We start from the raw sequence: 56,846 nt of genomic DNA on the forward strand, positions 1-56,846 counted from the left end.
TCTCTGCGATGCCCAGCTGTGCCCCCGCACGAATCATGGCTTTGCCCTTTTCAAGCGACTACGCGGTTCAGTTGTCGAACGGCTCGTTCTGCCAAGTGATCGAAGCGAAATGCAGCGTTTTGCCGTCCTTCAGATTGGCCATCGACTTGGCCATGAAGTCGGTCATCACCGGCCATTTGTAAAAAACCCGCAGCATGTTTCTCGACTCCGCCAGGCCCGGTGCGACCGTGAAGGTCTGCGTGCTCGTGCCCTTGGTCAGCACGACATCGCCGTCCTGGATCTTGAAACCGGCCAGCGCCGCATCGGCGAAGGTCGGATATTCGCGCAAATCCACCAGCAATCCGGGACAGGTCTTGGCGACCATGATCTCCAATTTGGTGCAGATCATATCCCGCAGCTTGGTCCCGGACACATCGGCAGGTCTTAGCTGGCCGGTACGCAGCTGGCGCGCGATGTCGTCTGTGGCGTTTGCCATCACTTCTTGTGCGGCAAATGAAATGCAGCTCTCCAGGATGGCGAAGACGAGAAGCGCGAAGGGAATTGCAAGCATGGCGAATTCGATCGCCGTGCTTGCGCGTCGGTCGCCCAAAAACCTCCCGGGAAAGCCTGCTCGTCCTGCCTTGCTCATGTCCTCTACCCGCCGATTCCGGTTCTGTATCGGACCCAGCATTAGTCGGAACCGATTGAAGTCCGGTTGGAATGACCGTTAAATTCGGCGGGAAGGCCTTAACCGGCCGATAACCGAAGCGCGTTCCCGCAAAGGCGGAGAGGTCGGCCAGCTAATGCCCGGCGCTCATCTCGGCTTCAGAGGCCTTCTCGGCATCGCTCTTGTACGAGCTTTCGCAATATGGCGCGCAGGACATGGTCTGTACTTCGGCACGTCGATAGATGCGCACCGACGACGCTGCCTGGCGCACGACGGTTATTTGCTCATCGATGATCGGGTTGCCCTCCTGATCGAGGACAACCAGATTGGTGACGCCAAATCCCTTGCCGGTCAGCACGATCGTCGATGCGTCCTGGACGGAGGCGTCGGCGATCGCCGGATTGCCGACGACAATCGTATCGGCGGCGCGCGACAATTTGACGATCTTTGCCTGGTTCATCGTGACTTCGATGCCGGCGCCGGCCATCGCTGGAACAGCGAAGGCCGCCGCGGCAAGAAGCGCCGCAACTGGAAATAACGATCTCGGCCCGGCCATTGAGGCGCTCCTCGGCAGCAACAAACTGTTCAACAGAACATGAACGAGATTGGTGAACCAACCGTTAAGCGGCTGGAGGTCATGATTAATCCGGAACCGGCATTGGGCTAGCTGGCACGGCTCAAAGGCGTTGCCGAATTGCGCCTTTCGCGGCCTTTGTCAGCCAGTGCGTCCAGTGGCCGGTATTTTAGTTCTGGGTTAACCACGCAATGTCATCGAAGCGCGAAAGGAATCAGTAAGCCTGTTTATTAAGTCGATTGAAACAGCTTCGCGCTAGATTCGCAGCATCCGATCAGCCACCAAGAGAAGTTGACGGAAGTGCTGTAACAATTGGAGTAGGAGCTCGAATGTCTAACCTCATCGCACGTTTTGTGAAGGACGAATCCGGCGCGACCGCTATCGAATACGGTCTGATCGCCGCTCTTATCGCGCTCGCCATCATGGTCGGCGCCGGCTCGCTCGGCAACGCGCTGAATGCCAAGTTCGACAAGATCGCCAGTAAAGTCAACGGTTCGTAACAGGCAACAACATTCGGTTGTTTCCAATAAGGGCCGCCGCACTGGCGGCCCTTATTTAGTCCTACGCATGATTTGAAATTTAGACCTCATCAATCGTTAATCGAACATGCCTAGGCTTGGACCAGGTACAGTTTGACCATAGGCGCCACGCCCATGCTTGAAGCCGCGATCTTCGTCGTCTTTCCGTTCTGCATGCTTTTTGCCGCGATCTCCGACATGCTGTCAATGACGATCGCCAATCGCGTGCCCGTCCTGCTCGTCGTTGTCTTCGCCTTGGTTGCGCCTTTGACCGGCGTGGACTGGGCCACCTATGGCTGGCATTTCGCCGCCGGCGGCCTGGTTCTTGCGGTGACGTTCGGCCTGTTCGCCCTCGGCGGCATGGGGGGCGGCGACGCCAAGCTCCTGGCCGCCACTGCCGTATGGATGGGACTGAACATCCATCTCGTCGAGTATCTCGTCGCCTCGACATTCATCGGCGGTCTGCTGACGCTTGCCATCCTCGCCTATCGAAAATCGCTGCTTGCCGCCGTCACAAGCCATAATCGGTTCCTGCGCCATTTCGCAGATGAAGCGACCGGTGTTCCGTACGGCATTGCGCTTGGCATTGGCGGTCTGCTTACCTATCCGGACTCGCCATTGATGGCCTGGGCACTCACCAGGCTTGCCGGCTGAATTTGCTTACTCCATTGGCGCCGGGGCAGGCGAGTTGCCCACGCCTTTCGTTCGGGCCGGCCTTGGTCGCTCTAATTTATGTAAACCTTAAGTTAATCACGATCGTAAGTATAACATTAACCTTGTTTTGACGATTGCCGCTGCAAAGTCCGGCTTGGCGAGGTGGATTGCCAAGGGCGAGGTTCGGACAGATGCCAGCATCCCGATTGATTATTCTGAGCGTGGCGATAGCCGCGGCCGGTGGTGCAGGCTATGTCGCGAAGAACATGGTCGCGGCTCCGCCGCCTCCGATTGTCGATTCCGGTCCTCAGGCGCCGGCGATCGCGCTGCAGGACGTGCTTGTTCTTTCCGGCGACGTTCCGATGGGCAGTCCGCTTGAAAACAACATTTCCTGGGAGTCATGGCCGTCCGCCGGCATCAACGCAAATTTCATCACCCGCGCCGCCGAGCCTGAAGCGCTGGACAAGCTGAAGGGCGCCGTTGCCCGCGTGGCGCTCTATGCCGGCGAGCCGCTGCGGCGCTCGAAGCTGATCGGTGAGGGGCAAAGCTTCATGTCGTCGATCCTGCCCTCCGGCATGCGGGCCGTCGCCACAAGCATCTCGGCCGACACTTCGGCCGGTGGCTTTATTCTTCCCAACGATTTCGTCGACGTCATCATGACCCGCAGAGCCGATACCGCCAATGGCGGTGGTCCGGGCTTCACGACGGAAACCATCCTCAAGAACATTCGCGTCCTGGCGATCGACCAGACCATTCAGGAGGACGAGGAAGGCAAGAAGACCAGGGTCGGCCAGACTGCCACCCTGGAACTGACGCCGCAGCAGTCCGAGATCATCACCGTCGCGCAGCAGATGGCGGATCGCCTGACATTGGCTCTGCGCTCGATCAAGGACAGTCAGGACAAGAATCTGAGCGAGGCCGATTATCTGGTTTCCGGCAATGGCCGGCGCGGGACGGTGCGGTTGATCAAGTCGGGCGAAGTTTCCGAAGTGGGGGCGAGGAAATGAGGCTAAAAACCAAACTGCCAGTCACCCTGGCTGCGGCGATCGGCCTGTTCATCCTTGGCACGAATGCATATGGCATACTGGACGCCAGTGCGGCGAGCAATGCCAGGGTCACGGCTTCGACCGCCACCCAGCGGGTCAAGCTCGGACTGAACAAATCGGTGGTTATCGACCTGCCGAGCGATGCCTATGACATTCTCGTCGCCAACCCCGCTGTAGCCGACGCGGTGACCCGCACCGCCAGGCGCATCTATCTATTCGGAAAGGCGGTCGGCGAGACCAACATCTTCGTCTTTGGCCCGAATGGCGAGCAGATCGTCAGCCTAGATCTGGCGGTAGAACGCGATGTTGCCGGACTGGAGGATTATATCAAGCGCTTCATCCCGTCATCGGAGGTCAAGGTCGAGTTGCTGAACGACAACGTTGTTCTGACCGGAACCGTGGACACCCCTCTGGACGCCAAGCGCGCGCAAGACCTGGCGAACATCTTCGTCTCCGGCGGCGAAGCGACCACGGGCCAATATTCACAGACTGCTGCGGGCGGTTCGGCCGAGGCTGGCGTCGCCATTGACAACCCGGATGCCGAGCGCCGCGTCAGCAAGATCGTCAACCTGCTGCAGATCATCGGCGACGATCAGGTCACGCTGAAGGTGACGGTTGCCGAAGTCAGCCGCTCGGTGATGAAGCAGCTCGGCGTCAATATGATGGGCAACGGCAGCAGCAACGGCATCAGCTGGGGTGCGGTAAGCGACAATTTCACCGGTTTGGGCAAGTCGCTGTCGAACTCGGGCCTCGCTATCGGCAGCTCGACGCTGCAGGCCTACATCAACGCCATGGAACAGTCAGGCGTCATGAAAACCCTGGCCGAACCAACATTGACGGCGGTATCCGGCGAGAAGGCGACCTTCAAGGTCGGCGGCGAATATAATATGGTGACCAGCGTTTCCCAAGCTGTATCCAACGATAACCAGACCGGTCTGAAGACCTATTCAGTCGAGAAGATCGAATACGGCATTGGCCTGGAATTCCAGCCGGTGGTGCTGTCTCCCGGCCGCATCAGCCTGAAGGTCAGGACCTCGGTCTCCGAGCCGACAACGGAGGGATCAGTATCTTTGTCCGAAGGTGTAACAAGCCCCGGCATGAACGCCCTGTCGCTCCGCAAACGCTTGGCCGACACAACGGTGGAACTGCCTTCGGGCGGCTCGATGATGATTGCCGGCCTTGTCCGCGACGATCTCAGGCAAGCCGTCAACGGCTTGCCTGGTCTGACAAAGATTCCGGTGCTTGGCGCGCTCTTCCGCAGCAGGGATTTCGTTCGCAACGAGACCGAGCTCGTCATCATCATCACGCCCTATCTGGTGAAGCCGGTGGCGCGTAACGAGCTTGCCAAGCCGGATGACAATTTCAACGCCGCCAGCGACGGTGCCGGCATATTCCTTGGTCGCGTTAACCGTGTCTACGGCACCATGCAGACCGACAAGCCCAACGGCCGCTATCACGGCGTTGTCGGCTTCATCTACAAGTAAGCGGGGAAGCGGACATGTCTCAGTCAGCATCGAAGGCAAGGGCGATCACCGCGATACGGTCCGTCCATTCGCGAATCTGGCGGCCTGCCGTTCCCATCATGGCGGTTGCGGTGGCGGCATTACTGGCCGGCTGCGCCAATCGCGACAGCGTCACGGTCGGTGCCATACCGGACGACTATCGCACCACTCATCCGATCGTCATCGCCGAGAAGATCCAGAAGATCGACCTTCCGGTCGGCGCCGGCGACCGTGGCATGACCAGATTCCAGCGCGACACGCTCCTGGGTTTCCTGGACGGATACGACAAGAGCGCCGCTCCGGTGCTGACGATCGAAATCCCGAGCGGTTCAGCCAACGAGATCGCAGCGGCTGCGGCCGGCCGCGATTTCGCCAGGCTTGCCATTGCCAGTGGTATCAGCCGCAACCGGATTGCGATGCGATCCTATCAGTCCGTTTCGGCCGAAGCGTCCGCGCCGGTCCGTGTCGCCTTTGTCTCGGTGAAGGCCCAGACGGATAAATGCGGCCGCTGGCCCGAAGACCTGCTGGAGACTTCGGAAAACAAGCACTATGCCGATTTCGGTTGTTCGTATCAGAATAATCTTGCCGCCCAGATGGCCAATCCGGCCGATCTGATCGGGCCGCGCAAGCAGACACCCATCGACGCGGCAAATCGGAGCGGAGTGATCGACATCTATCGTGACAGAGGTATTTCGGATGAATTCCTCGGCAATTCGGAAGTCGAATATTAACGAGTGTTGAGGCTCAACAGACCCTAAGCCGCGCAAGTCACGGAAAGAGATGACAATGAGCAATCTTGCCTATGACACAGAGGTAGCAGGCGGCGAAACCTCGGAACAGGATATTGCCGCGATGCAGGCGTTGCGGCCGATCCCACGCATTTCGATCCAGGCATTTTGCGAGACCGAAGGCGTAGCCAATCCGGTCGAGCGCGCCGGCGAGGATCGCCGCATGGCCAAGGCCCATCTGAAAGTGCATATGGGGGGCATCCCCACCGCTATCGAATTCTACCAGTCGGCGCCGACACCGAACCTGATCCTGCTTGAATCGCGCAGCGAGCCGAAGCTGTTGCTGGAACAGCTCGCCCAGCTCTCCGAACATTGTGATCCGAGTTCCAAGGTGGTGGTTGTTGGCCACTACAACGATGTCGGCCTGTACCGCGAACTCATCCGTTCGGGCATTTCCGAATATGTCATTGCGCCGGTATCGATGGCCGACATCGTCAGCGTGGTGTCCTCGATCTTCGTTGATCCGGAAGCTGAGCCAATCGGCCGCTCGATTGCCTTCATCGGCGCCAAGGGCGGCGTCGGCTCCTCGACCGTAGCCCATAACGTGGCCTGGGCGATGTCGTCCCTTTTCAAATCCGAAGTGGTTGTCGCCGATCTCGACCTCGCCTTCGGAACGGCCAACATCAATTTCGACCAGGACCCGGCGCAAGGCATTGCCGAGGCGGTCTTCTCGCCGGAACGCGTCGACGAGGTCTATCTAGACCGGCTGCTCGCCCAATGCGCCGAGCACCTGTCGCTGCTTGCGGCACCTTCGACCCTGGAGCGGGTCTATGATTTCGATCCCGACGCTTTCACCCAGCTTATCGACATAGCCCAGCGTAGCGCGCCGCTCCTCGTACTCGATGTTCCTCACGTCTGGGCCGGCTGGACCAAGAACACGCTGGTAAAGGCCGACGAGATCGTCATCACGGCGACGCCCGAACTGGCCAATCTGCGCAACACAAAGAACCTGGTCGACATGCTGAAGCGGCTTCGTCCGAACGATCCTGCGCCAAAGCTTGTGATCAATCAGGCGGGTGTGCCGAAACGTCCCGAGATTACGCCGTCCGACTTCTCCGAATCGCTCGGCCTATCGCCGATGTCGGTCATCCCATTCGAGCCGCTTTTGTTCGGAAATGCCGCCAACAACGGACGTATGCTCGGTGAAATGGATGCCAAGAGCCCGGTCGTCGCCTTGATCAACGAGATCGCCCATGTGCTGACAGGGCGCAGCGAAATTAAGGTGAAGAAAAAGGCTGGCCTCGGCAACCTGCTCGGCAAGCTTTCGGGCAACAAGAAGTGACGCCTCAGCGGTGGAATTGGTAAGCGATTATGTTTGGTAAAAGAGGCAGCGACGACGGCAACCGGACCATCCCGGAATTCCGTCAGCCAGCACCCACGCCTGCAGCGCCGGCGGCCGCGAACCCTGTGGAAGCGGCGGTAGCTGCCAGGCCCGCGACACTGCCGCCGTCCGGCGCGCCTGCCGCGCCGCCGGTTCGCCGTGCGGTCGAGCCGCCGCCATTGGCGCCGGAGCCGAAAAGGCTTCAGCGCGAGCGCAGCGAGAGCTATTACGACACCAAAAGCCAGGTCTTCTCCGCACTCATCGACACGATCGACCTGTCGCAGCTCGCCAAGCTCGATCCCGAAAGCGCGCGCGAAGAAATCCGCGACATCGTCAACGACATCATCGCGATCAAGAATTTCGCGATGTCCATCGCCGAGCAGGAAGAGCTTCTCGAGGATATCTGCAACGACGTTTTGGGCTACGGGCCGCTGGAGCCACTGCTTGCCCGCGACGATATTGCCGACATCATGGTCAACGGTTCCAAGAACGTCTACATCGAAGTCAACGGCAAGGTCGAGCAGACCGGCATCCGCTTCCGCGACAACCAGCAGCTCCTCAACATCTGCCAGCGTATCGTCAGCCAGGTTGGCCGCCGCGTCGATGAATCAAGCCCGATTTGCGACGCGCGTCTTCCTGATGGCTCCCGTGTCAACGTCATCGCACCGCCCTTGGCCATCGACGGCACCGCACTTACCATCCGCAAGTTCAAGAAGGACAAGCTGACACTCGACCAGCTGGTCAAGTTCGGCTCGATTTCGCCGCAAGGGGCCGAGATTCTCAAGATCATCGGCCGTGTCCGTTGCAACATCGTCATCTCGGGCGGTACCGGCTCCGGCAAGACGACGCTGCTCAATTGCCTGACCAACTATATCGACCGCGATGAACGCGTCATCACCTGCGAGGACTCGGCTGAGCTGCAATTGCAGCAGCCGCATGTGGTGCGTCTCGAAACCCGTCCGCCCAACCTCGAAGGCGAGGGCGAAGTGACCATGCGCGACCTGGTCAAGAACTGCCTGCGCATGCGGCCCGAACGCATCATCGTCGGTGAAGTGCGCGGACCCGAAGTGTTCGACCTCCTGCAGGCGATGAACACTGGCCATGACGGGTCGATGGGAACGATCCACTCGAACAGCCCGCGCGAATGCCTCAACCGCATAGAGTCGATGATCGCCATGGGCGGCTACACGCTGCCGCAAAAAACCGTACGCGAAATCATCGTCGGCTCTGTCGACGTGATCATACAGGCCGCACGCCTGCGCGACGGATCGCGGCGCATCACCCACATCACCGAGGTGATCGGCATGGAGGGCGACGTCATCATCACCCAGGACATCGTTCTCTATAACATCAAGGGCGAGGACGCGAACGGCAGGCTGCTGGGCGAGCACGTGTCGACTGGCATCGGCCGTCCGCATTTCTGGGAGCGCGCCCGCTACTATGGCGAGGAGCAGCGCCTCGCCGTTGCGCTCGAGGCGATGGAGAAACGCGCTGACTGATCCGTCTGGAAGCGTGGGGGCCAGGGTCGATGTTTGGAATTGACGGCACCGTATTGGCATTCGTCGTGCTCGCCGGCTTCAGCGCTGGCGCGGTGGCCTATGCTTTCCTGGTCAACCGGATCAGCACCGAAAAGCAGGTCGGCAAGCGGCTTGAATCGATCAAGACCGCCGAGACGGATCGTTCCGTCGTCAAGGCTTCGCGCGATCGCGTGGCGGAAGCGGCCAAGCGTCGCAAATCCGTCCAGGATTCGCTGAAGGATCTCGACCAAAAACAAAAGTCCAATCAGAGCTTGGTCAAGAAACCACCGCTGAAGATCCAAATCCGTCAGGCCGGCATGAAGATCTCGCTTGAGCGCTTCTATGTCTACTCGGCGGTCTGCGGCATCGTCTTGACGGCTCTTGCCTATTTCATCGGCGCGCCGCTGCTGGTCTTGCCAGGCGCGCTGCTGGTAGGCGCCTTGGGTCTGCCGCGCTGGTTCGTCTCGTTTCTCCGCGCGCGCCGGGTCAAGGCATTCCTCAACGAATTTCCGAACGCGCTCGACATCATCGTGCGTGCGGTAAAGTCCGGCCTGCCGCTGAACGACGCCGTGCGCCTGATCGCCATTGAATCCCCCGAGCCGGTCAAGACCGAGTTCCGCCGCATCGTCGATTCGCAGCAAATGGGTTTGTCGATCCCCGACGCGGCCATGCGCATGCCCGAAACAATGCCGTGCACCGAGGCGAGCTTCTTCGGCATCGTCATCCAGATCCAGTCTCAGGCCGGCGGCAATCTTTCCGAAGCGCTGGGCAATCTTTCGCGCGTGCTTCGCGACCGCAAGAAGATGAAGGCCAAGGTCCAGGCGTTGTCCATGGAAGCCAAGGCATCCGCCGTGATTATCGGCGCGTTGCCTTTCGTCGTTGCCTTTCTCGTCTATTTGACGAGCCCGAACTACATCATGCCCCTATTCACTACCAGCACCGGCAATCTGATCCTCGGTTGCTCCGGCGTCTGGATGTCGATGGGTATCCTGGTGATGCGCAAAATGATGAACTTCGAAGTCTAGGATTTGCGTGCATGACCGATCACGTCATCAAAACCCTCACCGATCCGTCTCTGCTGATTGCACTGCTGGTCGGCATCGCGGTGTTTGCGACCGTCTTCACGCTGCTGCCCGCCTTTGGCGGGAACCAGCTCAAGGCGCGCATGAAATCCGTGGCGCTGGAGCGCGATGATCTGCGCGCCAAGCAGCGCGCGCGGCTGGCAGTCGAAGCCGACCGCCGCCGCAAGGGCCTGCGCGAAGAACAGTCGGTCGGCATGCGCAATATTGTCGATCGCCTGGATCTCAGGCGTGCGCTGGCGGATGAAGGTACCTTGCAGAAATTGAAAGTGGCGGGTTTTCGCGGGCAAAATCCGCTGACGCGCTTCCTTTTCTTCCGTCTCGTCCTGCCCTTTGTCGGCTTTGCATTGGCGGCGATATATCTGTTCGTGCTCGGAGGACTGCCCGAGCAGCCGCTTTTCGTGAAGCTGTTCGTTTGCATCGTGGTTGCCTATGCGGGGTTCTACGCGCCGGTGCTCTACGTCAACAACCGCGCTACCAAGCGCAAGCAGTCGATTCAGATGGCGTGGCCCGACGCGCTCGACCTGTTGCTGATATGCGTCGAGTCCGGCATGTCGGTGGAAGCAGCGCTTCGCAAGGTCGCCGATGAGATCGGCGCGCAATCGGTAGCATTGGCGGAAGAATTCATCCTGACCAACGCCGAACTTTCCTATCTGCAGGAACGCAAGCAGGCCTACGAGAACCTTGCAAGCCGCACCGGCCTGGAATCCGTCAGGTCGGTGTCCCAGGCGCTGGTCCAGGCCGAGCGCTACGGCACGCCCGTGGCGCATGCGCTGCGCGTGCTTGCGGGAGAGAGCCGCGACATGCGCATGAATGCCGCCGAAAAGAAGGCGGCCGCGCTGCCGCCGAAGCTCACCGTGCCGATGATCCTGTTCTTCCTCCCGGTGCTGTTCGCTATTATTCTGGGTCCCGCCGGCATCCAGGTGAGTCAGCGCGGCATCTTTGGCGACCAGCCGAAATCCAGCAGCGAGTAGCGCCAGCCGCGTCGCCACAAACGCTGAAATGATTCAAAGCCGTGCTGCCGGTGCAGCGCGGCTCCTTGCGGTTGACATGTTGCGGAATTCTCGCACCAGTTCGGCGCTTGAAGCGGTCAGTTGGTGGCGGGCTTTGCCTTGTCCTGGTCCTTGAGCTGGCTCCAGGCATTCTGCTGCGCCAGCATCTGGCGAAGATAAGCGACATTTGCCTGTGCCTGTTCCGGCGACAGCTCCTGCGAGGCGATCTTCTCGGCCTCCTCGAAACGGCCCTGTAGACCGACGACCAGCGCCAGGTTCTGGCGGACGCGGCTGTCGGCATTCGGCTGCTGGGCGGCCGAGCGCATATAGGTTTCGGCCGTGCGCAAATCGCCTTCCAGCACGTACGACATGCCGAGATTGGAAAGGATCGACGGTTCGTTCGGCTTGAGATCCAGCGCCTTGCGATAATCCTGGCGCGCCTCGTCCTTTTGGCCGAGCTGGTCGAGAATGGCAGCTTCCGCCGATACCAGTTTCCAGTCAGGATATTCGGGGGTCTGCGCGCGGCGCACGGCATCGAGAGCCGGCTCGAACTGTCCGTTGGCGGCAAGCGCCTTGCCATAGGCGGCGAGCACGTCGCGATCCTTCGGCAAGGCAATCGCCAGCTTGCGCATCACCGCAAGCGACTGGTCGGCGTCGCCGTCCATCTGCAGCGCCGCGGCATAATTTGTCGCGATCCGCTTGTCGTTGGGGTTTTTCGAGTAGGACTGCCCGAGCGCCATCGTGGCATTGTGCAGTTCGCCCGCCGACATTGTTTCCAGCGGCTTGCCGCTTGAGCGAGAAATCGAACCTGTCGTCAACTTGCTGGTTCCGCAGCCGGCAACGCCTGCAGCAAGTGCCACCATCAACGCCGTGGTGATCAGCTTTTTGGCAGTGGCGTTCATCCTGCGGTTGGTCGGCATCGGTACCAGGGCTCCGTTCATGCGGGTGACCATTTACGGGGTCATCTTCCCTCCCGCAGAAATATTCTGTTAACCCTAATGGAGAGTTAAGAAACGCCGACTCAGAGGCTGGAGACCAGCGAATGCCCGTCGAACTTGTCGAGAAAAAATTGAGCAATGCGCTGCCGGTCCATCTGGTGGCAAAGAACGCTCTGAAGGCGGCCGGACTTGCGCCATCCTCGGTCGCCTGGGCCAAGGCCAACGGCTTTTCCGGTGAGGCCGGCAGGACGCTGGTCGTGCCTGACGACAACGGCGCGATTGCCGGAGCCCTGTTCGGCACCGGCAACGGCGAGGGCGCACTGGCCGTCGGCGCACTGGCGAGAGCTTTGCCCGAAGGCGACTGGCATTTTGCGTCCGCACCGGCCGAGCCGGAGCTTACGGCACTCGCGCTGGCGCTGGGCAGCTATGCCTTCACCCGCTATGGCAAGAAGCCCGGCAGGACGCTGCGCTTCGCGCTGCCGCCGGGCGCCGACGCCGCCCGCGTCAGACGCATCGCCGATGGCGTTTTCCTGGCGCGCGATCTGGTCAACACGCCGACCAGCGATATGGGCCCTGGCCAGCTGGAGAAAGCCGCCCGGACCTTGGCCGCGACGCACAAGGCCGAAATATCGGTGACCAAGGGTGACGATCTTCTCGCCGCCAACTTTCCGATGATCCACGCCGTCGGTCGGGCTTCTGCCGACGCGCCGCGCCTGATCGACATGATTTGGGGGCCGAAGAATGCCCCCAAGGTGACGCTGGTCGGCAAGGGCGTCTGCTTCGATACAGGCGGTCTCGACATCAAGCCGTCCTCGGGCATGCTTTTGATGAAGAAGGACATGGGCGGCGCTGCCAACGTGCTCGGCCTCGCTTCCATGATCATGGCCGCCAGGCTGAAGGTCCGGCTGCGCGTGCTCATCCCCGCTGTCGAGAATTCGATTGCCGGCAACGCCTTCCGGCCCGGCGATGTGCTGGTGAGCCGCAAGGGCATCACCGTCGAAATCGGCAACACCGACGCCGAAGGGCGGCTGGTGCTCGCCGATGCCCTGACCTTGGCCGATGACGAAGAGCCGCAGATGCTGGTCGACATGGCAACCCTGACAGGCGCTGCGCGTGTTGCGCTCGGCCCCGACCTGCCGCCCTTCTACACCGTTGACGAGGCCCTTGCATCCGAGCTGGCAGATGCCTCCGTCGCAGTGGAGGATCCACTATGGCGCATGCCGTTGTGGAAGCCCTATGACGCCAAGCTGGCGTCGAAAATTGCCGATATCAACAACGTCGCGTCGGATGGTTTCGCCGGCTCGATCACCGCCGCGCTGTTCCTGAAGCGCTTCGTCGAAAAGACCGCCGGCTGGGCGCATGTCGACATCTTCGCCTGGAACCCGTCCGACCGCCCGCACGGCCTTGCCGGTGGCGAGGCGCAAGGCATCCGGGCGCTGGAGCGTGTCATTTCGAACCGCTACGGCTGATGCCTCGGGCATAGCCGACGAAGGTGTTGACTGAAACGGAACCGAAACAATTTTCCGTCATGCTGGACGGATGTCGATTATCATGCGTCCAAGTCAGGCCTTGCGACTATGGCAACAGGTGGTGCTGTCCGAGGTGCGCGACGACGCGCCCGATCTCACCATGCGCCAGACGGCGATCCTGTTCACCATCTATCTCGATCCGCCGCCACACACGGTGCGCGGGCTGGCCGCCCGCCTCAATGTTACCAAGCCGGTGATTACGCGTGCGCTCGACACGATGGGAGCGCTGAAGTTGGTGTCGCGCCACCGCGACGAGCTCGACAAGCGCAACGTGCTGGTCAGGCGCACGGTCGAAGGCGCGCTCTTTGTCGAACGCTTTGGCGATGTTATCATTGCCAGAGCCCAAGAATTGCCCATTTGACCAAATTGCCCATTTGAACGAGTTGCCGATTTGACCGCCAGGGATGCCCGCCTCCACGCCTTCCGCTCCGATCTCGCCGATGCCAGGTTGAGAGGCGAGGTCGCCGCCGACCGTTTCGTCGCCGGCCGGCCGGCTCGCATCGCCGCTTCCGTGGCCGACATCCGCAAGGCGCCGCGGCCGGATGCCGGCGTCAACACCCAGCTTCTGTTCGGCGACGAAATTCTCGTCTTCGAGGATGTCGAAGGCTGGGCCTGGATCCAGGCCGAACGCGATGGCTATGTCGGTTATGTCGCCGACACGGCACTGGGCGCTCGGGACCGTGCGCCGACCCATATCGTTTCGGTGCCGCGCACCTTTCTCTATCCGGGACCCGACTTGCGCTTTCCGGTGAGCGGGCAACTGTCGATGGGATCGTCGGTGACGGTGACGGGCTTAGCCGAAACGCGCGGCACGCATTATGCGCTGTTGCCGTCCGGCCAGGCGGTCATATCGGGCCATCTCAGGCCTGTCGGTGAGGCGGCTGGCGACTACGTTGCGGTTGCCGAGAGCTTTCTCGGCACGCCCTATCTGTGGGGCGGCGCCTCGGGCTTCGGCATCGACTGTTCCGGCCTGGTGCAGCTGGCAATGCACATGGCCGGCAGGCAAGTGCTGCGCGATTCCGACATGCAGGCGGCAACCATCGGCGAACCGCTCGATCCGCGGCCGGATTTTTCGGGGCTGCGGCGCGGCGACCTGGTGTTCTGGAAAGGCCACGTCGCTGTTATGACCGACGCAGAGACGATGATCCACGCCAACGGCCACACCATGCTGGTGTCGCGTGAAGGACTGAGGGATGCGATCGCCCGCATCGGCTATCTCTATGGCGGTCCGACAGGGTTTCGCCGGCCGTAACGCTAATCGATCACCTTTTGTTCTGATTCTTCTTGGCGATTGCGCGTCACCGCGCTACGTCTGGCGCGTGACAGAGCAGCCGCGCCTTGCCGAACAGAATGCCGCCGTCGTCCTGCCCGAGCCATTCGTCAAATGGTTTGCGGAAAAAGGCTGGTCGCCGCGCGCCCATCAGATTGATTTGCTGGCCAAGGCTCAGGGCGGGCAGTCGGTATTGCTGATCGCCCCGACCGGCGCCGGCAAGACGCTGGCCGGGTTCTTGCCGTCGCTGACCGAACTGGCCGGACGGCCGAGGAGAAGGCCGGGGCAGGCGCATCGCGGCATCCACACGCTCTACATCTCGCCGCTCAAGGCGCTGGCCGTCGACATCGAGCGCAATCTCGGCAAGCCGGTCCAAGAGATCGGCCTGCCGGTTACCGTCGAGACCCGCACCGGCGACACGCCCGCACACAAGCGCCAGCGGCAGAAGCTGGCGCCGCCCGACATTCTCCTAACCACGCCCGAGCAATTGGCGCTGCTGATTGCCGCGCCCGACGCCAGGCGCTTCTTCGAGGACCTGCGCTATGTCGTGCTCGACGAACTGCATTCGCTGGTGACCTCGAAGCGCGGGCATCTCCTGTCGCTCGGGCTGGCCCGGCTGCGCAGCTTTGTGCCCGCCCTGCAGACGATCGGCCTGTCGGCGACGGTCGCCGAGCCCGACGAATTGCGGCGCTGGCTGGTCAGCCAGAATCCACCGGGGCCCATGGCCGAACTGATCGTCGTCACCGGCGGCGCCAAGCCCGAGATCTCCATTCTCGATTCGGAGGAGCGCGTGCCGTGGGCTGGACATTCGGCCCGCTACGCGACGCCGGAGATCTACAACGAGATCAAGCGCCACAAGACGACCCTGTTGTTCGTCAACACGCGCAGCCAGGCGGAGTTGCTGTTCCAGGAATTGTGGCGGGTCAATGAGGACACCTTGCCGATCGCGCTGCACCACGGCTCGCTCGACGTCGCCCAGCGTCGGCGCGTCGAAAAGGCGATGGGCGAGAACGCTTTGCGTGCCATCGTCGCCACCTCGACACTCGACCTCGGCATCGACTGGGGCGACGTCGATCTGGTCGTCCACGTTGGCGCGCCCAAGGGTGCCAGCCGGCTGGCACAGCGCATCGGCCGTGCCAACCACCGTATGGACGAGCCGTCGAAGGCGATCCTCATTCCCGCCAACCGCTTCGAGGTGCTCGAATGCAGGGCGGCGCTCGACGCCAATTATCTCGGCGCCCAGGATACCCCGCCGCTGGTCAACGGCGGGCTCGATGTGCTGGCGCAGCACGTGCTGGGCTGCGCCTGCGGTGCGCCGTTCCATGCCGATGCGCTGTTCGAAGAAGTGCGGACGGCCGCGCCCTATGCCGATCTCGACCGGCCGACATTCGATCGCGTCATCGATTTCGTCGCCACCGGCGGCTACGCCTTGAAGAACTACGAACGTTACGCCCGTATTCGTCTCAACAAGGACGGGCTGTGGCGGGTCTCCAATCCTCGCTTCGCCCAGCAATACCGGCTGAATGTCGGCACCATCATCGAAGTGCCGGCGCTCAACGTCCGCTATGTCCAGGCCGGCAGGAAAGGCGCGGCTTCGCGCGGCGGCCGGGTCCTCGGCAAGATCGAGGAGGCGTTCCTCGAGACCCTCACGCACGGCGACACGTTCATGTTCGCCGGCAAGGTGCTGCGCTTTGAAGGCATCCGCGAGAATGAGTGCTTCGTCTCGAACGCGCCGGGCAGCGACGCCAAGGTGCCGTACTATGGCGGCGGCAAATTCCCGCTTTCGACTTACCTTGCCGAGCAGGTGCGCATCATGCTGGATGATCCGCAGCGCTGGAAGAAGCTGCCGGAGCAGGTCGCCGACTGGCTGCGCTTCCAGGCTGACAGGTCGGTGCTGCCGAAACGCGACGATTTGCTGATCGAGACCTTTCCGCGCGGCAACCGCTACTATCTGGTGGCCTATCCATTCGAGGGCAGGCTGGCGCACCAGACACTCGGCATGCTGCTCACCCGCCGCCTCGACAGGGCGGGAGCCAAGCCGCTCGGCTTCGTCGCCACCGACTATGCGCTTGCCATATGGTCGCTGGCCGATATGGGCCGGATGTTCAGGGCGAAGAAACCGTCGCTGGCAGCGCTCTTCGATCAGGATATGCTGGGTGACGACCTCGAAGCCTGGCTGGCCGGCAGTTGGCTGTTGAAGCGCACCTTTCGCAATTGCGCGCTCATCTCGGGATTGATCGAGAAACGCCACCCGGGCCAGGAGAAGAGCGGCCGCCAGGTGACCGTGTCAACCGACCTCATTTATGACGTGCTGCGTAGCCATGAGCCTGACCACATCCTGCTGCAGGCGACGCGTGCCGATGCCGCCACCGGTCTGCTGGATGTCAGCAGACTTGCCGAGATGCTCTCGCGCGTCCAGGGTCGAATCATGCATAAGAACCTCGAGCAGATCTCGCCGCTCGCCGTGCCGATCATGCTCGAGATCGGCAAAATGCCGGTGAACGGCGAGGCCGATGAAACGCTGCTGATGGATGCAGCCACGCTGGTCGAGGAGGCCATGGGAACGAAATGACTGTCGCGCCGGCCATGGCTGCGCCTCTGGCGGATGCAGGCTTTGTCTATGTCGCCGGCGAACGCGCGATCTGTGACCGTCGCGGTGTGCTCTATTTTCCCGAATTTCGGCTTCTGGCCGTGTCCGACCTGCATCTGGAAAAAGGCTCGTCGCTGGCCAGACGCGGCACGTTGGTTCCGCCTTACGATACCGGAGCCACGTTGCTCCGGCTCCAGTCGGTCATTGCCGACTATCAGCCTTCGATCGTCATCAGCCTGGGCGATAGTTTTCATGATGGCGGCGGCGCCGCGCGCATGCACTCGAGCTTCCGCGAAAGGCTGGAAGGGCTGATGACCGGGCGCGACTGGTTCTGGGTCGCCGGCAATCATGACCCGGAAGCACCGGCCGACCTGCCAGGCGAGACCGTGCGCGAATTGGCCATCGGCTCTCTGCTCTTCCGGCACGAGCCTTCGGCGGTGAGGGTGGAGGGCGAGATATCAGGCCATCTGCATCCTTGCGCCCGCATCGTGCAGCAAGGCCGCTCGGTGCGGCGGCGCTGCTTTGCCGGCGATGGCGGCCGCATGATCATGCCGGCCTTCGGCGCCTATACCGGCTCGCTCAATCTGCTTGACCGCGCCTATGCCGGGCTGTTCCGCCGCGAAACGCTGATGGCCTATATGCTCGGCACTGAGCGCATTTTTGCAATTTCTCACTCAATGCTCAGGCCGGGCTGAACCCGCTCTATCTGCCGTAGTATAAAGTCACAGTGTGTTTGGCCTCGGCGAAGAACAGCCAGCGCTCGACCAGCATGCCGGCGAATTGGGCGATTGCGGCGGCTATCGACAGCACCGCCGCATACGGCCACGGCAAGGAGAACGCCGAGACCAATAGCAGGGCGGGCAAAGCAAAGGCCAGCACCTGCGTGATCTGGCGGAGTTTAGTGCTGTGCTTGCGCGCGATGCGAAAGCCCATCTCCTTGAGCAAATAGTTTTCCTCGGTATGCGGCCATTCCATAGACCGCACAATGCCGCCGGCAAGTCCGGTCGCGGTGTTGGCGTTGGTCGGGATTTCCAGCCTGTCGTTGTGACGCCAGGTCGCCAGTTTCAAACCCCAGCCGAGCACGGTCAGCAATAGGGCAGCCGCCAGAAATGGATTCGAGCCGATAGCAAAACCTTGCAGCAGCGCATTGAGCAGCACGTTGCCGGTCATCGCCGAAAAGATCAAATAGCCGGGCAAGGTGAAGCGGCTGTGCCATTGGGCGATCGGCTTCAGGGAGGCGTAGATCATGCCGGTGGTGCAGACGGTGACGATCGCGCCGATGGCAGCCAGCAACCCGGCTACGGTCACCCAGCCGTTCGTGCGACCGAGGAACACCCAGCCGATGCCGAACAGTCCCGCCGGGACGAAGGTGACGACCGAGGCAACGCCTTCGCGCGACAGCCAGGAGCTCTGCCATTGCGAGAAGGCGCGCCAGGCCCGTTCGGGCCGGCCGAGATGGCCGGCCGACGACAGCAGGCCTGCCGATATCAGACCAAGCGCCAGTCCCATGCCGACCAGGCCAAGCCAGAAATCGGGCGGGATAAAGCCCTGTCCGGCGAACGCGCCAAGCAGCGCGAGCAGGCCGTAACCGGCGCCCGTGGCGGTGGTGAAAAAGACGACGGAGAATGCTGGATGCATGAAGGCACGGATCAGTTCGAAAGCATGCGGTCGACCCAGCCAAGGAAGCCGCCTTCGGCCCGCACCGGCTCGAGCGCCGGGGCCGGCACCGACGCGGCGCGTGTGGTGTGCGCGCGCGGCGGCAGATATTTGTTGGTCGGCTTGTAGCCCATCTCCGGCATCAGATCGACACCGCCGCGCTCCGCCACCAGTTGCGACACCGCCGATGCCGGATCGCCCAGATCGCCGAAATGCCGCGCGCTGGTCGGGCAGGCGGCGACGCAGGCCGGCACGCGATCTTCCTCCGCCAGATTGTCGTTGTAGATGCGGTCGACGCACAACGTGCATTTCTTCATCACGCCGACATCGGTGTCGAATTCGCGCGCGCCGTAGGGACAGGCCCAACTGCATAATTTACAGCCGATGCATTTGTCCTCGTCGACCAGCACGATGCCGTCCGACGCCCGTTTGTAGGAGGCGCCGGTCGGGCAGACGGTGACGCAGGCCGGGGTCTCGCAATGCAGGCAGGAGCGCGGGAAATTCACCGTGCGCCCGCCCATCTCCGTCATGTGCTCATAGCTGTGCACACGGTTGAACCAGACACCGTCGACATTGCCGCCATAGGGATCGATGTCGGTCAGCGGCGCCATATGGCCGCCGGTGTTCCATTCCTTGCAGGCGGTAACGCAGGCCTGGCAGCCGACGCAGGTGTCGAGGTCAATGACCAGGCCGAGCTTTTTATCGGTGTGGGCGGGAAGGCAGGTCATTCGGCAGCTTCTCTTTCCCGGCGGAATTCGGCGCCGAAACTGAGCTTGTCGGGCGAGGACTCGAAATGCGGCGGCTGCCTGAACCGCTCGAATTGCGGTTCGGTGAAGCCTGCTTCCTCGGCTGCGCATTTGACGATGCGCACGCGCAGGTCGAACCATGCGGCCTGGCCGGTCACCGGATCGGAATTCGAATAGCGTCTGCCGCTGGCATCAGCGGAGGTCTGGTCGCCGATGATATGGTTGAGCAGGAAGGCGCGATTGGATTCGGCCGCATCATCCTTCAGCCCCCAGCTGCCGCGCCGCTTGCCGATCGCGTTCCACGTCCACACCGTATCGACGTTCACCCCGTCGACCAGCTTGATCTGCCCTTTGACCCTGCCGTTGATGCTCTCGATCCACACCCAGTCGTCATCGACAAGCCCGAGGCCGGCAGCGGTCCGATTGTGCACGAACAGCCGATTCTGGCTGGTGACCTGCCGCAACCACGCATTCTGCGAGCCCCAGGAATGATACATGTGCATTGGCCGCTGCGTCAGCGCGTGGAGCGGATAGGCTTGACTGTCGACCGCAGCCTCTTCGAAGGGCGCGTACCAGAATGGCAGCGGATCCATATAGGTCTCGATGCGGCTGCGCTCCGCCTCCGGCGGCAGCACCCCGCCATGGCCGCGTGCCGCCAGGCGGAAGCGCTGCATCGGCTCGGAATAGAGTTGGAACACGATCGGCTCGGCTTTCGGGATGAAGCCCATGTTCTCGGCGAAGTCGAGATAGGAGCGGTTGGCCATCTTGTAGTAGCGCTGATCGTCGGCGAAATCCTGGTGCCAGAAGCCGCCATTGTCGATGTAGCGCTGCAACTGGTCGAGATTGACCTCGCCCTTGCCGACCGAGGTCCCGTCCTTGCCGCGCCAGCCGGCGAGCGGACCGACACCTGGCGTGCGCTCGTGATTGACGATGTAGTCGGCATAGTCGCGGTATTTGGCGGAGCCGTCGTCATCGACGAAGCCGGGCAGGCCGAGCCGCGCGCCGAGTTCGATCAGAATCGTCTGGAACGGCCTGACGTCACGGTCCGGCTCGACGACGGGATGGCGGATGGCGTCGCCCGGCCCGTCGGCGTGGCTGATCGGCCGGTCGAGCAGACTGATACAGTCATGCCGCTCGAGGTAGGTGGTGTCCGGCAGCACCAGATCGGCAAAAGGCACGGTCTCGGAATAATAAGCGTCGGAATAGATAATGAACGGGATCTTGTACTCGCCCGACGCATCGATATCGGTCAGCATCGCCATCGTCTCGACCGTATTCATCGACGAGTTCCAAGCCATGTTGGACATGTACATGAACAAAGTGTCGATCTTGTAGGGATCGCCGGCCCAGGCGTTACGGATGACCGTGTGCATGAGCCCGTGTGCGGCCAGCGGCGCGTCCCAGGAGTAGGCCTTGTCGATACGAACAGGCTTGCCGCCTTCGTCGATCAGCAGGTCCTCCGGCCCGCAGACGAAGCCGAGCGGCATGCCTTCGAGCGGCGTCATCGGCCTCACATTCTTGCCGGCGGGCTTCGGCCCCGGCGGGACCGAACGGGGATAAGGCGGCTTGAAGCGAAATCCGCCCGGCACATCCACCGTGCCGAGTAGCACCTGAAGCAAATGGATCGCGCGGCAAGAGTGAAAGCCGTTCGAATGGGCCGAAATGCCGCGCATCGCATGCATCGACACCGGCCGGCCCTTGATGGTCTCGTGCCGGCGGCCGGCCCAGTCCGTCCAGGCCACCGGCAGCTCGATTTGCTGTTCGAAGGCGACATGCGCGAGTTCTGCAGCAATGCGTCGGATCGTGTCGGCGGAGATGCCGCACCGGCTAGCGACCGCCTCGGGTGAATAGCTCTCGTCCAGATAGCGGTCGGCGATGAGCTGGAAGACCGGCACGCAGCGGCGACCGTCGACGAGAAAGCTGCCGGTCAGCGCCGGTTTTGCGTCGGCATCGCTGGCATTGACAGGCGTCTTCGCCACCCTGTCCCAAGCCAGCGGATTGCCGTCACCGTCGCGCGCAAACAGACCGTCATCGGCGGCACCAGGTTCCTGGATGACGAGGCCGTGGGCGTTGGTGTAGCGCAAGAGGTAGTTGAGATCGACACGGCCGGCCTTCAGCAATTCATGGATGAGGGCGAACACGAACAGGCCGTCGGTGCCGGGCCGGATGCCGATCCAGTCGTCGGCAATGGCGTTGTAGCCGGTGCGGCACGGATTAATGGAAACCACCTTGGCGCCACGCGCCTTGAGCTTGCCGAGGCCGATCTTGATCGGATTGGAATCGTGGTCCTCGGCGACGCCGAACAGCATGAAATATCTGGTATTGTCCCAGTCGGGTTCGCCGAACTCCCAGAACGAGCCGCCGATCGTGTAGAGGCCGCCGGCTGCCATGTTCACCGAGCAGAAGCCGCCATGGGCGGCGACGTTCGGCGTGCCGAACTGGCTCGCCCACCAACCGGTCAGCGATTGCGACTGGTCGCGGCCGGTGAAGAAGGCGAGTTTCTTCGGATCGGTTCGGCGGATGTTCGAAAGCCGTTCTGTCGCGATCGACAAAGCTTCCTCCCACTCGATTTCGCGGAACTCGCCCGAGCCGCGCGGGCCGGTGCGCAGTAGCGGCTTCTTCAGCCGGGCCGGGCTGTAATGCTGCATGATGCCGGCGCTGCCCTTGCCGCACAGCACGCCGCGATTGACCGGATGATCCTTGTTGCCGTTGATGTAGCGGACCTTGCCGTCCTTGATGTGGACGTCGATGCCGCAGCGGCAGGCGCACATGTAGCAGGTGGTCTTGGCGATGCTGTCGGAGACATCAGGCGAAGTATCGACGCCGTCGCCTTCAGCGGGCGCGCGCGTATCGGCGAGCGGCCGTTGTGATGGTGCTGAGTTGGCGCCGCGCAGCGGTTTGTTGGTCATGATCCGGCGAGGTTTTTGCGTTCCGCGGCCTTGGCTCTCGTCTTCGGGCCTGGGCCGCGCATGTAATGTTGTTCCGGCCGATAGCGTTCACCCACGAGACGCCGCCGCAGGCTGCGGGTCCAGTGCGCAAACACGGATTTGAACAGCCCCACCAATTTCTACCCTCGACTGCTCTGGCGCGACTTTTTTCCAATTTCGGGCCAAAATTTAGAACAAAGAAATCAATCTGTCTAACAACTTGCTCTTGTAATTCCAATCGGATTTGCTTCTTAGTGTCGGCATGACTCTGGACCAACTACGGATCTTCGTCGCCGTCGCCGAACGGGCGCACATGACCAAAGCGGCCGAGTTGTTAGGCATTTCACAGTCGGCCGCGTCCGCCGCGGTCCGCTCGCTCGAACAGCAGCACGGCGTACAGTTGTTCAACCGAGTGGGCCGCAACATCGAGCTCGCCGAGACCGGGCGCCGGTTTCTGCCCGAGGCCAAGGCGGTCCTCGAGCGAGCTGCGGCCGCCCACAATGTGCTGGAGCATGTCTCGCAGACGATCACCGGCAGTCTTTCGATTGCCGCCAGCCAGACCATCGCCAGCTATTGGCTGCCGCGCCGGCTGGCCTCCTTCCACGAAGCCTATCCCGCCGTCAGGCTGAGCGTGAGCATCGGCAACACCCGGCAGGTCGAGACCGATGTCCTTGATGGCGCAGCCGATTTTGGCCTGGTCGAGGGGCGCACCGAATCCGACATTTTGCGGCGGGCAAAGGTCGATATCGATCGCATGATGTTGGTTGTGGCGCGCTCGCACCCCGAGGTCGCCGAAGTTTCGCTTGGGCATCCCGACCTTGGCAGGCTTCGCTGGATCATTCGCGAAAGCGGATCGGGCACGCGCGAGGCGCTGGAGGACCTTGCTCGACGCGACGGGGTTTCGTTCGCGGATCTGCAGATATTCCTGGTGTTGCCGAGCAATGAGGCTATTCGCCAGGCGGTCGAGGCCGGCGCCGGCGCCACCATCATTTCGGAACTCGTCGTCACGCGCGCGGTCGCCGAAGGCAGCCTGCGTTCCGTGCCGATCGATCTGCCGAAGCGCGAATTTGCCATGATCACGCATCGCGACCGGCAGCCAAGTCTGGCTCAGATGGCGCTCAAGGCACATCTCAGCGGGCAAGCTGAGAAAGCCGCGCCGCTCTAGAACATTTTGCAGCCAAGTGGAATCACTTTGCGTCGCAGAAATGCGGCTAAAACAAAATGGATCAGCCGAACTTCCGCTGCGCGTCGAGTGCCAGCCCGAGCCCGACCGAGCCGAACACATCGCCTTCGATTACCGACGCCAGCGGCACCAGAGCCAGGATCTGCTGCCTGGCTAACGGGATCGCGGTCGATCCGCCGGTCAGGAATACCGCGGTGATGTCGGAGGGCTTCACCTGCGCGTCGCGGACGGTCTGCTCGACGGTAGCTGCAACGCGCTCAATATCCCGAGCGATGGTGGCTTCGAGACCCTTGCGCGTGATTTCTGCCGTGAACCTCACCTCGGGCAGCGCGACCTCTACATCGGCGGACGATCGGTCCGTCAGCTCGATCTTGGCCTTTTCGACCAGCGCCGCCAGCGCATGGCCGTAACGATGCTCGACGATGTGGATGAAGCGGTTGACCAGGTCTGCGCGTTCCGCCTCATAGCGGATCTGGCGCAGATGCGTCATCGCCCTTGCGGTATAGACCAGATTGATGCGCTGCCATGTCGCCAGGTCGATGAAGTAGCTCGCCGGCAGATTACGTTTGCCATCCTTGGTTGGCGTCAAATAGCCGAGCTGCGGCATCACATGGGCGATGCTCAACAGCCGGTCGAAGTCGGTGCCGCCGATGTGGATGCCGCGGCTGGCCAGGATGTCGTCCTTGCGGTCGAACGAGCGGGCGCGCTCGGGCGAGACCCGCACGATTGAGAAGTCGGACGTGCCGCCGCCCATGTCGACGATCAGCGCCAGTTCCTCGCGCGTCACCTTTTGTTCGTAGTCAAGTGCCGCAGCAATCGGTTCGAACTGAAAGGCGATGTGCTTGAAGCCCTGGGCACGAGCGGCATTTTCGAGTTCGTGCTCCGCCTTGGCGTCGGCCTCGGCATCGTCGTCGACGAACTGCACGGGCCGTCCCAGCACCACGCTCTCTACCGTGTCATGGGCGTCTTCTTCCAGCTTCCTTTTCAGGTGACCGATGAACAGGCCGACAATCTCCATGAATCCGATCGAGCGCGCCTTGATGCGCGTCTTTTCGTGGGCGAGCGAGCTGCCGAGCACGCTCTTCAGTGAACGCATCAAGCGGCCTTCGATACTGTCCGTATAGTTGGCGATGGCGCGCCGCCCGAAATAGGTGCGGTTATCCTCGAAATTGAAGAACACCGCACTGGGCAGCGTAACCTGGCCGTCTTCCAACGCCACCAGCCGCGGCTGCCCGTTCCTGATCATGCTCACGGTGGAATTCGAAGTGCCGAAGTCGATCCCGGCAAATGCTGGTCGCATCCTGCGTTCCTGTATTCTGATTTGGGGAGCAGCAGCTCGTGTCCGGTCGGGCCGGGGTCGCGGTCTAGCCCATACCCTCGGAAAGGGAAACCACTTTTACGAGAGTTTAGTCTTTCCTGAAGACCAGCCTTCCGAGCCAGCCCGTCAACATGGCTAGCGACACGGCAAAGACACCGTAGAGGAAGGAATAGTCGTGCGCGACGCGGAAGATCGACTGTTCGAAACCGGACTTGCGGATTTCGAGCTGGGCGGAACTTTCCTTGATGAACAGGCCACTCTTGAACAGGAAGGCGCGGGCCTTGTGGGTGCCGACTGGAACGTTGGGAGCAAGCCTGACGGTGGCCCGGAACAGGTTCTGCGACAGGAACTGAACGCCGCCGACATTCTCGCTGTAGAGGCCGGTCGCCGCCTTGCGTTCGCGCAGCGCGGCGGTGAATTCCTCGATTGTCGCCGGGCTGTCGCCGGCGTCGGCCGGCTGCAAATAGAGGTTGGAGGCGCCGAGCGACAGCTGCTTGTAGCTGTTCGGATCGGTGACGTCCTGCAGCGGCCGCGTCGTCGCCACCGAATAGGAGACCGGTACGTTTTCGAAGGTCTCCGACTCCAGATTGACCCAGACGCCGAGCACCCGGTCCTTGCGGCGCACGACGACTGGCCGGGCCGGACCTTCCAGCACGACGATCACGTCGTAGCGCCCTTGCCGCGCGACAAGCGGATCGGCATTTTCCAGCGAGCCGAAGATGGTCAGGTCGGCGCCGGAAAAGCCGGCGGTAATCGAGACATTGTCGGTGGAAAGGCCGATCTGGATATTTTCGGTTAGTGGCGTCTGCGCCTTTACCGGTGACGCAGCGGCCAGCAGCGACAGCAAGGCGGCGGCCGCGATCGTCCTCAAGCCAGCCATCAGCTCAGGCCCACGCCGGACAGCGAATAGAGATTGGGCGGCGTGACGAAAAGACCGATGGCGAGCCGGATGGCGACCGCCAGCACCAGCAACGCCAGCAGCGCCCTGAGTTGCTCGCCGCGCAACCTCTGACCGGCCTTGGCGCCATATTGCGCGCCGGCGACACCGCCTGCCATCAACAGGAAGGCGAGCATGACGTCGACCGTCTGGTTGGTGGTGGCGTGGACCAGCGTGGTGTAGGCCGAGGTGAAGATGATCTGGAACAGCGAGGTGCCGATGACGACGTTGGTCGGCACTTTCAAAAGATAGATCAGGGCCGGCACCATGATGAAGCCGCCGCCGACACCCATGATCGACGACAGAAAGCCGATCGCCGCGCCCAGGCCAAGAACCGGAATGACGCTGACGAAGAGCTTCGAGGCCCTGAACCGCATCTTCAGCGGCAGGCGGTGGATCCAATTGTGCTGGCCGGATTTCTTCAACACCGGTGCGGCGCCGCTGCGGGTGGCGCGCAGCGCATTGACGCTCTCGACCAGCATCAGCCCGCCGACGGTGCCGAGCAGCACGACGTAGAGCAGCGAGATGAACAGGTCGAGCTGGCCGAGTCGGCGCAGGAACGCAAAGACATAGATGCCGCCGGTCGAGCCAACGATGCCGCCGGCCAAAAGCACGCCGCCAAGCTTGAAGTCGAGCGTGCCGCGCTTCATGTGCGACAAGGCGCCGGAGAAGGAGGAAGCGATGACCTGGTTGGCGCCGGTGGCGACCGCGATCGCCGGCGGTATATTATAGAAGATCAACAGCGGGGTGATGAGAAAGCCGCCGCCCACGCCGAACATGCCCGACAGGAAACCCACCGCCGCACCCATGGCCAGCAGCACGAAGACGTTGACGGAAATTTCCGCGATCGGGAGATAGATGCCCACCCGTCAGTCTCGATCAGTTTGCCTCCTGGCGAATGCAACCGTTGCGGGCATTTTGCGTCAGAAGGGTATCTCGTTCTTGCGCCGGCCGGGCGGTGAAGTCAAACTTCGCTGCGCCGCCGAAACAAAAAACAACTCAATCAGTTAACAGGCAAATCTGTGGCAAGGGCGTCGCGGAAACGACGCATCTGCCGTTATTTGCGCGCAAGCAGCGCCTTGACCAGTTTTTCGTCGATCGCGCCGGTTGCCTTCATGTCGTTGTCGGTCTGGAAGGCCATGATCGCGTTCTTGGTTTTCTGGCCCATCATGCCGTCGGGGTTGCCGGCTTCGTAGCCGTTCTTGTTGAGAATGCGCTGGATGTTCTGGACCGCTTTCTTCATGTCGATGCCGGCGGTCGTCTGTGGCGTGCCGTCCTGCCACGATTCAGGAATGTCGGCCGAATTGGCTGCCGGATCGAGCGGCTTGGCCTTCCACAGCTCAGCCGCGGCCCGCGCACGCTCCAACTGCTCGGGCCTCAGCGCCTTGGCGATTTCGTCGCGCTTGGCCGCAGCATCCTTGTCGCCGGCCTTGGCGACGAGCGCGAACCATTTGTAGCTCTCCTCGAGGTTCTGCTTCATGCCGACGCCTTTCGCCGCCAGAATGCCGAGATTGAACTGGCTGTCCTTGACGCCGAGATCGGCCGCCGCCTGGAACCAGTGCGCGGCCGATTCATTGTCGGTCACGCCATCCGCCGCCATCGCAAACAGCACGGCCAGGTTGTGCATGGCGCTGGCGTTGCCCTGCTCTGCGGCAAGCTGATACCAGGTCTTCGCTTTCTTGATGTCGCGTGCGACGCCGATGCCCTTCTCGTAGAAATTGCCGATGCGGTATTCTGCCGGTGCGAAACCGAGTTCGGCAGCCTTCTCATACCATTTGGCGGCCGCCGCCATGTCTTCCTTGACGCCGCGCGACTCGGCGTAGCGCGAGCCGATCTCGAACAGCGCCTTGGCGTCGCCGCCGGCCGCTGCATCGCGCAGGGCGGCCGGACCGACACCGGCCGGAACGTCGATCTTGGCAACGCCTGCCGCCGCGGCAGCATCCGCCGGCGGCACCGTGCCGGTCGTGTCCTGCGCCGCAGCGGTGGTGGTAGCAGGCGCGGCAGCCATTGGCTCGGCGTCGCTGGCCGTCGCCGCTGCCGGCGCGGGCACTGCGGCCGTGGTGTCTGGCGCCGCCAGGTCAGGAGCTGCCGCGGAGGCCGCGGGCGCCGTCGATGCTTCGGTTGCCGGCGTGGCGGGGGCGGTTTGCGCCGCCGCGTCGTCCTTGGTCATCGCAGTGGATGGGTCTGCCTGCCTGACGGTGGGGGACGGCGCGCTATCCTGCGCTGCCGTCTGCGCGTCCGCCTTCGGCTCGCTGGCAACGCTGGCCGATGCAGTCTTCACCGGCTGTGCGGCCACGGGCGGCGCCGCATCATTGCTGGCGACTTCGACCGGGTCGGAGAAGAAGGCCTTGCCCAGTTGCAGGCCGGCAAGCGCCAGCATGATCGCAATTGCCCCCATCAGGATCGGTTTGCGCCGCGCCTTGAGCAGGTCGCCGATCCTGAGCGCCTTGACCGGGCCTTTCATCGTCGACTGGCGCTTGAGGGCGTCCGCCTCGGCGGCCGCCGCTTGTGCCGCCCGTCTGGCTGCCGCGATGAAGTCCGATTTCGCCGCTTCGGCGCCGCCTTCCCGGGCCGGCTGCCCGCGCTCGTCGCGCACACGCTTCATGATGGCGTTGAGATCGGGTGCACCGGAGCCGGGTTCCAGTGGCCGGTTGGCGAGCTTGGGGTCGAGGGGCTCGTCGAGATCGACGCTCGGTATCTCGGCGCTCGCCGCCGAGCCGGCAAGCGGCGGCATCTCGGCCTCCTTCTTGCCCTTCAAGGCGCGCGCCAGCCCGCCTAACATCGATTTCCTGCCGCCGCCCTGCTCGGTTTTTTCACGCGTCGTGTCTGAGCCGAGAGCCGCCAGGGCGGCTGCAGCGGCGGCCTCGGCCGGCGTACGCGGACCTGGCTCGTCGCGCACGAGCGCCGCGGCGCGGCCGTCGAGATCGGCCATGTTGCCCGTTAACGGCAGCGGCTGGTCGATGTCCATCGACGGTGCGTCCTGCACCGAGATCTTGGATACCCGGCCGGAGCGTTTGCTCAACTCGGCGCTTGCCGGTTCGCCTGTCTCGAGTGAACCAAGCCTGTCAACGATCTTGAGCAGCGTATCGTGGATAGCCTCGAACGTCCTCGAATTGCGCTCGTCCGAACGGCGCGTCAGCGCCTCGAGCGTCTTCAGATCCTGGGCGAGGCCGGTAACGGCCGCCGTGTTGGCGCTTGATCCGGCCAGCGAGCGGACGGCGCTCTCGGCTGCCTCGCGCGCCGCGCCGAGGATGGAATCGCGGGTTCCGGCCAGCGACTTCTCGATTTCGTTGAGACGCGGGCTGATGTCGTCGAATTCCGGCAGCGGCGTGCCGGGCTTGGAAAGATGCGCCGTCAGGCCGGCGACCTGCGCTTCGAGGCTGCGGATCAACGCCGGGTCGATGCTGGCGACTTGTGCCGCGGACGAATCCAGTCGGCTTGAGATGTCTTCGAGCCGGCTCTCCAGGCCGCGGATCGCCGCCTCGTTGGCAGGATCTGGAACGCGCGTCTCCATCCGCTTGGCCAGCGCGGTGAAGCGGGCGTCGATGGCATCCATGATGCCGGCGCTGTCGACCTGCGGCATGCGCTGGTCCAGCCTGTCGGCGACCTCGTCCAGCCGGCGCTCGAGATCGCGAAACAGCATGTTGCCTTGTTCGATGGCGTCGCCCTGGCGACGTTCCATCATGCTGGACAGCACGTCGAAGCGCTGCTCGAGCCCCTGGAAGATGTAGTCGGCGTCGGGCATGGCAGGTGCGTGGTCGATCTTGTCGGCGATAAGCGCGACTTGCCTGGCAAGGCGTTCCATCGCCTGTTCCGGCAGATTGGCTCGGCCGGCCAGCTCGTCCACGCGGCTCGACAATGTGTTGAGGCGGTCGATGACCTCCCGGCCCGGACGATCTTGCGACACTTCTTCGATTTGCTGGGCCAGAGAATCAATCCGCTTCTCGATGCGTTCGAAGGGCTCCGGGTCGAACGAATTGGCTTGCGCGGCAACCGTCGAGGCGACGATCGCGCGGGAAATCTCGTCGAGCCGCTCGTCGATCTGGCTGAATGTGTCGCTGCCGCGATTGTCCTGCTGGCGGGCGAAATGATCGACCGCTCCGGCAAGCGTGCGGACCTTTTCCTCGAGCGAGCGCAGCGACAGCGATTCCGGCAGATTGCTGACGGCATTGCTGATCTGTTCGAGCCGCTCGGTCAGCGCCGACAGGCCGGGCGCGTCGGACCGCTTGCGCTGATCGGCGTCGACGCGGTCCTCGAAGGCGCTCCAGCGGCGGTCGAAATCGTCCCAGCGGCGGCCGACCGCCTGCACGCTCTCCTCGCGCGCCAGCGTGTCGAGAGCGGCCTTGACCTGCTCAAGCTCGAGCCGCAGCATATTGACGCTTCTGTCGTCGCTTTTTTCGGCCAGTGTCTGGATGGCGCCGGAAAGCCGCTCGAACTCGACGCCGAGTTCGGCGCTGCGCTTGCCGCCGCCATTTGACTGGAAGGCCCGCTCAATATTCTTGCGCAGTGCGTCGAACTCGCTTTGCAGGCCGGAGGTCATCTGCTGGCGCAGCTCTTCGCGCAGGCCGCGCAGTTCGCCGGCGATCTTGCCGGCCAGGGCGACGCCGTCCTCCTGGCCGCGCACCCGGTCGATATCGCGGGCGATCGCCTGGTAATTCTGGTCGAAAGTCGCTGCCGGACCTTTCGGCCGCTGCGCCTCGCGCGGGTCCTCATACAGGCGTTGCTGGCCATAGGGTTGGGCACTGGGATAGCGCGGTTCTGCCGCTGGTCGGCGTAGATCGGGGCGGCTTGCCGTCTCCTCGCGCGTCCGCTCCAGCCGCTGCTCCAGAGTTTCCAGCGAGCGGTTGAGCTCTTCAAGCGTCGTGTGCGGCCTGCGTTGCCTGCCGGCGTTGAGTGTATCGAGGTAGGACCGCTTGCTGTTCATCAATGCGCCCGTTTCAGAATTGCTGGCTTTCACCAGGTTCCCAAAGTCCTGCCGGGACGAAGGCGACCGCTTGGCTTGTTGCAGTGGAAGACGAGCTTCCCGGGTCTTACCCGCGCTCCGAAAAACCGTGAAAAATTCAATACAGGATAGACACGGGTAACCGACATGCGCACATTTCGCCCCAACGTGGTAAACAACGCGTTAACCAAGCTTAAGAAGTTGCAACTTTGTCGACTGGCTTCCGATGGCCCCGCGTGTCTTTTTGGACGCACAAAGGACGCTGTAGAATTTTGATCTGCCGCAGGGTCCTTTTCGAGATCGACTGCGATTTTCGGGATCGTCCGATAGCCGCTGCGGCATAAAGTTCTAAGCCCAGAACGCTCTTGCGTCGTGAGGCGGCTATCGATATAGCATTGACGTAAACGTAAACGAGCGGATTACGCCGTTTGCGATTTGTTTGTTGAAACCACGAGTGGAAGCACGCCCCCGCTTTCACTCAGGCGACGCAAGGTCCGCGACCGCGACGCCACCAGACGGGGAAAGCCAGTGACCATGAAACTTATTTCGCCCGGCCAAGCCGCGGCCAACACCAACGATATGTCGAGCGAAGCCGGTGAAGAGCTTGTCCGCATCGGCGAAATGGCCAAGAAATACGGGGTGACGCTGCGTACGTTGCGTTTCTATGAGGACAAGGGTCTTCTCAACCCGCAGCGTGACGGCTCGACCCGTCTCTATACCCGCCGCGACAGGGCCCGGCTGAAACTGATCTTGCTCGGCCGCAAGGTCGGGTTCTCGCTGCGTGACGTCAAGCAGATGATGGACCTATACGATCCGAACGGCTCCAACACCAAGCAGTTGCGGTTGGCGCTTGACAAGTCGGAGAAGCAGCTTGCCCGCCTGCAGAAGCAGCGGGCGCTGATCGACGACGCGATCAGCGAACTGAGTGCCTCGATGTCGACCGTCCGGCAAATGCTGATCGAGCGCTCGGCGCCGCAGGCCAGCGTGGCGAGCTAAACTAAACCTGTCGATTTCTGACGAATGAGAACCGCGCGGCTTTTGCTGCGCGGTTCTTCGTCGTTTGCCGTCCTGAGCGCGGGAGAAAATTCGCTGCATCGCAGAATTGACGTTTACGCAAACGTCAATATTTGTTATCTCGACCCGTAACGTTTGGTCCGCCTGCTATCCTCATATACCGGGGCTGATTTCGGGGCCAAGACCGCATGGTGGAGGAAAACGTATGCCGATCTACAGGGCGCCGGTCCGGGACACGCTGTTCGTGCTGAACGAAGTGCTGAGGTATCAGCGCTATTCCAATCTTCCCGGATTTTCCGACGCCACGCCGGATGTGCTCGAGGCAATCCTTGCCGAAGGGGCGAAGCTCGCCGAAAACGTGATGCAGCCGCTGAACCGCGTTGGCGACATTGAAGGCTGCGTGCGCCATGACGACGGCTCGGTAACGACGCCGAAAGGCTTCAAGCAAGCCTTCGACCAGTATCGCGAAGGCGGCTGGATGGGGCTCGCCGCACCTGTCGAGTTTGGCGGACAAGGCTTGCCCTACGCGGTGCACACTGCGGTTGCCGAATATATGGTGTCGGCCAATATGTCGCTGATGATGTATGCCGGCCTGACGCAGGGCGCGATCGCTGCGATCATCACCCATGGCACCAAAGAGCAGAAAGCGACATGGCTGCCGAAGCTGGTCGAGGGCACCTGGACCGGCACCATGAACCTGACCGAGCCGCACTGCGGTACCGATCTCGGCCTGCTGCGCACCAAGGCCGTCCCCAATGGCGACGGCACCTACAAGATTTCCGGCCAGAAGATCTTCATCTCGGCCGGCGAGCATGACATGTCGGACAACATCGTCCACCTCGTGCTGGCCCGCATCGAGGGCGCGCCGGATGGCGTGAAGGGCATTTCGCTGTTCATCGTGCCGAAGCTCATGCTCGATGCATCAGGCAATCCGGGCGAGAAGAATACCGTCTCCTGTGGCTCGATCGAGGAGAAGATGGGCATCCATGGCAATTCGACCTGTGTCATGAATTACGACGAGGCGGAAGGCACGCTGCTCGGCGAGGCCAATGGCGGGCTGAAAGCCATGTTCACCATGATGAACGAGGCGCGGCTCGGCGTCGGCCTGCAAGGACTTTCGCTGTCGGAGGTCGCCTACCAGAATGCGGTTTCCTACGCCAAGGATCGCCTGCAGGGCCGCTCGCTGTCGGGGCCGAAAGAACCGGACAAGAAGGCCGATCCGATCATCGTCCATCCGGACATCCGCCGCAGCCTGATGACCATGAAGGCCTTCAACGAGGCCGGTCGGGCGCTGGCGCTGTGGACGGCGATCAAGTCCGACATTGCTCACCGCTCCGGTGACGACAAGGACCGCCTTGCCGCCGACGACTACACCGGCCTGATGACGCCGGTGGTCAAGGGCGTGCTCACCGACAAGGGTTTCGATCATGCGGTAATGGCGCAGCAGGTTTTCGGCGGCCACGGCTATATCGAAGAGCACGGCATGAGCCAGTTCGTGCGCGATGCCCGCATTGCCATGATCTACGAGGGCGCCAACGGCATCCAGGCGCTCGACCTTGTCGGCCGCAAGCTCGGCTTGAACGGCGGCCGCGCCGTGCAGGCCTTCTTCAAGGAGGTCGGCGAGTTCTGCGAGGAGAACCGCGCTGATGAGAAGATGGCGCCCTTCACCAAGGCGCTGAAGAAGGGCCTCAACGACCTGCAGGCCGCGACGATGTGGCTGGTGCAGAACGGCATGGCCAAGCCCGACAACGCCGGTGCCGCCTCGACCGACTACATGCATCTCTTCGGCCTCGTGGCGTTGGGCTACATGTGGGCGCAGATGGCCAAGGCTGCCGGGGCGAAATTGGCAAATGGCGCCGACGGTTCCTCGGCCTTCTACGACAGCAAGCTGGTGACGGCGCGCTTCTTCATGGAGCGGATCATGCCGGAGACGGCGGCGCACCTTGCCCGCATCTCCAGCGGCGGCGACACATTGATGGCACTGCCGGCCGAAGCGTTCTAAGTTCGACGTCCCCCTTCCCCTCGACGGGAGGGTGGCCGCGAAGCGGCCGGGAGGGGTCGCCACGGCAGCGCGCCAGCCTCAATTCTGGCGGCGTGCTTGGAAGGAGGATCAGAGAATAAACATGACCAGTCCCGCCGAAATCCTCGGTCTCCCCAAGCCCGCCTGGGCGGCGGACGAGGTCGGCATGCTCTACGACATGGCGCACCGCTTCATGTCGGAAGAGATCGCGCCGCGTTACGACGAGTTCGAGAAGAACGAGATGGTCGATCGCGAAAGCTGGCTGAAGGCCGGTGCTGCCGGCCTGCTCTGCGCCTCGATACCGGAGGAATATGGCGGCTCGGGCGGCACCTTCGCGCATGAGAGCGCCATTATCGAGGCGATCGGCCATGTCGGCGTCGACGGGTTCGGCATTGGCCTGCACAATTCGATCGTCGCCCCCTACATCCTCCATTACGGCTCGGAGGAGCAGAAGAAGAAATGGCTGCCGAGGCTGGCGACCGGCGAGCTGATCGGCGCCATCGCCATGACCGAGCCGGGTGCGGGCTCCGACCTGCAGGGCGTCAAAACGCGGGCCGAGAAGGACGGCAACCAATACAAGCTCAACGGCTCGAAGACCTTTATCACCAACGGCCAGCTCGCCAATTTCATCATCGTCGTTACCAAAACCGATCCTGAGAAGGGCGCCAAGGGCATCTCGCTGATCGTCGTCGAGACCGACGAGGTGGCGGGCTTCGAGCGCGGCCGCAACCTCGACAAGATCGGCCTCAAGGCCAACGACACGTCGGAACTATTCTTCAACGACGTGCGTGTGCCGACCTCGAGCCTGCTCGGCAGCGAGGAAGGCCAGGGCTTCGTCCACCTGATGCAGCAATTGCCGCAGGAGCGGCTGCAGATCGGCACCACAGCTATCGCCATGGTCGAGCGGGCGCTGGCTCTTACCATCGACTACGTCAAGGAGCGCAAGGCCTTCGGCAAGGCCATCATCGAATTCCAGAACACCCAGTTCAAGCTTGCCGAATTGAAGACCGAGGCGACCATCGGCCGCGTCTTCTACAATGACTGCGTTGCCCGCCACATTAACGGTGGCCTCGACCCGGTGACGGCCTCGATGGCCAAATACTGGTTGTCCGACCTGCAGGGAAAAGTCGTCGACGAATGCCTTCAATTGCATGGCGGCTATGGCTACATGAATGAATATCCGATCGCCCGCATGTTCCGCGACGCCCGCGTCCAGCGCATCTACGGCGGCACCAACGAGATCATGAAATTGCTGATCGGGCGCTCGCTCTGAGCGATTTTTCAGCAAACCCAAGGAGCAGGAAAATGGCCGAAGCTTATGTCTATGATGCCGTGCGCACGCCGCGCGGCAGGGGCAAGAAGGATGGCTCGCTGCACGAAGTGCCGGCGGTGCGGCTCGGTGCCAAGGTGCTCGAAGCCATCCGCGACCGCAACGGGCTGGACACCGGCACCGTCGACGACATCATCTTCGGTTGTGTCGATCCAGTTGGCGAGGCGGGTGCGGTCATTCCACGTGCCGCCGCTTTCGAGGCGGGCTACGACACCAAGGCGCCCGGCATGCAGATATCGCGCTTCTGTGCCTCGGGCCTGGACGCCATCAATTTCGGCGCCGCCAAGATCGCGCAAGGTGCCGACGAGATCGTCATTGCCGGTGGCGTCGAATCAATGTCGCGCGTCGGCATGGGTGCCTCCGGTGGCGCCTGGTTTATGGATCCCTCGGTCGGCCTGCCCGGCTGGTTCGTGCCGCAAGGCATATCGGCCGATCTGATCGCCACCAAATACGGTTTTTCGCGCGACGACGTCGATGCCTACGCGGTCGAAAGCCAGAAGCGCGCCGCCAAGGCGTGGGGAGAGGGCCGCTTCAAGAAGTCGGTGATCTCGGTCAAGGACCAGAACGGCCTGACCATCCTCGACCACGACGAACACATGCGGCCTTCGACCGACATGCAGTCGCTGGCCGCGCTCAACCCGTCCTTCGTCATGCCAGGCGAAATGGGCGGCTTCGACGCCGTCGCCGTGCAGAAGCATCCCGAGGTGGAAGAGGTCAACCACGTCCACCATGCCGGCAATTCGTCCGGCATCGTCGATGGTGCGGCCGCCGTCCTGCTCGGCTCGAAAAAGGCGGGGAAGACGCTCGGTCTCAAGCCCCGCGCGCGCATCCGTGCCTTCGCCAACATCGGCTCCGAACCGGTGCTGATGCTGACCGGCCCGGTCGACGTCACCGAGAAGCTGTTGAAGCGGGCGAAGATGAAGCTGTCGGACATCGACCTGTTCGAGCTCAACGAGGCGTTCGCTTCGGTGGTGCTGCGCTACATGCAGGCTTTCGACATTCCGCATGACCGGATCAACGTCAATGGCGGCGCCATCGCCATGGGCCATCCGCTCGGCGCCACCGGTGCGATGATCTTCGGTACGGTGCTGGACGAATTGGAACGCCGCGACCTGAACACTGCGCTGGTGACGCTTTGCATCGGCGCCGGCATGGGCACCGCAACGATCATCGAACGCGTCTGACGGAGAGACATGATGAGCTACACCAATTTCACCCTCGACATCGACGCCGACGGCATTGCGATGATTACCTGGGACATGCCGGACCGTTCGATGAACGTCTTCACCGAAGAGGTGATGCTCGAACTGAACGCCATCGTCGACAAGGTGGCGGGCGACGCGGCAATCAAGGGTGCGGTGATCACCTCAGGCAAGGATACGTTCTCGGGCGGCGCCGACATCACCATGCTGCAGAAGATGCTGGCGACCTTCGCCGCCGACAAGGTGAAGGACACAGAGAAGGCGACCAAGGCGCTATTCGATAATGCGGGCACTATGAACGGCCTGTTCCGTAAGCTGGAAACCTCGGGCAAGCCGTGGGTTTCGGCGATCAACGGCACCTGCATGGGCGGCGCGTTCGAATTGTCGCTCGCCTGCCATGGCCGTGTCGCGGCCGATTCCGACAAAGTGAGGATGGCGCTTCCCGAAGTGAAGATCGGCATTTTTCCGGGCGCCGGCGGCACCCAGCGCGTACCGCGGCTGACCGACCAGCAGCAGGCGCTGCAAATGCTGACCTCCGGCCAGACGCTATCGCCGCAGAAGGCCAAGTCAATGGGCCTGATCCATGAGATTGCCGAGCCGGACAAGCTGGTCGAAACCGCCAAGGCGATGATCAGGAACGGCTTGAAACCGGTGGCGCCGTGGGATGAGAAGGGCTTCAAGCTGCCCGGCGCTCCGATCTATTCGATGGCCGGTGCCAATCTGTGGCCGCCGGCCATCGCCATCCTGCGCCGCGAGACCTATGGCAATTATCCCGCCGCTGCCGCCATCCTGAAATGCGTCTATGAGGGCCTCCTGGTGCCGTTCGACACCGCCTTGCGAATCGAGCAGCGCTATTTCACCGAGATCATGCAGACCAGGGAAGCGGCAGCGATGATCCGCTCGTTGTTCGTGTCGCTCCAGGAACTGAACAAGGGTGCGCGCCGCCCGGCCGGCGTGCCGGAAACGAAGTTCAAGAAGATCGGCGTGCTCGGTGCCGGCTTCATGGGCGCCGGCATCGCCTATGTGACGGCCAAGGCCGGCATTCCGGTGGTGCTGCTCGACCGCGACATGGAGTCCGCCACCAAGGGCAAAGCGCATTCCGACAACCTGATCTCGGATCAGGTGAAGAAGGGCCGTGCCAAGCCGCAGGACAAAGACCAGCTGCTGTCGCTGATCACGCCGACGGCCGATTACGCCGATCTTGCCGGCTGCGATCTTGTGGTCGAGGCGGTGTTCGAGGATTCGGCCGTTAAGAAGGATGCCACCGAACAGGCCGAGGCGGTGCTGAAGCCGTCGGCAATCTTCGCGTCGAACACGTCGACCATCCCAATTACATCGCTGGCCAGGAATTCGGCGCGGCCGAAGAATTTCATCGGCATTCATTTCTTCTCGCCGGTCGACAAGATGATGCTCGTCGAGATCATCCTCGGCAAGAAGACCGGCGACAAGGCGCTGGCCACCGCGATCGACTTCGTCCGCGCCATCAAGAAGACGCCGATCGTCGTCAACGACACGCGCGGTTTCTATGTCAATCGCTGCGTGCTGCGCTACATGTCGGAAGCCTACAAGATGCTGATCGAAGGTGTTCCGGCGCCGATGATCGAAAATGCGGCCAAGGCCGCCGGCATGCCGGTCGGTCCTCTGGCGTTGACCGACGAGACTGCGATCGACCTTGCCCAGAAGATCATGAAGCAGACCATGCGCGATCTCGGCGCCAAGGCGGTCGACCCGAAGCAGATGGCGCTGATCAACACGATGGTCGACACGCATGGTCGCTTGGGCCGCAAGAACGGCAAAGGCTTTTACGACTATCCCGCAAAACCGGCCAAGAAGAAGCTGTGGCCAGGCCTCAGGGATCTCTACCCGCAGTTGGCGGCGGAGAAGGTCGACTATGAGGAGCTGAAGCAGCGGCTGCTGGTCACCATAGCGCTTGAGGCGGTACGGGTGATGGAGGAGGGCATCGTTACCGATCCGCGCGAGGCCGATGTCGGCTCTATCCTGGCCTTCGGCTTCGCGCCCTATACAGGCGGTGCACTGTCCTACATCGACGGCATCGGCGTGAAGAAATTCGCCAACATCGCCAAGGGCCTGCAGAAGAAATACGGCGCCGAGTTCAAGGCGCCGAAGCTGCTGCTCGACATGGCCGAGAAGGGCGAGACCTTCTATGAGCGCTTCGATCCTTATACCAGGAACGAGGCCAAGGAGGCGGCGTGACGCCGTCTTCGGCGGTGGACAAGATGGCGGCCAGGGGGTAGAACAGGGAAGGTATTTTTTCCTGTTTCGAAGGAGAGCAAGGTGCTCTCGCATGACCGCGTATGGGCCGCCATCGACGCTCTCGCCGAGCGTTACTCGCTTTCGGCCTCCGGCCTGGCCAGGCGCGCTGGCCTCGACTCGACCGCCTTCAACAAATCGAAGCGGCTGTCCTCGGATGGGCGGCCGCGCTGGCCGTCGACCGAATCGCTGGCCAAGATCATCGAGGCGACCGGCGCCTCGCTGGATGAATTTGCGGGGCTGGTCGAAGGCCGGGGTACATCCGGCGCACTGCCCGTGCAGAAATCGTCGGTGCCGCTGCTCGGCTTCGCCCAGGCCGGCGCCGGTGGCTTCTTCGACGACGCCGGATTTCCGGCGGGGCAGGGATGGGACCTGATCGAACTCCCCGCACGGGCGACCGAAACCTCCTATGCCTTGAAGGTCCAGGGCGATTCCATGCTGCCGCTCTACCGCAATGGCGATGTCCTGATCGTCGAGCCGGGGGCTGTCATACGAAAGGGCGATCGCGTCGTCGTCAAGACCAATGCCGGCGAGGTGATGGCCAAGGTGCTCGACCGCCAGACACCTAAGTCGATCGCGCTGGTCTCCCTCAATCCCGATCACCCGGACCGCGACATCCCCATGCGCGATGTCGAATGGGTGGCGCGGATTGTCTGGGCAAGCCAGTAGGGCGCGCCGGTGCGTCTGCCTCACCTTGCCTTGGCTGTTCTGGCGATCCCGGCGATGGCCACGGCAATTGTCGCCGGCGGCCGCGCCGTCCAGAACGCAAGCGGCGGCCCCGGGGAGCAAATCCAGGTCAGCGCTGAACCGCAGCCCGCCGCGCCGGCTACGTCGGCCATCCCGAAACCAGAGGCGGCCAAGCAGGCGGCGCATTCGAGGGCAATCGATCCGGAAATCGTGGTGCCGCCGCAGCTCGGTTCCGACGAGCTTGAACGGATCGAGCCGCGCGCCCCGTTGAGCGATCTGGCATTGGCCGGACCGCCCAAGCCGCCAAAAACGAAAATGCCGGAGGACGGGAAAGGCATGAAACTGTTTCAGCCCGTCGCGCCGGCCGCCGGGGTCATCGAGGCAAAGGGCTACGCGATTGCGGTTTCCGGTATCGACATCGTCAAGCAGGACGAGACTTGCACCGACAGCGGCAAGTCCTGGAGTTGTGGCGTCCGGGCGCGAACGGCCTTCCGCGCTTTTCTGCGCGGTCGCGCGGTGGTCTGTACGGTGCCGCCCGAAGGCGGCCGTGACCTGATCGCCGCCGAGTGCCGGATCGGCAATCAGGATATCGGCCAATGGTTGGTCGAAAACGGCTGGGCGCGCGCCGCCAAAGGTAGCGCTTACACAGAAGCCGGCGAGAAGGCGCGTGCAGCGAAAAAGGGCGTCTTCGGGCCGGCGCCGAGCGTTTCAGGCCTGCCGCCGCTCCCGGCTGCGTCGCGGTTCGCGCCTGTGGCGCCGGGCTCGATCCTGGAGGAGCAGGACGGCGTCCTCAAGCCGCCAGCTGACCAGCCAGCGCCCGCTGAATGAGCTCACGCGTTTCGGCAATGCCGTAGAGCGCGGCGAAGGAGCCGAAGCGCGGCCCGCGTTCCTGACCTATCAGCACCTGATAGATCATCTGGAAGAAGGCGACGGAGACGCCGGGCCCGCCCTCCGGGCTCTGCTTCGAATGATCTTGGTAGCGCTCGATCTTGCGCGCGACATTGAGGGCAGCGTTCTGGATCGCCTCGCCATCGGCGTCGGCCGGCAGCGCGGCGAGCGCTTCCGAAAGCTTGGTCAGCGCCTCGCGCTCGACCGCCTCGGCGGCACGGTACACTTTGGCCGGCTTCACGAAATCGTCAAAATAGCGGATCGCATATTCGGTCAGCCGGTCGAGTTCGGGGTGGGTTGCCGGCGTCACACCCGGCGCGTGGCGCGAAATGAAGCCCCACAGCACGTCCCTGTTCTGGGCATTCGAGGCACTGACCAGGTTGAGCAGCAGCGCGAACGATACCGGCAGGTCGATGACGGGCGGATTGCCGTCATGCATGTGCCAGACCGGATTGCCCAGGCGCTCTTTCCACTCCTGCTTCTGATAAGCAGATAGGAACGTGTAATACTCGTCTACCGCCTTCGGGATGACGTCGAAATAGAGCTTCTTCGCGGTTCGCGGGCGCTGGAACATATAAAGGCTAAGGCTCTCGGTCGGGGCATAAGTCAGCCACTCGTCGATGGTCAGCCCATTGCCCTTCGATTTCGAGATCTTCTGGCCGTGCTCGTCGAGGAACAGCTCATAATTGAAGCCCTCCGGCGCCGGAGCATCGAGGGCGCGGCAAATCTGCCCGGCGAGCTTGACGGAATCGATCAGATCCTTGCCGGACATCTCGTAATCGACGCCGAGTGCCGCCCAGCGCATCGCCCAGTCAGGCTTCCATTGCAGCTTGGCGTGACCGCCGGTCACCGGCGTCTCGAAGCGCTCGCCGGTGGCCGGGTCGCGCCACACGACGGTGCCGGCGTCGAGCTTGCGCTCGTCGATCGCGACCTGCATGACGATGCCGGTCTTGGGATGGATCGGCAGGAAGGGCGAATAGCTCTGCGCCCGCTCCTCACGCAGCGACGGCAGCATAATTGCCATCACCTTGTCGAAGCGCTCGAGCATCTTGAGCAACGTCGCGTCGAAGCGGCCGGAAGTATAATAGTCGGTCGAGGAAGCGAATTCGTAATCGAAGCCGAAACGGTCGAGGAAAGCGCGCAACCGTGCATTATTGGCGGCGCCGAAGGACGGATACTCGTTGGAGAAAGGGTCCGGTATCCTGGTCAGCGGCTTGCCGAGATAGGCGCGCAGCATGTCCTTGTTAGGCACATTGTCCGGCACCTTGCGCAATCCGTCCATGTCGTCGGAGAAGCACAGCAGCCGCGTCTTGACCTTGTCTTCGGTCAGCACGCGAAAGGCATGACGCACCATAGATGTGCGCGCCACCTCGCCGAACGTGCCGATATGCGGCAGGCCGGACGGGCCGTAGCCGGTCTCGAACAGCACCGTTTCCGGGTAGCCGCTGCTTGCGTAGCGGGCGACGATCTTTTTCGCTTCCTCGAACGGCCACGCCTTGCTTTCGGCGGCGGCGGTAAGGACTTCTGGGCTGAGATCGATCGGCTGTTGTCCGGCCATGATGCTATTTCCTGCAACTTTGCCGGCATCCGTGCCGGCAGCCGCATGCTCTAGACCATGATCCCGAAAAGTGGAACCCGGTTCCGGGTAAGACCATGGCCAAACAAGAAGATAGAGCCATTCCGACACCTCTCAGGGTGGATCAGCTCCAGGGCCTGACCGGAGCGTCAACGATCGCGGCTCTTTTTCCTTGCGGCGCCGGTCCCTCGTTCCTAACTTCGGGACCCATCTCAAGGAGTTGTAAATGCCATTGCCGCCGCACGAAGCCATGATCTACCTGATGGTCATCACCTCGGCGTCAGACCGCGACATGACCGACATCGAACTGGCGCGGATCGGCGACGTCGTTCGATCCTGGCCGGTATTTGAGGATTTCAATCAGGAGCGGCTGGTCGAGGTCGCCCAGGCCTGCCAGAAAATGCTGCATGAAAAGGACGGCCTGGAGGGCGTCCTGGCGCGTGTCGCCGAGGCGCTGCCCGAACGCTTGCATGACACCGCCTATGCCGCCGCCTTCGAGGTTGCGGCCGTCGATCTCGAAATGCGCCTGGAGGAGGTGCGCGTGCTGCAGCTCGTCCGCCGGGAACTCGACCTTGATGCGCTGACGGTCGCCGCCATCGCGCGAGCCGCCAAGGCGCGCCTTCGCACGCTGACCTGAGCCGGCAGTCTAAGCTCAGAAAAAGCTGACCGGAAAATAGCGCAGATAGAACTCGGCGAACGTGCCTTTCACCGAAATTTCCTGCAGCGCGTAGTCGAATGCGGCGGCCAGTGCCGGGTCGTCGGCCCTGGTGGCGATCGCCATGCCCGAGCCGAGATATTCGGGCGCCAGATAGGGGCCGCCGGCAAAGCGGCAGCAGCCCGCCGCATCCGAACCGCCGAGCCAGAAGGCGAAACGCATGCCGTCGCCGAAGGCGGCATCGATCTTGCCGGCTTTCAGCTCGCCATAAAGCTCCTCCGGCTTTGCGAAGGGGACGATTTGGACGTCGCCGAAATAGTCGCGCAGCATCCGTTCATGCGCGGAGCCGGCGATCACGCCGACACGTTTGCTGCGCAGCCTGTCGAACATTGGTTCGGTCAGCGCCTGTGTCTTCAGCATGATGAAGCGTGCCGGAAACTGCAGGTAGGAGCGTGAAAACGCGTATTTCGACCGCGACTCCGGCGTGGCGGCGATGCCGGCAATGATCGCTTCGCCTTCGCCTTTCTGCAGCGCGCCTTCGAGCTCGGCCCAGGGCAGCGCCTGGATCTGGCATTTTTCGGCAATGCCCAGTTCGGCGCAGATAGCGCGCGCCAGATCGACGTGGAAGCCGGACAGCCGGCCTGCCCCATCGAGAAAGTTGAAGGGTGGGAAATCGGTGGTGGTCAGGAATCGCAGCCGCGGCAGCGTCGAAAGGTCCGGCTTTGGCAGCCGCACCTTGGCGTCCCAAAACACCGGCACCTGCGGCTCCGCGGCGCGCGCAGCACCCGCGAGCGATTGCACTCCGATCAGCATCGAGATCAATGAAATGGATATGCACCGAAACGCCACGCGACGACTCCGTCCAGTCTTGCCTCGGCTTTTCGTACGAAAATAACAGAGGCACAACGCTTTTTGGTTTCATCACGGCAATTTAGGGATATTGTTTAGTGAGTTTGCAAGTGACTGCGTGATGCCGGCCGAAGAGGGAGCAGTAGGGCGCACAAAGGAAGCAGCTTTGCAGTCCGGGGTTGATGGCGTAGTGCGGATTGATCACTGCCATTGGTCTCAAGAGCGGAAGGCAACATGGGGTAGATGTTGCGATGGGTCATTTCGATCGCACTCTGGAATTGATAGATCAGTTGCAGCACGCCGGCACCGCGGCGGCGGTCTGCGAAAAGCTGCTGGGGGTAACCAGTGAATTCGGCCTGACGGCGCTGATGGCCGGGACGGTTCCGCAACCTGGCACGCCGAAAAACCAGCAAAAGGACCATGTGCTGCTTTGCGACTGGCCGGCTGAATGGCTTGAGCGCTACGTTGCGCGCAACTACGTCGATCATGACCCCGTCGTCAGTCACATGAAGCAGCTTCAGGCGCCGTTCCAGTGGCGGGAAGCGTCTCAGGGCATCCGCATCGGCAAGAGCGGCGGCGAGGTGATGGGCGACGCCGGCGAATTCAAGCTTCGCGACGGGTTGGCCTTCCCGCTGATCACACTCGATGGCCAGATCGTAATGGTGTCGCTAGGCGGCGAGGCTGTTGAATTGTCGGGCGCCGACTTCGGGTTGGTGTCGCTGGTCTCGACTTATGCGATTGGCCGCGCCATGCAGCTCCACACCATGGCGGGCAAAACCATCGACCACGTCGAATTGACGCCGCGTGAGCGCGAATGCATGCAATGGGCCGCCGTCGGTAAGTCCGAATGGGAGATTTCACAGATTCTCGGCATTTCAGAACACACGTCAGAGAAACACCTTCTTAACGCCAAAAGCAAACTCGGTGCCGTCAATCGGGTGCAGGCGGTCGCGGAAGCGATAAGGCGCGGCTATATTAGCTAGCTCGGCCGTGCCGGCCTAGAAATTCTTGCCTACGCGATCGCGTAATTTTCTCAGGAAAGCACGGCCGTATCTTCCTATTGAACCTAGGAGACGGCAAATGCTTTTTTCCCTCACGACACAGGAATTGATGGAACGCCCCGACCTTTGGGAGGCAGTTCATCGTTTACGCTACAAAGTTTTCGTCGAAGAGATGGGATGGACCGATCTGCAGCGCCCTGATGGCCTCGAGATCGATCAATTCGACCACGATGAGGCAGTGCATCAGATCGTCATCCGCAATGGCGAGCTCGCCGGTTACCAGCGGATGTTGCCGACGACGCGGGCGCATCTTCTAACCGAGGTGCTGGCGGACCTTTATGAGGGAACCCCACCTTCGGGCCCGAATGTCTATGAACTGACCCGCTATGCTGTTGCGCCGGGATTCCGTGACGGCCGGCGCGGGGTGTCGACGGTTGGCACCGAGTTGATTGCCGGCTTCGTCGAGTGGGGTCTGAAGCGCAACGTCAACCAGGTGATTATCGAATTCGAGCCCATGTGGGTGCTTCGCGCGCTGCAGCTGCACTTCCTGGCCACGCCGCTTGGCTACCAGCGCGCCTATGGCAACCAGCAGGTCGTTGCCACACTGCTCACCTTCAACGAGCACACGCTTGAGGTGGTGCGTTCGCGCCGTAATCACTTTGCGCCGGTGCTGGCCAGAGGGTACCCGGACATGCTCGGACAGAGGCGCGCCTCGTGAGATTGGAGAGGGCCATGAACGTTCACTCAAAAACAGAATTCCGCAACCATACGCTGATCGTCACGATATCCTCGGGTGACGGCCGCCCGGTGCTGGACAGGCGGGCCTATGAAAGTTTGGCCACAACATTCCATGAAGCCGCCGTCAACGACGAAGTGCGCGTCATGGTCCTTCGCGGCCTGGCCGGTTGCTTCTGCCTTGGCGGCGATTTTTCCGAATTTCTCGACCCCACCAAACATCAGCGATTGATCGCGGCCGTAACCGACATGTTCCAAACACTGGCGACGTTCCCGAAACCGGTCCTTGCCTGTGTCGATGGCGACGCCGTCGGCGTCGGCTGCACCATCCTGTTCCACTGCGATATGGTGATCGCCTCGAGCAAAAGCACGTTCCGGGTGCCGTTCGTCGATTTCGGCCTGGTGCCGGACGCGGCCACCAGCATCCTGGCGCCGCAGAAGCTTGGCTATGCCGGTGCGTTCCGCTTCTTCTGCCTGGGCGACACGCTTGCCGCCGAAGATGCCAGGGCGCTCGGCCTTGTCGGCGAGATCGTAACGGACGGCAGCGTCGAGGAAGCCACCTTTGCCAGAGCCAGGCAGCTCGCCAAGAAGCCGGTCGCGGCGCTGCTGCAGACGCGCGACCTGCTCAGGGGCGACACTGGCGCGCTCTGCGAGCGCATCGACCGGGAGATATCGCTTTTCCAGCAGGCGCTGCAGGACGACACCACGCTGAAGCGGCTGCAGCGAATTGCCCGGCTGGCGGCATGAGAGCCGCGTATCGATGAGGTGAGCTTATTTTTCGAGGAAAGTCGGCCCTTCGCCGATGATCTTCTTGTCCTCCTTGCCGATGACCTCGAGGTCGCGGCCGTCATACGGCAGCGACAGGAGAATGCGCTGCATGACGGCCAGCCGCGCGCGCCGTTTGTCGTTCGCCCGCACAACGATCCAGGGCGCGAACTCCTTGTGCGTGCGTTCGACCATCAGGTCGCGCGTCTTGGTGTAGTCGTCCCATTTGGTGATGCCGGCGATGTCGATCGGTGAAAACTTCCAGTTCTTCAGCGGGCTCCAGCGACGATCGTGAAATCGCTCGAGCTGCGTTTCCCTGCCGATGTCCAGCCAGAATTTGAAGAAATAGATGCCCTCGTTGCGGATCATCCGTTCGAAATGCGGAACCTCGTCCAGAAACTGCTCGTGCTGCTCGGGCGTGCAGAATCCCATCACCGGTTCAACGCCGGCGCGGTTGTACCAGGAGCGGTCGAAGGTGACGAATTCGCCCGACGTCGGGAAGTGGTCGACGTAGCGCTGGAAGTACCATTGTCCAAGCTCGGTGGGTGTTGGCTTGGTCAGCGCCACGTTGCGCGCCGTGCGAGGGTTCAGATACTGGCGCAAAACGAAGATCGTGCCGCCCTTGCCGGCGGCGTCGCGTCCCTCGAACAGCGAGATCACCCGCTTGCCTGTCGACTGCAGCCATCCCTGCGCCTTAACCAGCTCGATCTGCAGTTGCTCTAGCCTCTCCTCATACTCCTCGCTCTTCATCTTCTTGTCGTAGGGATAGCCGCCGGCGGTCAGCTTGCGGTCCTCGACCCAGTCGGGAAGCGTCGGGGCCTCGATGTCGAACTCCCGCTCCTTGCCGTCGATTGCGATCTTCAGTGGTCCCGATGAGGGTGCAGCGGGGTCTTCCTTGGTGTTTTTCATCGAGACGAACCTTTCCAGCTTCCGGTCTCATGCTATTGGGAGCCTTACTGCATCGGCCCGAAAATCGGAATCGATTTTCGGAAAGAACGATGCAGCAGACTAAAAGTGGTAGAGCGTCCTTTGTGCGTCCAATTGGACGCACGGCGCTCCAGCGCCGGTCCAGCAGGAAGTTATTGAACTTGCCGGCCGACGGAGCGCAGGCGATGGAGCGCAAATGGCCGACATCGGCACAGGGCGGAAAAGCAAGGCGCAAGCCGTCGCCATGCGGCTGTGGAGCAGCCGCTGGCTGCTGGCGGCCGGCTTGCTCGCCGTTCTGATGGTCTATGGTTTTGCAGGCATGTCCGGCTATGTGGTGCTGCTGGCATGCGCCGTACTGGTTGCAGCGGCGATGCTGCCGGCCGGCGTCGCGTCTCAATCCACCGAAAGCGCTGCGGCCATCGAGGCGAGCGGCCTGCAACGGCTTTCCGGCGAATATCTCGCGGCGGCGGTTGCCGATCCGCTGATCATTTTCGATCGCTCCGCCACCATCGTCCATGCCAACGCTGCCGCCTTTGCCGCCTTCGGCGGGATTGCCCCCGGCATGTCGCTGTCGCTGAAATTCCGCGCGCCGGAAATGCAGGCCTTGCTGGACAGCATCCTGTCGGGCAACGTCGCTTCGGACAGCGTCGACTACATCGAAAAGCTGCCTGTCGAACGAGCCTATCGGGTGAGTGCGTCTTCTGTCGGCCATGCCACGGATCTCTACGTGCTGGTGTTCAAGGACCAGAGCGAAGCACGCCGGATCGACAGGATGCGCGCCGACTTCATTGCCAATGCCAGCCACGAGTTGCGCACGCCTCTCGCCTCGATCGCCGGCTTCATCGAGACGCTGCGCGGGCCGGCCCGCAACGACCCTGCGGCACGCGAGCAGTTCCTGCAGATCATGCAAAACCAGACCAGCCGTATGGCGCGTCTTATCGACGACCTCCTGTCGCTGTCGCGACTGGAAATGAAGCCCTATCTCAAGCCGGGAACCGAGGTCGATCTGCGCCAGGCCATCGACAGCGTCATCGATTCGCTTGAGCCGCTGGCCAAGGAAAACGGTGTCGTCATCGAGCGGGATTTCGCGGAAGGGCCGCTCTGCGTGCCTGGCGATCGGGACGAGCTTTTCCAGGTCTTCGAAAACCTGCTGGAAAACGCCTGCAAATACGGCCAGTCGGGTGGACGCGTCGTGGTGTCGATCACGCGCGGCGACGGCGATCCCGAACCGGGCATCGACGTCACCATCAGGGATTTCGGCCCCGGCATCCCCGAAGAACACATCCCGCGCATCACCGAGCGCTTCTACCGTGTCGATGTCGAGAACAGCCGGACCCAGAAGGGCACTGGCCTTGGCCTGTCCATCGTCAAGCATATCCTGACGCGCCACAACGCCAGGCTCTCCATCAGGTCGGAGGTCGACAAGGGTGCGGCGTTCTCGGTTCATTTGCCGGCTCGCTGACACGGTACTATCTAACACATTATGGGTCGTTTCTTTTTTCTGTCATCCGGCTAGCGTATCAGCGGGGATTCGAGGGAGCGACTCAACCAGAAGATCCCGGGAAGGCATTCGTCCATGCAGTCCGTGCACATCGTCAGCGCCTATGACGAAGAGCTGAAATATCTGTCGAAGCGCATCGCGGCGATGGGCGGCCATGCCGAGCGCATGGTCGAGCAAGCGGTCGCGGCGCTGGTCAATGCGGATCCGGGGCTTGCCCAGAAAGTCATTCGAGACGACCTGGTTCTGGATGAGGGGCAGCGCGAGATCGACGACAAGGCGATCATCATCATCGCCAAGCGCCAGCCGATGGCGACGGATTTGCGCGAGATCGTCGGAGCGATCCGCATCTCGGCGGACCTCGAACGGGTAGGCGACCTCGGCAAGAACATCGCCAAGCGGGTGGTTGCCGTCGCCGACGGGCGCCAGCCGAACAGCCTGTTCCGCGGCCTCGAGGCTTTGGCCAATCTGGCACTGACCCAGCTCAAGGAAGTGCTCGACGTCTATGCGTCGCGGTCGGTAGAGAAAATCGGTTTCGTGCGCGACCGCGACGACCAGATCGATGCCATGTACACCTCGCTGTTTCGCGAGTTGCTGACCTACATGATGGAAGACCCACGCAACATCACGCCCTGCACTCATCTCCTGTTTTGCGCCAAGAACATCGAGCGCATCGGCGACCACGCCACCAACATCGCCGAGACGATCTATTATATCGTCACCGGCGATCAGATGCCGGCCGATCGCCCGAAGGGCGACAAGACGGACAAGATTATTCTTCCCGCAACGCTGCCTGCGAAGTGAGTTCTCGAAACCAAGCGTGGTGGCCGCGCTGGATTCGCGGCTTGGTGGAGTGGCTCTCAAATCAGAAAAGCAGCTCCCCTGCTGCTCGACACTGATGCGAATTTCGGATTCGCCACCTGAGAGAAAATTGCGCTAAGCTTTGACGCGCCGACTTCTCAGTTCCGCGATGAAGGCCTGCCTTCAGGAGGCTGCGATGGAATATGTCCGCGAGTTTGCTCCTGCGCCGCCGATGTCGGGCATAATCGCTTGCAGCGTCTATACAGCTGGGCGGCGCATCGCCGACATACCGATCGAGGAAGCCGGCGAATGGGCCGGGAAGCCGGGCCATGTCGTCTGGATCGGACTGCTGGAGCCCGACCGCAATTTGTTGCTTCGCGTCCAGGCGCAATTCCATCTGCATGAGCTGGCGATTGAGGACGCCGAGCATCCGCACCAACGGCCGAAGATCGAGCAATATGGCGATGCCCTGTTCATCGTTGCCCGCACGGCGCAGTTGATCGACAGCCGTGTCACCTTCGGCGAGACGCATCTGTTCGTCGGCGCCGGCTACATCGTCAGCGTCAGGCATGGCCCGTCGACCTCCTACGCCGCCGTTCGCCAGCATTGGGAAAGCTGTCCGCATTCCCTCGCCAAGGGCGAGGATTTCGTCCTCTACGCCATTCTCGATTTCATCGTCGACAACTACATGCCGGTGCTCGAGCAGATCGAAAACGAGGTCGAGGCGATCGAGGACAAGGTTCTGCTGAAACCGATGACCGGCTCCGACATCGAGCGGCTTTACATGCTGCGCCGCGATCTCTTGCGCCTGCGTAATGCGGCCCTGCCGCTGGTGGAGGTCTGCCGGCGGCTGACCAGCGCCGATCTGCCGCAAATTCATACAGCCATGCACCCACTGTTTCGCGACGTCACCGACCATATCCGCACTGTCCAGGAAAAGATCGACAGCCTGCGTGAGGTTCTCGCCTTCGCCTTCGAGGCGAGCCTTCTGGTCGGTCAGAGCCAGGAGACGGCGATCTCCAAGAAGCTTGCCTCATGGGCCGCCATCTTGGCCGTGCCGACAGCATTCGCCGGCATCTACGGCATGAATTTCAGCGACATGCCGGAACTGAGGATGGAATATGGCTACCCGGCCGTACTGGCGGCAATCGCCCTGATCTGCACGTTTCTCTACTGGCGGTTTCGCAAGAACGGGTGGTTGTGAATAGTGAATAGTAAATGGTGAATAGTTAAAATCAGTTCACATGTCGGCCTTCGGCCCGGATATCCATTCACCATTCACCATTCACCATTCACCATTCACCATTCACCATTCACCATTCACCATTCACCATTCACCTGCTCCGCCGCCGCTCCGAAGCCGGCTGGAACGCCACGCGGGCGTGGTATTTGCAGTAGGGCCCGGTTTCGGCGGCGTCGTTGCCGCAGAAATGGAAGTCTTCGGAAAGCGGATCGCCATTCGGCCATTTGCAGGTGCGCTCGTTCAGCTCGACGAGTTGCAGATGCCGCGAGATCGGCACGACGACGTTTTCGACCGGGCGGATATAGTGGCGCGACACCGGTTCGGCGTCGAATTGCGCCTTGAGCGCGGTCGCGCCGATCGACGTGGTGACATGGCGCGTAGCGCTTGCCGCCCGCGACACCGATTTCTGGATCGTCGATCCCTGGACCGTCTTCTTCTGGCGTGCCGGTGAGGCGGTCGTGCGTCCGCGGCCGGATAGTTTCAGCCGGTGCACTTTACCGATCACCGCATTGCGGCTGACCCCGCCAAGCTGTGCAGCGATCTGGCTGGCGCTGAGGCCCTCCGACCACAATTTTCTGAGAAGTTCGACTCGCTCGTCAGTCCAGTTCATGAGACCGCGCTCCTGCTGAAATGTGCGGCAATCGGAATCCATTCCCGACCCGGCTTCTGCCGGGCAGACACCACATATATCGGGTGATTAGGTCCGCCGCACGAAATCTAGTTATTTCTCTACTACAATTACCTTATGCGCGGACTCGGTGACAAGAGTCCCGAGGCCAACACGAATCGGTTTTTTCGGTTTTCCCCAACTTGCCCGGTCGCTTATGAGCCGGCGTCCTGCTGGAGGGCTTGCCGCGCTTCCTTGCGCGACCTTTTCGTTGACTTCACGGCCGAAAAACACGATAAGCCACAAGGGCCGCCGCTTTGGCGGCTTTTTGATTTTTCCGGTTCCGGAGACGCATATAATGAGCGGTTCGGCGCTTTTCGAGACCTTTGTTCGGGCACCCTTGGCTTTCGACCACGGGGAAGGCACCTGGCTGGTCACCGACAAGGGCGAGCGATATCTCGATTTCGCCGGCGGCATCGCCGTGAATTCATTGGGCTACAGCCATCCGCATCTGGTCGCGGCCCTCACCGAGCAGGCCGCCAAGCTCTGGCATGTCTCCAATCTGTACGAGATTCCGGGACAGGGCCGGCTCGGCGAGCGGCTGGCCGATGCCAGCTTCGCCGACAAGGTGTTCTTCACCAATTCCGGCGCAGAGGCGCTCGAATGCGCCATCAAGACGGCGCGGCGCTACCACTTCGTCAAGGGCCATCCCGAGCGCTTCCGCACCATCACCTTCGAAGGCGCCTTCCACGGCCGCACCCTGGCGACCATCGCCGCCGGCGGCCAGTACAAATATCTGGAAGGTTTCGGCCCCAAAGTCGACGGCTTCGACCAGGTCGGCTTCGACGACATCGACGCCGCCGAAAAGGCGATCACGCCTGAAACCGCGGCGATTCTGATCGAGCCGGTGCAGGGCGAGGGCGGCATCAGGCAAGTGCCGACGCAATCGCTGAAGCGGCTCAGGCAGCTCTGCGATCAGCACGGCTTGCTCCTGATTTTCGACGAGGTCCAATGCGGCGTCGGCCGCACCGGAAAGCTGTTCGCGCATGAGTGGGCGGGTATCACACCCGACATCATGGCGGTCGCCAAGGGCATCGGCGGCGGCTTCCCGATGGGCGCCTGCCTCGCCACCGAGGAGGCAGCGGTTGGGATGACCGCCGGCGTGCACGGCACTACCTTTGGCGGCAATCCGCTGGCGATGGCGGTCGGCAACGCCGTGCTCGACGTGGTGCTGGAAGACGGCTTCCTCGATGACGTCCGGCGCAAGGCACTGCTCCTGAAGCAGGGGCTGGCCGGTGTCGCCGACGAATTTCCGGACGTTATCGAAAGCATCAGGGGCACCGGCCTGATGCTCGGCCTTAAATGCGCGATGCCCAACACCAAGGTCACGGTGGCACTGCGCGACCAGCATCTCTTGACGGTTCCGGCCGGCGACAACGTTATCCGCCTGCTGCCGCCTCTCACCGTCACCGATGCCGAGATCCACGAGGCGCTCGAGCGCATTCGTGCCGGCGCCAAGAGCCTGGCGGATGCCATCGTCGCTGCCGCCGCGAAGTAATCCTGGAATTCCTGATGTCCCTTCGCCATTTCACCGATCTTTCCGCCGTTTCCGAAGGCGATCTGCGCTTCATGCTGGACGATGCGGCTGTACGAAAAGCAAGGCTCAAGGCCGGCGAACGCACCAAGCCGCTCGAAGGCAAGGTGCTGGCGATGATCTTCGACAAGCCCTCGACGCGCACGCGCGTGTCGTTCGACGTCGGCATGCGGCAGCTGGGTGGCGAGACGATCATGCTGACTGGCACCGAGATGCAGCTTGGCCGCTCCGAGACCATCGCCGACACGGCCAAGGTGCTGTCGCGTTATGTCGATGCCATCATGATCCGCACCACCTCGCATGACCGGCTGCTGGAACTGACGGAAAACGCTACGGTCCCCGTCATCAACGGGCTGACCGACGAGACCCATCCCTGCCAGTTGATGGCCGACATCATGACCTTCGAAGAGCATCGCGGTCCGGTGGCCGGCAAGACGATCGCCTGGACTGGCGACGGCAACAACGTCCTGCATTCCTTACTGGAGGCCTCTGCGCGGTTCCGCTTCAAGCTGAACGTCGCCGTGCCCGAGGGCAGCGAACCGGCTCAGAAGCATGTCGACTGGGCGAAAGCCAATGGCGGCAAGCTGAAATTCACCCGTTCGCCCGAGGAGGCCGTTCACGAGGCCGACTGCATCGTCACCGACTGCTGGGTGTCGATGGGCCAGGAGCACCGTGCCCGCGGCCACAATGTCTTCTTGCCCTACCAGGTCAATGCGGCGTTGATGGCGAAGGCCAAACCGGACGCGCTGTTCATGCACTGTCTGCCGGCGCATCGCGGCGAAGAGGTCACCGACGAGGTCATCGACGGGCCGCATTCGGTGGTGTTTGACGAGGCCGAGAACCGGCTCCATGCCCAGAAGGCGGTTTTGGCCTGGTGCCTGGGCGCTTGATCCGGGCCGCCGTGATCCGGGCCGGCCCGATCCGGGCCGCCTTGATCCGGGAGTGCGTGGTGCCTATCTCAGGCGCATCACGCAAATCGAGCGCGTCTCGTCGCATGCGCCCCGAAGGGCGGCATCGCCGCGCCCCGGAGCTTTGTCATGTTGGAAACTCATCAATTGGCTGAATATCAACCCAAGCTCGGCGAATTCGGCTATGCCGGCGACGACCATGTCGTGCCGTTCGAGGTCGGCCCGCTCGACGTGCGCGGCCGCACCGTCCAGCTCGGGCCGATGCTCGATGCCATCCTCAGCCGCCACGACTATCCCGAGCCGGTGGGCCGGCTACTGGCCGAAGCCTGTGTGCTGACGGTACTGCTCGGAACTTCGCTGAAGTTCGAGGGCAAGTTCATTCTGCAGACCCGCACCGACGGGCCGGTCGACATGCTGGTCGCGGATTTCTCCACGCCGCACGCGCTGCGCGCCTATGCCCGCTTCGATGCCGACCGGCTGGAGGCTTTGACGGCCGCCGGCGAGACGTCACCGCAGACGCTGCTCGGCAGCGGCGTCCTGGCGCTGACCATCGACCAGGGCGCCCACACGCAACGTTACCAGGGCATCGTCCAGCTTGACGGCGTCACACTGGAGGAAGCCGCACGGACCTATTTCCGCCAGTCGGAGCAGATTCCGACCGACCTTCGGCTTTCGGTGGCCAAGCTTCTGACGCCCGGCGTCGGCGGTGCCCGCGAGCAATGGCGCGCCGGTGGCCTGTTGGCACAGTTCCTGCCGCAGTCGCCAGAGCGCATGCGCGTGCCTGACCTTCCCGGCGGCGACGGCGATCCGCGTGAGGAAATTCACGACCCGACCGACAATTCCTGGCAGGAACTGCTGGCGCTGCTTGGTACCATTGAACCGACCGAGCTGATCGATCCGACGATCGGTGCCGAGCGGCTGCTTTACCGGCTGTTCCACGAGCATGGCGTCCGCGTCTTCGGCGGCGCGCCGGTCGCCGACCAGTGCTCATGCTCGAGGGAGAAGATCCGCGGCATCCTCGAAGGTTTTTCCGCCGAGGAGATCAGGGACAGCACCGAGGATGGCAGCATTCACGTCGCCTGCGAATTCTGCTCGAAACAATATGACTTCGACCCGGCGGAGTTTGCAGCGGCCGGATGACGGCCGTCAATTGACGGTGCGCCGCGTGCCCGGCAAATCGAGCGAGAAGGCGGGGATGGCGACGTCGAACGTTTCGCCCCGCTTGTTGCGCATTGTGTAGTGCCCGACCATGATGCCGGACGGGGTCGAGAGCGGGCATCCAGACGTATACTGATAGCTGTCGCCGGGGTTGAGTCCGGGTTGCTCGCCGACGACCCCGGGGCCGCGCACTTCCTCGACCTTGCCGGTGCCGTCGGTAATGTGCCAGTAGCGCGACAGAAGCTGCACGAACTCGTCCGACTGATTGTCGATGGTCACCTGGTAGCCCCAGACATAGCGGTTTTGCGGCGGGTCGGAGTGATCCTCCAGATAGAACGGCCTGACCTGCACTTCGATGTTGCGGGTGACGGCACTGTACATAAACTGCTCCAAAGCCATGTAGACGGAATTTTCGACGCTCAGCGCAGTTTGGTCAACGATGCGCGTCGTCTCCTTGCCCGATCTCAAGCGCAGGTGCCGAAAAACAATGTCATTTGAGTGACACACGACAATGATGGTGTGCAGGCTTGTGCCGGGCGACTCAGCGTTCTGTCGAATTGTTGAAAACGGCCGTCATGCGGCCGACATTTCTGGAGTGACCAGATATCGATGGAACCGACGTTCGCAGCCGCCCTCCTTTCCATAGCCCTCCTTCTTTCAAATCTCGCCAGCATCCTGTTAGCTTCGCTGAAGCTGAAGCGACCAGCCAGGATCGCACCGCCCGCCGCCAACGCGCCGCCGGTATCGATCGTCGTCCCGGCGCGCGGCGTCGAGCCGTTTGCCGATGAGACGCTGGAGCGCGCCTTCTCACTCGACTGGCCGCGCTACGAACTCATCTTCTGCGTCGCCCATGCCGACGACCCGGTGGTCAAGCCGATCACCGCCGCAATGGCGCGTTTTCCAGCTATACGCGCCCGGCTGCTTGTCGGCGACGACCGCATCAGCGGCAATCCGAAACTCAACAATTGCGTGAAGGGTTGGGAAGCAGCGCATTATCGCTGGGTCATCCTTGCCGATTCCAACGTGCTTATGCCGAGCGATTATGTCCAGCAGCTGATGGCGGCATGGCGGCCCGATACCGGCCTTGTCTGCTCGACGCCGATCGGCTCGCGACCGGACGGGTTTTGGGGGGAGGTCGAATGCGCCTTTCTCAACCCGCTGCAGGCGCGCTGGCAATATGCCGGCGAGGCGCTCGGTCTCGGCTTTGCCCAGGGCAAGAGCATGTTGTGGAACAAGCCGATGCTCGACGCCAATGGCGGCATCCGCGCGCTGGCCGCCGAGATCGCCGAGGACGCCGCCGCGACCAAGCTGGTGAACCGGCTCCGATTGCGCGTCAACCTTGTCGCCTCGCCCTTCGAACAGCCGCTCGGCCGGCGCACGTTGGGCGAGATCTGGTCCCGGCAGGCCCGCTGGGCACGCCTGCGCCGCGTCACCTTTGCGCTGTTCTTCGCCCCCGAGATCCTGATCGGCGCGGCGCCGCCGCTGGTGCTTGCGCTGATCGCGGCGGCGGATGCCGGCGTCAGCCTACCGGCCACCGCCATTGCCGTGCTGGTCGCGGCCTACCTGCCGGAATGCGCCCTGGCCTCAGCCAAGGGATGGCACCTGTCGCTGCGCACCATCCCGGCGATGATGGCGCGGGACGTGATGCTTCCCGCCATTTGGGCGCGCGGCTGGCTGAGCAGCGCCGTCGACTGGCGCGGCAACGTGATGACCATCCAAACCAAGGCCGTCGCGGAACTGGAAGAGACCCCGTCCGGCGCCTGAGGGCACGTCCCGCTCACCTCTGTTCGGTCAGCCCCTTATCCGGCAGCTCTCAGCGCTTGTTCGATATCTTCGAGCAGATCGTCGGTATCTTCCAGGCCGACGGAAAGCCTGAGCGTGCCCGGTCCGATGCCGAGCTCGGCGCGGGCCTCATCGGTCAAGTTCTTGTGCGTGGTCGTCGCGGGATGGGTGATCAGGCTCTTGGCGTCGCCGAGATTGTTGGAAATCAGCACGATGTCGAGCGCGTTCTGGAAGGCAAAGGCCGCCGGCTTGCCGCCCTTCACATCGAGGCAGATCAGCGTCGAGCCGCCCGACATCTGCTTCTTGACCACGGCCGCTTGCGGGTGGTCGGCGCGGCCGGGATAGATGACGCGGGCGATTTCCGGGCGCTCGGCGAGAAAGTCCGCGATCCGGCCGGCACTTTCCGTCTGCTGTCGCACACGCAGCGGCAGCGTCTCCAGGCCTTTCAGCAGGGTCCAGGCATTGAAGGGCGAGAGGCTGGGCCCGGTGTGGCGGAAATAGTCATGCAGATTCTCGTCGATCCATTTCTTGTCCGACAAGATAACGCCGCCAAGGCAGCGCCCTTGGCCGTCAATATGCTTCGTGGCCGAATAGACGACGATGTGGGCGCCGAGCTGCAAGGGTTTTTGCTGCAAGGGCGTGGCGAAGACATTGTCGACGAT

Annotated in this window: 50 protein-coding genes (2 of these 50 only partly in view); 33 read left to right on the forward strand and 17 right to left on the reverse strand. The window is 62.5% G+C overall.

What is annotated here, in order from left to right:
- The 3 genes from NKJ94_RS17450 to NKJ94_RS17460 all read right to left on the reverse strand — a co-directional run.
- On the reverse strand, positions 1–37 hold the start of the coding sequence (locus tag NKJ94_RS17450; RefSeq protein ID WP_352526736.1) for a TadE/TadG family type IV pilus assembly protein. It extends 584 nt beyond the left edge of the window; the window shows 37 of its 621 coding nt (coding positions 1–37); it begins with the start codon at positions 35–37; the stop codon falls past the left edge of the window.
- 30 nt (positions 38–67) lie between these two features.
- Complete coding sequence (locus NKJ94_RS17455) at positions 68–628, reverse strand: TadE/TadG family type IV pilus assembly protein (protein WP_352526737.1); 561 nt, start codon at positions 626–628, stop codon at positions 68–70.
- A gap of 151 nt (positions 629–779) precedes the next feature.
- Positions 780–1,202 carry a pilus assembly protein N-terminal domain-containing protein gene (locus NKJ94_RS17460; RefSeq protein WP_352526738.1) on the reverse strand — a complete coding sequence of 141 codons (423 nt, stop codon included), beginning with the start codon at positions 1,200–1,202 and terminating at the stop codon, positions 780–782.
- A gap of 347 nt (positions 1,203–1,549) precedes the next feature.
- Here NKJ94_RS17460 and NKJ94_RS17465 point away from each other — a divergent pair, with 347 nt between their 5' ends.
- The 9 genes from NKJ94_RS17465 (at position 1,550) to NKJ94_RS17505 (ending at position 10,619) form a co-directional block, all read left to right on the forward strand.
- Positions 1,550–1,720, forward strand: a complete 171-nt coding sequence (locus tag NKJ94_RS17465) for a Flp family type IVb pilin (protein WP_352526740.1) — start codon at positions 1,550–1,552, stop codon at positions 1,718–1,720.
- A gap of 153 nt (positions 1,721–1,873) precedes the next feature.
- Entirely contained in the window at positions 1,874–2,392 is a 519-nt protein-coding gene (locus NKJ94_RS17470; protein ID WP_352526741.1) for an A24 family peptidase, read from the forward strand.
- A gap of 191 nt (positions 2,393–2,583) precedes the next feature.
- Positions 2,584–3,399 (forward strand): Flp pilus assembly protein CpaB, encoded by an 816-nt coding sequence (gene cpaB / locus NKJ94_RS17475; protein ID WP_352526742.1) that lies wholly within the window; start codon positions 2,584–2,586, stop codon positions 3,397–3,399.
- Positions 3,396–4,922 carry a type II and III secretion system protein family protein gene (locus NKJ94_RS17480; protein WP_352526744.1) on the forward strand — a complete coding sequence of 509 codons (1,527 nt, stop codon included), beginning with the start codon at positions 3,396–3,398 and terminating at the stop codon, positions 4,920–4,922. Before cpaB ends, NKJ94_RS17480 begins: the two co-directional genes overlap by 4 nt.
- A gap of 14 nt (positions 4,923–4,936) precedes the next feature.
- Positions 4,937–5,671, forward strand: a complete 735-nt coding sequence (locus tag NKJ94_RS17485; RefSeq protein WP_352526746.1) for a CpaD family pilus assembly protein — start codon at positions 4,937–4,939, stop codon at positions 5,669–5,671.
- Between the two features lie 55 nt (positions 5,672–5,726).
- Positions 5,727–7,010 carry a CpaE/TadZ family protein gene (locus tag NKJ94_RS17490; protein ID WP_352526748.1) on the forward strand — a complete coding sequence of 428 codons (1,284 nt, stop codon included), beginning with the start codon at positions 5,727–5,729 and terminating at the stop codon, positions 7,008–7,010.
- Between the two features lie 29 nt (positions 7,011–7,039).
- The gene (locus tag NKJ94_RS17495) at positions 7,040–8,548 is read left to right on the forward strand and encodes a TadA family conjugal transfer-associated ATPase (RefSeq protein ID WP_352526750.1); all 1,509 of its coding nucleotides are present in this window, start codon (positions 7,040–7,042) and stop codon (positions 8,546–8,548) included.
- Between the two features lie 29 nt (positions 8,549–8,577).
- Positions 8,578–9,591, forward strand: coding sequence for a type II secretion system F family protein (locus tag NKJ94_RS17500; protein ID WP_352526752.1), 1,014 nt, complete (start codon positions 8,578–8,580; stop codon positions 9,589–9,591).
- Positions 9,592–9,602: 11 nt separating this feature from the next.
- Positions 9,603–10,619 (forward strand): type II secretion system F family protein, encoded by a 1,017-nt coding sequence (locus NKJ94_RS17505; protein WP_352526754.1) that lies wholly within the window; start codon positions 9,603–9,605, stop codon positions 10,617–10,619.
- A gap of 116 nt (positions 10,620–10,735) precedes the next feature.
- Here NKJ94_RS17505 and NKJ94_RS17510 read toward each other — a convergent pair whose 3' ends face one another.
- The gene (locus NKJ94_RS17510; RefSeq protein ID WP_352526826.1) at positions 10,736–11,557 is read right to left on the reverse strand and encodes a tetratricopeptide repeat protein; all 822 of its coding nucleotides are present in this window, start codon (positions 11,555–11,557) and stop codon (positions 10,736–10,738) included.
- A gap of 122 nt (positions 11,558–11,679) precedes the next feature.
- Between NKJ94_RS17510 and NKJ94_RS17515 the strand changes: the two genes are divergently transcribed.
- From NKJ94_RS17515 to pdeM, 5 genes are all read left to right on the forward strand, one after another.
- On the forward strand, positions 11,680–13,044 hold the full coding sequence (locus NKJ94_RS17515; protein WP_352526756.1) for a leucyl aminopeptidase family protein: 1,365 nt from the start codon (positions 11,680–11,682) through the stop codon (positions 13,042–13,044).
- Between the two features lie 70 nt (positions 13,045–13,114).
- The gene (locus NKJ94_RS17520; RefSeq protein WP_023676939.1) at positions 13,115–13,465 is read left to right on the forward strand and encodes a MarR family winged helix-turn-helix transcriptional regulator; all 351 of its coding nucleotides are present in this window, start codon (positions 13,115–13,117) and stop codon (positions 13,463–13,465) included.
- Positions 13,466–13,495: 30 nt separating this feature from the next.
- Entirely contained in the window at positions 13,496–14,356 is an 861-nt protein-coding gene (locus tag NKJ94_RS17525) for a C40 family peptidase (RefSeq protein ID WP_352526758.1), read from the forward strand.
- A gap of 67 nt (positions 14,357–14,423) precedes the next feature.
- Positions 14,424–16,946: a ligase-associated DNA damage response DEXH box helicase gene (locus NKJ94_RS17530; protein WP_352526760.1), complete on the forward strand. Its 2,523-nt coding sequence runs from the start codon at positions 14,424–14,426 to the stop codon at positions 16,944–16,946.
- Positions 16,943–17,659, forward strand: a complete 717-nt coding sequence (pdeM, locus tag NKJ94_RS17535; protein WP_352526762.1) for a ligase-associated DNA damage response endonuclease PdeM — start codon at positions 16,943–16,945, stop codon at positions 17,657–17,659. The genes NKJ94_RS17530 and pdeM overlap by 4 nt, the downstream gene beginning before the upstream one ends.
- A gap of 7 nt (positions 17,660–17,666) precedes the next feature.
- On the opposite strand, the gene NKJ94_RS17540 is transcribed toward pdeM, so the two are convergent.
- Genes NKJ94_RS17540 through NKJ94_RS17550 form a run of 3 tightly spaced genes read right to left on the reverse strand, consistent with a single transcriptional unit; the run spans position 17,667 to position 22,275 of the window.
- Complete coding sequence (locus NKJ94_RS17540; protein ID WP_352526763.1) at positions 17,667–18,602, reverse strand: dimethyl sulfoxide reductase anchor subunit family protein; 936 nt, start codon at positions 18,600–18,602, stop codon at positions 17,667–17,669.
- A gap of 11 nt (positions 18,603–18,613) precedes the next feature.
- Positions 18,614–19,348, reverse strand: a complete 735-nt coding sequence (locus tag NKJ94_RS17545; protein WP_352526765.1) for a 4Fe-4S dicluster domain-containing protein — start codon at positions 19,346–19,348, stop codon at positions 18,614–18,616.
- A complete protein-coding gene (locus NKJ94_RS17550; protein ID WP_352526767.1) occupies positions 19,345–22,275 on the reverse strand; it encodes a molybdopterin oxidoreductase family protein in 2,931 nt (976 codons plus the stop codon). Before NKJ94_RS17550 ends, NKJ94_RS17545 begins: the two co-directional genes overlap by 4 nt.
- A 280-nt stretch (positions 22,276–22,555) precedes the next feature.
- On the opposite strand from NKJ94_RS17550, the gene NKJ94_RS17555 reads away from it, so the two are divergent.
- Positions 22,556–23,458: a LysR substrate-binding domain-containing protein gene (locus NKJ94_RS17555; protein ID WP_352526769.1), complete on the forward strand. Its 903-nt coding sequence runs from the start codon at positions 22,556–22,558 to the stop codon at positions 23,456–23,458.
- A 61-nt stretch (positions 23,459–23,519) separates the two neighbouring features.
- Here NKJ94_RS17555 and NKJ94_RS17560 read toward each other — a convergent pair whose 3' ends face one another.
- The 4 genes from NKJ94_RS17560 to NKJ94_RS17575 form a co-directional block, all read right to left on the reverse strand.
- Entirely contained in the window at positions 23,520–24,776 is a 1,257-nt protein-coding gene (locus NKJ94_RS17560) for an Hsp70 family protein (RefSeq protein WP_352526771.1), read from the reverse strand.
- 106 nt (positions 24,777–24,882) lie between these two features.
- Positions 24,883–25,674: a TIGR02186 family protein gene (locus NKJ94_RS17565; protein WP_352526773.1), complete on the reverse strand. Its 792-nt coding sequence runs from the start codon at positions 25,672–25,674 to the stop codon at positions 24,883–24,885.
- Positions 25,674–26,597, reverse strand: coding sequence for a sulfite exporter TauE/SafE family protein (locus tag NKJ94_RS17570; RefSeq protein ID WP_352526775.1), 924 nt, complete (start codon positions 26,595–26,597; stop codon positions 25,674–25,676). Before NKJ94_RS17570 ends, NKJ94_RS17565 begins: the two co-directional genes overlap by 1 nt.
- 191 nt (positions 26,598–26,788) lie before the next feature.
- Positions 26,789–30,655, reverse strand: coding sequence for a peptidoglycan-binding protein (locus NKJ94_RS17575; RefSeq protein ID WP_352526777.1), 3,867 nt, complete (start codon positions 30,653–30,655; stop codon positions 26,789–26,791).
- A 552-nt stretch (positions 30,656–31,207) separates the two neighbouring features.
- Here NKJ94_RS17575 and NKJ94_RS17580 point away from each other — a divergent pair.
- The 7 genes from NKJ94_RS17580 (at position 31,208) to NKJ94_RS17610 (ending at position 40,025) form a co-directional block, all read left to right on the forward strand.
- Positions 31,208–31,669, forward strand: a complete 462-nt coding sequence (locus tag NKJ94_RS17580; RefSeq protein WP_023719513.1) for a MerR family transcriptional regulator — start codon at positions 31,208–31,210, stop codon at positions 31,667–31,669.
- A 223-nt stretch (positions 31,670–31,892) separates the two neighbouring features.
- The gene (locus tag NKJ94_RS17585) at positions 31,893–33,689 is read left to right on the forward strand and encodes an acyl-CoA dehydrogenase (RefSeq protein ID WP_352526779.1); all 1,797 of its coding nucleotides are present in this window, start codon (positions 31,893–31,895) and stop codon (positions 33,687–33,689) included.
- 121 nt (positions 33,690–33,810) lie between these two features.
- The gene (locus NKJ94_RS17590; RefSeq protein WP_352526781.1) at positions 33,811–34,980 is read left to right on the forward strand and encodes an acyl-CoA dehydrogenase family protein; all 1,170 of its coding nucleotides are present in this window, start codon (positions 33,811–33,813) and stop codon (positions 34,978–34,980) included.
- Between the two features lie 32 nt (positions 34,981–35,012).
- Positions 35,013–36,221 carry an acetyl-CoA C-acetyltransferase gene (locus NKJ94_RS17595; protein ID WP_352526783.1) on the forward strand — a complete coding sequence of 403 codons (1,209 nt, stop codon included), beginning with the start codon at positions 35,013–35,015 and terminating at the stop codon, positions 36,219–36,221.
- Between the two features lie 12 nt (positions 36,222–36,233).
- The gene (locus tag NKJ94_RS17600) at positions 36,234–38,453 is read left to right on the forward strand and encodes a 3-hydroxyacyl-CoA dehydrogenase NAD-binding domain-containing protein (RefSeq protein WP_352526827.1); all 2,220 of its coding nucleotides are present in this window, start codon (positions 36,234–36,236) and stop codon (positions 38,451–38,453) included.
- Positions 38,454–38,534: 81 nt separating this feature from the next.
- Positions 38,535–39,179, forward strand: a complete 645-nt coding sequence (locus NKJ94_RS17605) for a S24 family peptidase (protein WP_352526784.1) — start codon at positions 38,535–38,537, stop codon at positions 39,177–39,179.
- A gap of 9 nt (positions 39,180–39,188) precedes the next feature.
- Entirely contained in the window at positions 39,189–40,025 is an 837-nt protein-coding gene (locus NKJ94_RS17610; protein ID WP_352526785.1) for a thermonuclease family protein, read from the forward strand.
- Here NKJ94_RS17610 and NKJ94_RS17615 read toward each other — a convergent pair.
- Positions 39,988–41,643 carry a lysine--tRNA ligase gene (locus NKJ94_RS17615; RefSeq protein WP_352526786.1) on the reverse strand — a complete coding sequence of 552 codons (1,656 nt, stop codon included), beginning with the start codon at positions 41,641–41,643 and terminating at the stop codon, positions 39,988–39,990. The two genes, NKJ94_RS17610 and NKJ94_RS17615, sit on opposite strands and share 38 nt — an antisense overlap.
- Positions 41,644–41,887: 244 nt before the next feature.
- On the opposite strand from NKJ94_RS17615, the gene NKJ94_RS17620 reads away from it, so the two are divergent.
- Positions 41,888–42,298 carry a tellurite resistance TerB family protein gene (locus NKJ94_RS17620; protein WP_352526787.1) on the forward strand — a complete coding sequence of 137 codons (411 nt, stop codon included), beginning with the start codon at positions 41,888–41,890 and terminating at the stop codon, positions 42,296–42,298.
- A gap of 15 nt (positions 42,299–42,313) precedes the next feature.
- Here NKJ94_RS17620 and NKJ94_RS17625 read toward each other — a convergent pair whose 3' ends face one another.
- Positions 42,314–43,165, reverse strand: a complete 852-nt coding sequence (locus NKJ94_RS17625) for an ABC transporter substrate-binding protein (protein WP_352776092.1) — start codon at positions 43,163–43,165, stop codon at positions 42,314–42,316.
- A 251-nt stretch (positions 43,166–43,416) separates the two neighbouring features.
- On the opposite strand from NKJ94_RS17625, the gene NKJ94_RS17630 reads away from it, so the two are divergent.
- From NKJ94_RS17630 to NKJ94_RS17640, 3 genes are all read left to right on the forward strand, one after another.
- On the forward strand, positions 43,417–44,148 hold the full coding sequence (locus tag NKJ94_RS17630; RefSeq protein WP_352526788.1) for a helix-turn-helix transcriptional regulator: 732 nt from the start codon (positions 43,417–43,419) through the stop codon (positions 44,146–44,148).
- Between the two features lie 97 nt (positions 44,149–44,245).
- Entirely contained in the window at positions 44,246–44,884 is a 639-nt protein-coding gene (locus tag NKJ94_RS17635) for an acyl-homoserine-lactone synthase (RefSeq protein ID WP_352784017.1), read from the forward strand.
- Positions 44,885–44,898: 14 nt separating this feature from the next.
- Positions 44,899–45,648 carry an enoyl-CoA hydratase-related protein gene (locus NKJ94_RS17640; RefSeq protein ID WP_352526790.1) on the forward strand — a complete coding sequence of 250 codons (750 nt, stop codon included), beginning with the start codon at positions 44,899–44,901 and terminating at the stop codon, positions 45,646–45,648.
- A 24-nt stretch (positions 45,649–45,672) separates the two neighbouring features.
- Here NKJ94_RS17640 and ppk2 read toward each other — a convergent pair whose 3' ends face one another.
- Positions 45,673–46,575, reverse strand: a complete 903-nt coding sequence (gene ppk2 / locus NKJ94_RS17645) for a polyphosphate kinase 2 (RefSeq protein WP_352526791.1) — start codon at positions 46,573–46,575, stop codon at positions 45,673–45,675.
- Between the two features lie 214 nt (positions 46,576–46,789).
- Here ppk2 and NKJ94_RS17650 point away from each other — a divergent pair, with 214 nt between their 5' ends.
- From NKJ94_RS17650 to NKJ94_RS17660, 3 genes are all read left to right on the forward strand, one after another.
- Entirely contained in the window at positions 46,790–48,055 is a 1,266-nt protein-coding gene (locus NKJ94_RS17650; RefSeq protein ID WP_352526792.1) for a sensor histidine kinase, read from the forward strand.
- 114 nt (positions 48,056–48,169) lie between these two features.
- The gene (phoU, locus tag NKJ94_RS17655; RefSeq protein WP_352526793.1) at positions 48,170–48,895 is read left to right on the forward strand and encodes a phosphate signaling complex protein PhoU; all 726 of its coding nucleotides are present in this window, start codon (positions 48,170–48,172) and stop codon (positions 48,893–48,895) included.
- Positions 48,896–49,088: 193 nt separating this feature from the next.
- Positions 49,089–50,096, forward strand: coding sequence for a magnesium and cobalt transport protein CorA (locus NKJ94_RS17660; protein ID WP_352526794.1), 1,008 nt, complete (start codon positions 49,089–49,091; stop codon positions 50,094–50,096).
- 130 nt (positions 50,097–50,226) lie between these two features.
- On the opposite strand, the gene NKJ94_RS17665 is transcribed toward NKJ94_RS17660, so the two are convergent.
- On the reverse strand, positions 50,227–50,745 hold the full coding sequence (locus tag NKJ94_RS17665) for a GcrA family cell cycle regulator (RefSeq protein WP_352526795.1): 519 nt from the start codon (positions 50,743–50,745) through the stop codon (positions 50,227–50,229).
- A 355-nt stretch (positions 50,746–51,100) separates the two neighbouring features.
- Here NKJ94_RS17665 and NKJ94_RS17670 point away from each other — a divergent pair, with 355 nt between their 5' ends.
- The 3 genes from NKJ94_RS17670 to NKJ94_RS17680 all read left to right on the forward strand — a co-directional run bounded on the left by NKJ94_RS17670 (position 51,101) and on the right by NKJ94_RS17680 (position 54,384).
- Positions 51,101–52,300, forward strand: a complete 1,200-nt coding sequence (locus tag NKJ94_RS17670) for an aspartate aminotransferase family protein (RefSeq protein ID WP_352526796.1) — start codon at positions 51,101–51,103, stop codon at positions 52,298–52,300.
- Between the two features lie 14 nt (positions 52,301–52,314).
- On the forward strand, positions 52,315–53,226 hold the full coding sequence (argF, locus tag NKJ94_RS17675) for an ornithine carbamoyltransferase (protein ID WP_352526797.1): 912 nt from the start codon (positions 52,315–52,317) through the stop codon (positions 53,224–53,226).
- A 147-nt stretch (positions 53,227–53,373) separates the two neighbouring features.
- Entirely contained in the window at positions 53,374–54,384 is a 1,011-nt protein-coding gene (locus NKJ94_RS17680) for an Hsp33 family molecular chaperone (protein ID WP_352526798.1), read from the forward strand.
- Between the two features lie 6 nt (positions 54,385–54,390).
- On the opposite strand, the gene apaG is transcribed toward NKJ94_RS17680, so the two are convergent.
- On the reverse strand, positions 54,391–54,783 hold the full coding sequence (gene apaG / locus NKJ94_RS17685) for a Co2+/Mg2+ efflux facilitator ApaG/CorD (RefSeq protein ID WP_254816331.1): 393 nt from the start codon (positions 54,781–54,783) through the stop codon (positions 54,391–54,393).
- Between the two features lie 228 nt (positions 54,784–55,011).
- Here apaG and NKJ94_RS17690 point away from each other — a divergent pair, with 228 nt between their 5' ends.
- The gene (locus NKJ94_RS17690) at positions 55,012–56,166 is read left to right on the forward strand and encodes a glycosyltransferase (protein WP_352526799.1); all 1,155 of its coding nucleotides are present in this window, start codon (positions 55,012–55,014) and stop codon (positions 56,164–56,166) included.
- 35 nt (positions 56,167–56,201) lie between these two features.
- On the opposite strand, the gene NKJ94_RS17695 is transcribed toward NKJ94_RS17690, so the two are convergent.
- A protein-coding gene (locus NKJ94_RS17695) for an O-succinylhomoserine sulfhydrylase (RefSeq protein ID WP_352526800.1) crosses the window boundary here: on the reverse strand, positions 56,202–56,846 show its 3' portion. The gene runs 543 nt beyond the window's last position; 645 of the gene's 1,188 nt are visible here — the last part of the coding sequence; the start codon falls outside the window, past its right edge — the gene reads right to left on this strand; its stop codon occupies positions 56,202–56,204.

Origin of the sequence: Mesorhizobium sp. M0060, from assembly GCF_040323155.1 — a bacterium.
Classification (GTDB): domain Bacteria; phylum Pseudomonadota; class Alphaproteobacteria; order Rhizobiales; family Rhizobiaceae; genus Mesorhizobium.

What these genes read in the sequence shown, in the direction of transcription:
- NKJ94_RS17665 (WP_352526795.1), bottom strand. Translation starts at nt 50,745, where the DNA reads ATGAACTGGACTGACGAGCGAGTCGAACTTCTCAGAAAATTGTGGTCG.
- NKJ94_RS17505 (WP_352526754.1), top strand. Translation starts at nt 9,603, where the DNA reads ATGACCGATCACGTCATCAAAACCCTCACCGATCCGTCTCTGCTGATT.
- NKJ94_RS17585 (WP_352526779.1), top strand. Translation starts at nt 31,893, where the DNA reads ATGCCGATCTACAGGGCGCCGGTCCGGGACACGCTGTTCGTGCTGAAC.
- NKJ94_RS17520 (WP_023676939.1), top strand. Translation starts at nt 13,115, where the DNA reads ATGTCGATTATCATGCGTCCAAGTCAGGCCTTGCGACTATGGCAACAG.
- NKJ94_RS17680 (WP_352526798.1), top strand. Translation starts at nt 53,374, where the DNA reads ATGTTGGAAACTCATCAATTGGCTGAATATCAACCCAAGCTCGGCGAA.
- NKJ94_RS17550 (WP_352526767.1), bottom strand. Translation starts at nt 22,275, where the DNA reads ATGACCAACAAACCGCTGCGCGGCGCCAACTCAGCACCATCACAACGG.
- cpaB (WP_352526742.1), top strand. Translation starts at nt 2,584, where the DNA reads ATGCCAGCATCCCGATTGATTATTCTGAGCGTGGCGATAGCCGCGGCC.
- NKJ94_RS17460 (WP_352526738.1), bottom strand. Translation starts at nt 1,202, where the DNA reads ATGGCCGGGCCGAGATCGTTATTTCCAGTTGCGGCGCTTCTTGCCGCG.
- NKJ94_RS17620 (WP_352526787.1), top strand. Translation starts at nt 41,888, where the DNA reads ATGCCATTGCCGCCGCACGAAGCCATGATCTACCTGATGGTCATCACC.
- NKJ94_RS17670 (WP_352526796.1), top strand. Translation starts at nt 51,101, where the DNA reads ATGAGCGGTTCGGCGCTTTTCGAGACCTTTGTTCGGGCACCCTTGGCT.
- NKJ94_RS17595 (WP_352526783.1), top strand. Translation starts at nt 35,013, where the DNA reads ATGGCCGAAGCTTATGTCTATGATGCCGTGCGCACGCCGCGCGGCAGG.
- NKJ94_RS17630 (WP_352526788.1), top strand. Translation starts at nt 43,417, where the DNA reads ATGGGTCATTTCGATCGCACTCTGGAATTGATAGATCAGTTGCAGCAC.
- NKJ94_RS17555 (WP_352526769.1), top strand. Translation starts at nt 22,556, where the DNA reads ATGACTCTGGACCAACTACGGATCTTCGTCGCCGTCGCCGAACGGGCG.
- NKJ94_RS17490 (WP_352526748.1), top strand. Translation starts at nt 5,727, where the DNA reads ATGAGCAATCTTGCCTATGACACAGAGGTAGCAGGCGGCGAAACCTCG.
- pdeM (WP_352526762.1), top strand. Translation starts at nt 16,943, where the DNA reads ATGACTGTCGCGCCGGCCATGGCTGCGCCTCTGGCGGATGCAGGCTTT.
- NKJ94_RS17650 (WP_352526792.1), top strand. Translation starts at nt 46,790, where the DNA reads ATGGCCGACATCGGCACAGGGCGGAAAAGCAAGGCGCAAGCCGTCGCC.
- NKJ94_RS17545 (WP_352526765.1), bottom strand. Translation starts at nt 19,348, where the DNA reads ATGACCTGCCTTCCCGCCCACACCGATAAAAAGCTCGGCCTGGTCATT.
- NKJ94_RS17660 (WP_352526794.1), top strand. Translation starts at nt 49,089, where the DNA reads ATGGAATATGTCCGCGAGTTTGCTCCTGCGCCGCCGATGTCGGGCATA.
- NKJ94_RS17540 (WP_352526763.1), bottom strand. Translation starts at nt 18,602, where the DNA reads ATGCATCCAGCATTCTCCGTCGTCTTTTTCACCACCGCCACGGGCGCC.
- phoU (WP_352526793.1), top strand. Translation starts at nt 48,170, where the DNA reads ATGCAGTCCGTGCACATCGTCAGCGCCTATGACGAAGAGCTGAAATAT.
- NKJ94_RS17590 (WP_352526781.1), top strand. Translation starts at nt 33,811, where the DNA reads ATGACCAGTCCCGCCGAAATCCTCGGTCTCCCCAAGCCCGCCTGGGCG.
- ppk2 (WP_352526791.1), bottom strand. Translation starts at nt 46,575, where the DNA reads ATGAAAAACACCAAGGAAGACCCCGCTGCACCCTCATCGGGACCACTG.
- NKJ94_RS17635 (WP_352784017.1), top strand. Translation starts at nt 44,246, where the DNA reads ATGCTTTTTTCCCTCACGACACAGGAATTGATGGAACGCCCCGACCTT.
- NKJ94_RS17500 (WP_352526752.1), top strand. Translation starts at nt 8,578, where the DNA reads ATGTTTGGAATTGACGGCACCGTATTGGCATTCGTCGTGCTCGCCGGC.
- NKJ94_RS17480 (WP_352526744.1), top strand. Translation starts at nt 3,396, where the DNA reads ATGAGGCTAAAAACCAAACTGCCAGTCACCCTGGCTGCGGCGATCGGC.
- NKJ94_RS17690 (WP_352526799.1), top strand. Translation starts at nt 55,012, where the DNA reads ATGGAACCGACGTTCGCAGCCGCCCTCCTTTCCATAGCCCTCCTTCTT.
- NKJ94_RS17495 (WP_352526750.1), top strand. Translation starts at nt 7,040, where the DNA reads ATGTTTGGTAAAAGAGGCAGCGACGACGGCAACCGGACCATCCCGGAA.
- NKJ94_RS17470 (WP_352526741.1), top strand. Translation starts at nt 1,874, where the DNA reads ATGCTTGAAGCCGCGATCTTCGTCGTCTTTCCGTTCTGCATGCTTTTT.
- argF (WP_352526797.1), top strand. Translation starts at nt 52,315, where the DNA reads ATGTCCCTTCGCCATTTCACCGATCTTTCCGCCGTTTCCGAAGGCGAT.
- NKJ94_RS17615 (WP_352526786.1), bottom strand. Translation starts at nt 41,643, where the DNA reads ATGGCCGGACAACAGCCGATCGATCTCAGCCCAGAAGTCCTTACCGCC.
- NKJ94_RS17580 (WP_023719513.1), top strand. Translation starts at nt 31,208, where the DNA reads ATGAAACTTATTTCGCCCGGCCAAGCCGCGGCCAACACCAACGATATG.
- NKJ94_RS17575 (WP_352526777.1), bottom strand. Translation starts at nt 30,655, where the DNA reads ATGAACAGCAAGCGGTCCTACCTCGATACACTCAACGCCGGCAGGCAA.
- NKJ94_RS17640 (WP_352526790.1), top strand. Translation starts at nt 44,899, where the DNA reads ATGAACGTTCACTCAAAAACAGAATTCCGCAACCATACGCTGATCGTC.
- NKJ94_RS17560 (WP_352526771.1), bottom strand. Translation starts at nt 24,776, where the DNA reads ATGCGACCAGCATTTGCCGGGATCGACTTCGGCACTTCGAATTCCACC.
- NKJ94_RS17510 (WP_352526826.1), bottom strand. Translation starts at nt 11,557, where the DNA reads ATGCCGACCAACCGCAGGATGAACGCCACTGCCAAAAAGCTGATCACC.
- apaG (WP_254816331.1), bottom strand. Translation starts at nt 54,783, where the DNA reads ATGTACAGTGCCGTCACCCGCAACATCGAAGTGCAGGTCAGGCCGTTC.
- NKJ94_RS17600 (WP_352526827.1), top strand. Translation starts at nt 36,234, where the DNA reads ATGAGCTACACCAATTTCACCCTCGACATCGACGCCGACGGCATTGCG.
- NKJ94_RS17565 (WP_352526773.1), bottom strand. Translation starts at nt 25,674, where the DNA reads ATGGCTGGCTTGAGGACGATCGCGGCCGCCGCCTTGCTGTCGCTGCTG.
- NKJ94_RS17465 (WP_352526740.1), top strand. Translation starts at nt 1,550, where the DNA reads ATGTCTAACCTCATCGCACGTTTTGTGAAGGACGAATCCGGCGCGACC.
- NKJ94_RS17515 (WP_352526756.1), top strand. Translation starts at nt 11,680, where the DNA reads ATGCCCGTCGAACTTGTCGAGAAAAAATTGAGCAATGCGCTGCCGGTC.
- NKJ94_RS17455 (WP_352526737.1), bottom strand. Translation starts at nt 628, where the DNA reads ATGAGCAAGGCAGGACGAGCAGGCTTTCCCGGGAGGTTTTTGGGCGAC.
- NKJ94_RS17485 (WP_352526746.1), top strand. Translation starts at nt 4,937, where the DNA reads ATGTCTCAGTCAGCATCGAAGGCAAGGGCGATCACCGCGATACGGTCC.